The organism is Pseudomonas sp. 2(2015) (assembly GCF_000955865.1).
Classification (GTDB): domain Bacteria; phylum Pseudomonadota; class Gammaproteobacteria; order Pseudomonadales; family Pseudomonadaceae; genus Aquipseudomonas.
On the sequence record NZ_JYOF01000020.1, the window covers coordinates 1 to 55,166 of the forward strand.

General features: G+C 63.4%; 56 protein-coding genes and 1 pseudogene (1 of these 57 running past the window's edge). 23 read left to right on the forward strand and 34 right to left on the reverse strand.

Annotated features, from left to right (window positions below; all coding sequences use genetic code 11):
• Positions 1-44: 44 nt before the first annotated feature.
• Positions 45-839, reverse strand: a complete 795-nt coding sequence (locus UB48_RS22745; protein WP_045201205.1) for an aminoglycoside phosphotransferase family protein — start codon at positions 837-839, stop codon at positions 45-47.
• A 200-nt stretch (positions 840-1,039) separates the two neighbouring features.
• Entirely contained in the window at positions 1,040-1,417 is a 378-nt protein-coding gene (locus tag UB48_RS22750; RefSeq protein ID WP_045201206.1) for a DUF4440 domain-containing protein, read from the reverse strand.
• Between the two features lie 129 nt (positions 1,418-1,546).
• Between UB48_RS22750 and UB48_RS22755 the strand changes: the two genes are divergently transcribed.
• Entirely contained in the window at positions 1,547-1,987 is a 441-nt protein-coding gene (locus tag UB48_RS22755; protein ID WP_045201207.1) for a hypothetical protein, read from the forward strand.
• Between the two features lie 33 nt (positions 1,988-2,020).
• Positions 2,021-3,154, forward strand: a complete 1,134-nt coding sequence (locus tag UB48_RS22760; protein ID WP_045201208.1) for an aminotransferase class V-fold PLP-dependent enzyme — start codon at positions 2,021-2,023, stop codon at positions 3,152-3,154.
• A gap of 33 nt (positions 3,155-3,187) precedes the next feature.
• On the opposite strand, the gene UB48_RS22765 is transcribed toward UB48_RS22760, so the two are convergent.
• Positions 3,188-4,366, reverse strand: coding sequence for a PLP-dependent aspartate aminotransferase family protein (locus UB48_RS22765; RefSeq protein ID WP_045201209.1), 1,179 nt, complete (start codon positions 4,364-4,366; stop codon positions 3,188-3,190).
• Positions 4,363-5,745 (reverse strand): cystathionine beta-synthase, encoded by a 1,383-nt coding sequence (locus UB48_RS22770; RefSeq protein ID WP_045201210.1) that lies wholly within the window; start codon positions 5,743-5,745, stop codon positions 4,363-4,365. Before UB48_RS22770 ends, UB48_RS22765 begins: the two co-directional genes overlap by 4 nt.
• A gap of 302 nt (positions 5,746-6,047) precedes the next feature.
• On the opposite strand from UB48_RS22770, the gene UB48_RS22775 reads away from it, so the two are divergent.
• On the forward strand, positions 6,048-6,506 hold the full coding sequence (locus tag UB48_RS22775) for a GNAT family N-acetyltransferase (protein WP_045201211.1): 459 nt from the start codon (positions 6,048-6,050) through the stop codon (positions 6,504-6,506).
• Positions 6,507-6,517: 11 nt separating this feature from the next.
• Here UB48_RS22775 and UB48_RS22780 read toward each other — a convergent pair whose 3' ends face one another.
• The 4 genes from UB48_RS22780 to UB48_RS22795 form a co-directional block, all read right to left on the reverse strand.
• Complete coding sequence (locus UB48_RS22780; RefSeq protein WP_045201212.1) at positions 6,518-8,965, reverse strand: TonB-dependent receptor; 2,448 nt, start codon at positions 8,963-8,965, stop codon at positions 6,518-6,520.
• Positions 8,966-9,075: 110 nt separating this feature from the next.
• A complete protein-coding gene (locus UB48_RS22785) occupies positions 9,076-9,999 on the reverse strand; it encodes a FecR domain-containing protein (RefSeq protein WP_045201213.1) in 924 nt (307 codons plus the stop codon).
• Entirely contained in the window at positions 9,996-10,511 is a 516-nt protein-coding gene (locus tag UB48_RS22790) for a sigma-70 family RNA polymerase sigma factor (RefSeq protein ID WP_045201214.1), read from the reverse strand. The genes UB48_RS22785 and UB48_RS22790 overlap by 4 nt, the downstream gene beginning before the upstream one ends.
• An 85-nt stretch (positions 10,512-10,596) precedes the next feature.
• Entirely contained in the window at positions 10,597-11,154 is a 558-nt protein-coding gene (locus UB48_RS22795; RefSeq protein WP_045201215.1) for a GNAT family N-acetyltransferase, read from the reverse strand.
• Between the two features lie 156 nt (positions 11,155-11,310).
• Here UB48_RS22795 and UB48_RS22800 point away from each other — a divergent pair, with 156 nt between their 5' ends.
• Positions 11,311-12,198: an AraC family transcriptional regulator gene (locus UB48_RS22800; RefSeq protein WP_045201216.1), complete on the forward strand. Its 888-nt coding sequence runs from the start codon at positions 11,311-11,313 to the stop codon at positions 12,196-12,198.
• Between the two features lie 201 nt (positions 12,199-12,399).
• Here UB48_RS22800 and UB48_RS22805 read toward each other — a convergent pair whose 3' ends face one another.
• The 3 genes from UB48_RS22805 to UB48_RS22810 form a co-directional block, all read right to left on the reverse strand.
• The gene (locus tag UB48_RS22805; RefSeq protein ID WP_045201217.1) at positions 12,400-13,272 is read right to left on the reverse strand and encodes a universal stress protein; all 873 of its coding nucleotides are present in this window, start codon (positions 13,270-13,272) and stop codon (positions 12,400-12,402) included.
• A gap of 136 nt (positions 13,273-13,408) precedes the next feature.
• Positions 13,409-13,654, reverse strand: coding sequence for a DUF3077 domain-containing protein (locus UB48_RS27775; RefSeq protein ID WP_275560607.1), 246 nt, complete (start codon positions 13,652-13,654; stop codon positions 13,409-13,411).
• A gap of 436 nt (positions 13,655-14,090) precedes the next feature.
• Positions 14,091-14,582, reverse strand: coding sequence for a GNAT family N-acetyltransferase (locus tag UB48_RS22810; protein WP_045201218.1), 492 nt, complete (start codon positions 14,580-14,582; stop codon positions 14,091-14,093).
• A gap of 501 nt (positions 14,583-15,083) precedes the next feature.
• Here UB48_RS22810 and UB48_RS22815 point away from each other — a divergent pair.
• Positions 15,084-16,175 carry a DUF3616 domain-containing protein gene (locus UB48_RS22815; RefSeq protein ID WP_045201219.1) on the forward strand — a complete coding sequence of 364 codons (1,092 nt, stop codon included), beginning with the start codon at positions 15,084-15,086 and terminating at the stop codon, positions 16,173-16,175.
• 75 nt (positions 16,176-16,250) lie between these two features.
• Positions 16,251-17,111, forward strand: a complete 861-nt coding sequence (locus UB48_RS22820; RefSeq protein ID WP_045201220.1) for a LysR family transcriptional regulator — start codon at positions 16,251-16,253, stop codon at positions 17,109-17,111.
• Between the two features lie 11 nt (positions 17,112-17,122).
• Here the strand turns inward: UB48_RS22820 and UB48_RS22825 are convergent, their stop codons facing one another.
• The 3 genes from UB48_RS22825 to UB48_RS22835 form a co-directional block, all read right to left on the reverse strand.
• Positions 17,123-19,849 carry a DUF6543 domain-containing protein gene (locus tag UB48_RS22825; protein ID WP_045201221.1) on the reverse strand — a complete coding sequence of 909 codons (2,727 nt, stop codon included), beginning with the start codon at positions 19,847-19,849 and terminating at the stop codon, positions 17,123-17,125.
• Positions 19,828-20,379 carry a hypothetical protein gene (locus tag UB48_RS22830; RefSeq protein WP_045201222.1) on the reverse strand — a complete coding sequence of 184 codons (552 nt, stop codon included), beginning with the start codon at positions 20,377-20,379 and terminating at the stop codon, positions 19,828-19,830. Before UB48_RS22830 ends, UB48_RS22825 begins: the two co-directional genes overlap by 22 nt.
• A 75-nt stretch (positions 20,380-20,454) precedes the next feature.
• A complete protein-coding gene (locus tag UB48_RS22835) occupies positions 20,455-21,132 on the reverse strand; it encodes an ankyrin repeat domain-containing protein (protein ID WP_045201223.1) in 678 nt (225 codons plus the stop codon).
• Between the two features lie 83 nt (positions 21,133-21,215).
• Between UB48_RS22835 and UB48_RS22840 the strand changes: the two genes are divergently transcribed.
• On the forward strand, positions 21,216-22,091 hold the full coding sequence (locus UB48_RS22840) for a LysR substrate-binding domain-containing protein (RefSeq protein ID WP_045201224.1): 876 nt from the start codon (positions 21,216-21,218) through the stop codon (positions 22,089-22,091).
• A gap of 16 nt (positions 22,092-22,107) precedes the next feature.
• On the opposite strand, the gene UB48_RS22845 is transcribed toward UB48_RS22840, so the two are convergent.
• Positions 22,108-23,286: a diguanylate cyclase gene (locus UB48_RS22845; protein ID WP_045201225.1), complete on the reverse strand. Its 1,179-nt coding sequence runs from the start codon at positions 23,284-23,286 to the stop codon at positions 22,108-22,110.
• Positions 23,287-23,448: 162 nt separating this feature from the next.
• On the opposite strand from UB48_RS22845, the gene UB48_RS22850 reads away from it, so the two are divergent.
• Positions 23,449-24,039, forward strand: coding sequence for a nucleosidase (locus UB48_RS22850; RefSeq protein WP_045201330.1), 591 nt, complete (start codon positions 23,449-23,451; stop codon positions 24,037-24,039).
• 151 nt (positions 24,040-24,190) lie between these two features.
• A complete protein-coding gene (locus tag UB48_RS22855; protein WP_045201226.1) occupies positions 24,191-25,024 on the forward strand; it encodes a 5'-nucleotidase, lipoprotein e(P4) family in 834 nt (277 codons plus the stop codon).
• A 71-nt stretch (positions 25,025-25,095) separates the two neighbouring features.
• Here the strand turns inward: UB48_RS22855 and UB48_RS22860 are convergent, their stop codons facing one another.
• The 3 genes from UB48_RS22860 to UB48_RS22870 form a co-directional block, all read right to left on the reverse strand.
• Positions 25,096-25,932 carry a bifunctional allantoicase/(S)-ureidoglycine aminohydrolase gene (locus tag UB48_RS22860; protein ID WP_045201227.1) on the reverse strand — a complete coding sequence of 279 codons (837 nt, stop codon included), beginning with the start codon at positions 25,930-25,932 and terminating at the stop codon, positions 25,096-25,098.
• A 96-nt stretch (positions 25,933-26,028) separates the two neighbouring features.
• Positions 26,029-27,228 carry an amidohydrolase family protein gene (locus tag UB48_RS22865; protein WP_045201228.1) on the reverse strand — a complete coding sequence of 400 codons (1,200 nt, stop codon included), beginning with the start codon at positions 27,226-27,228 and terminating at the stop codon, positions 26,029-26,031.
• 121 nt (positions 27,229-27,349) lie between these two features.
• Entirely contained in the window at positions 27,350-28,036 is a 687-nt protein-coding gene (locus UB48_RS22870) for a GntR family transcriptional regulator (protein ID WP_045201229.1), read from the reverse strand.
• 646 nt (positions 28,037-28,682) lie between these two features.
• Here UB48_RS22870 and UB48_RS22875 point away from each other — a divergent pair.
• Both UB48_RS22875 and UB48_RS22880 read left to right on the forward strand, forming a co-directional pair.
• Positions 28,683-30,125 (forward strand): annotated as a pseudogene (locus UB48_RS22875) (NCS1 family nucleobase:cation symporter-1); the annotation flags it as partial.
• A 22-nt stretch (positions 30,126-30,147) separates the two neighbouring features.
• Positions 30,148-30,876 carry an aspartate/glutamate racemase family protein gene (locus UB48_RS22880; RefSeq protein WP_045201231.1) on the forward strand — a complete coding sequence of 243 codons (729 nt, stop codon included), beginning with the start codon at positions 30,148-30,150 and terminating at the stop codon, positions 30,874-30,876.
• A gap of 51 nt (positions 30,877-30,927) precedes the next feature.
• Here UB48_RS22880 and UB48_RS22885 read toward each other — a convergent pair whose 3' ends face one another.
• Positions 30,928-31,344, reverse strand: coding sequence for a glycine zipper domain-containing protein (locus UB48_RS22885; protein ID WP_045201232.1), 417 nt, complete (start codon positions 31,342-31,344; stop codon positions 30,928-30,930).
• A gap of 46 nt (positions 31,345-31,390) precedes the next feature.
• Positions 31,391-31,633, reverse strand: a complete 243-nt coding sequence (locus UB48_RS22890) for a hypothetical protein (protein WP_052676555.1) — start codon at positions 31,631-31,633, stop codon at positions 31,391-31,393.
• A 250-nt stretch (positions 31,634-31,883) separates the two neighbouring features.
• Between UB48_RS22890 and UB48_RS22895 the strand changes: the two genes are divergently transcribed.
• From UB48_RS22895 to UB48_RS22905, 4 genes are all read left to right on the forward strand, one after another.
• On the forward strand, positions 31,884-33,062 hold the full coding sequence (locus tag UB48_RS22895; RefSeq protein ID WP_045201233.1) for a PAS domain-containing sensor histidine kinase: 1,179 nt from the start codon (positions 31,884-31,886) through the stop codon (positions 33,060-33,062).
• Positions 33,063-33,144: 82 nt separating this feature from the next.
• Positions 33,145-33,390 carry a DUF6021 family protein gene (locus tag UB48_RS22900; RefSeq protein ID WP_045201234.1) on the forward strand — a complete coding sequence of 82 codons (246 nt, stop codon included), beginning with the start codon at positions 33,145-33,147 and terminating at the stop codon, positions 33,388-33,390.
• A gap of 103 nt (positions 33,391-33,493) precedes the next feature.
• A complete protein-coding gene (locus UB48_RS27780) occupies positions 33,494-33,679 on the forward strand; it encodes a hypothetical protein (protein ID WP_143013292.1) in 186 nt (61 codons plus the stop codon).
• 3 nt (positions 33,680-33,682) lie between these two features.
• Positions 33,683-34,948 (forward strand): DUF4303 domain-containing protein, encoded by a 1,266-nt coding sequence (locus tag UB48_RS22905; protein ID WP_045201235.1) that lies wholly within the window; start codon positions 33,683-33,685, stop codon positions 34,946-34,948.
• Between the two features lie 121 nt (positions 34,949-35,069).
• On the opposite strand, the gene UB48_RS22910 is transcribed toward UB48_RS22905, so the two are convergent.
• From UB48_RS22910 to UB48_RS22920, 3 genes are read right to left on the reverse strand one after another with little or no spacing between them, the layout of a single operon-like run.
• Entirely contained in the window at positions 35,070-35,495 is a 426-nt protein-coding gene (locus UB48_RS22910) for a hypothetical protein (RefSeq protein WP_045201236.1), read from the reverse strand.
• The gene (locus tag UB48_RS22915) at positions 35,492-36,823 is read right to left on the reverse strand and encodes a cell wall metabolism sensor histidine kinase WalK (RefSeq protein WP_045201237.1); all 1,332 of its coding nucleotides are present in this window, start codon (positions 36,821-36,823) and stop codon (positions 35,492-35,494) included. Before UB48_RS22915 ends, UB48_RS22910 begins: the two co-directional genes overlap by 4 nt.
• On the reverse strand, positions 36,820-37,530 hold the full coding sequence (locus tag UB48_RS22920) for a response regulator (RefSeq protein WP_045201332.1): 711 nt from the start codon (positions 37,528-37,530) through the stop codon (positions 36,820-36,822). The genes UB48_RS22915 and UB48_RS22920 overlap by 4 nt, the downstream gene beginning before the upstream one ends.
• Before the next feature lie 162 nt (positions 37,531-37,692).
• On the opposite strand from UB48_RS22920, the gene UB48_RS22925 reads away from it, so the two are divergent.
• Entirely contained in the window at positions 37,693-38,004 is a 312-nt protein-coding gene (locus UB48_RS22925; RefSeq protein ID WP_045201238.1) for a hypothetical protein, read from the forward strand.
• Between the two features lie 2 nt (positions 38,005-38,006).
• Complete coding sequence (locus UB48_RS22930; RefSeq protein WP_045201239.1) at positions 38,007-38,714, forward strand: DUF3313 domain-containing protein; 708 nt, start codon at positions 38,007-38,009, stop codon at positions 38,712-38,714.
• Here the strand turns inward: UB48_RS22930 and UB48_RS22935 are convergent.
• The gene (locus tag UB48_RS22935) at positions 38,686-40,515 is read right to left on the reverse strand and encodes an SLC13 family permease (RefSeq protein WP_045201240.1); all 1,830 of its coding nucleotides are present in this window, start codon (positions 40,513-40,515) and stop codon (positions 38,686-38,688) included. The genes UB48_RS22930 and UB48_RS22935 overlap by 29 nt on opposite strands.
• Positions 40,516-40,654: 139 nt before the next feature.
• On the opposite strand from UB48_RS22935, the gene UB48_RS22940 reads away from it, so the two are divergent.
• Positions 40,655-41,053, forward strand: a complete 399-nt coding sequence (locus UB48_RS22940) for a hypothetical protein (protein WP_045201241.1) — start codon at positions 40,655-40,657, stop codon at positions 41,051-41,053.
• A gap of 1 nt (position 41,054) precedes the next feature.
• Here UB48_RS22940 and UB48_RS22945 read toward each other — a convergent pair whose 3' ends face one another.
• Entirely contained in the window at positions 41,055-41,474 is a 420-nt protein-coding gene (locus UB48_RS22945) for an RDD family protein (RefSeq protein WP_045201242.1), read from the reverse strand.
• Positions 41,475-41,673: 199 nt separating this feature from the next.
• On the opposite strand from UB48_RS22945, the gene UB48_RS22950 reads away from it, so the two are divergent.
• Genes UB48_RS22950 through UB48_RS22960 form a run of 3 tightly spaced genes read left to right on the forward strand, consistent with a single transcriptional unit; the run spans position 41,674 to position 44,104 of the window.
• Positions 41,674-42,864 carry an FAD/NAD(P)-binding oxidoreductase gene (locus tag UB48_RS22950; RefSeq protein WP_045201243.1) on the forward strand — a complete coding sequence of 397 codons (1,191 nt, stop codon included), beginning with the start codon at positions 41,674-41,676 and terminating at the stop codon, positions 42,862-42,864.
• Positions 42,865-42,890: 26 nt separating this feature from the next.
• A complete protein-coding gene (locus tag UB48_RS22955) occupies positions 42,891-43,253 on the forward strand; it encodes a DUF1641 domain-containing protein (protein WP_045201244.1) in 363 nt (120 codons plus the stop codon).
• A 26-nt stretch (positions 43,254-43,279) separates the two neighbouring features.
• The gene (locus tag UB48_RS22960) at positions 43,280-44,104 is read left to right on the forward strand and encodes a methyltransferase domain-containing protein (RefSeq protein ID WP_045201245.1); all 825 of its coding nucleotides are present in this window, start codon (positions 43,280-43,282) and stop codon (positions 44,102-44,104) included.
• A 12-nt stretch (positions 44,105-44,116) separates the two neighbouring features.
• Here the strand turns inward: UB48_RS22960 and UB48_RS22965 are convergent, their stop codons facing one another.
• Positions 44,117-44,323 carry a YceK/YidQ family lipoprotein gene (locus UB48_RS22965; RefSeq protein WP_052676556.1) on the reverse strand — a complete coding sequence of 69 codons (207 nt, stop codon included), beginning with the start codon at positions 44,321-44,323 and terminating at the stop codon, positions 44,117-44,119.
• 168 nt (positions 44,324-44,491) lie between these two features.
• Here UB48_RS22965 and UB48_RS22970 point away from each other — a divergent pair, with 168 nt between their 5' ends.
• Positions 44,492-44,842: a DUF2322 family protein gene (locus UB48_RS22970; protein WP_045201247.1), complete on the forward strand. Its 351-nt coding sequence runs from the start codon at positions 44,492-44,494 to the stop codon at positions 44,840-44,842.
• Positions 44,843-44,848: 6 nt separating this feature from the next.
• Here the strand turns inward: UB48_RS22970 and UB48_RS22975 are convergent, their stop codons facing one another.
• From UB48_RS22975 to UB48_RS23005, 7 genes are all read right to left on the reverse strand, one after another.
• Complete coding sequence (locus tag UB48_RS22975; RefSeq protein WP_045201248.1) at positions 44,849-45,538, reverse strand: YoaK family protein; 690 nt, start codon at positions 45,536-45,538, stop codon at positions 44,849-44,851.
• A gap of 31 nt (positions 45,539-45,569) precedes the next feature.
• Positions 45,570-46,652: a helix-turn-helix transcriptional regulator gene (locus tag UB48_RS22980; RefSeq protein WP_045201249.1), complete on the reverse strand. Its 1,083-nt coding sequence runs from the start codon at positions 46,650-46,652 to the stop codon at positions 45,570-45,572.
• Positions 46,653-46,790: 138 nt separating this feature from the next.
• Complete coding sequence (locus UB48_RS22985; RefSeq protein ID WP_045201250.1) at positions 46,791-47,762, reverse strand: PDR/VanB family oxidoreductase; 972 nt, start codon at positions 47,760-47,762, stop codon at positions 46,791-46,793.
• Between the two features lie 57 nt (positions 47,763-47,819).
• Positions 47,820-49,268 (reverse strand): NAD-dependent succinate-semialdehyde dehydrogenase, encoded by a 1,449-nt coding sequence (locus tag UB48_RS22990; RefSeq protein WP_045201251.1) that lies wholly within the window; start codon positions 49,266-49,268, stop codon positions 47,820-47,822.
• 51 nt (positions 49,269-49,319) lie between these two features.
• On the reverse strand, positions 49,320-50,441 hold the full coding sequence (locus UB48_RS22995) for an aromatic ring-hydroxylating dioxygenase subunit alpha (protein ID WP_045201252.1): 1,122 nt from the start codon (positions 50,439-50,441) through the stop codon (positions 49,320-49,322).
• 170 nt (positions 50,442-50,611) lie between these two features.
• Positions 50,612-52,210: a BCCT family transporter gene (locus UB48_RS23000; RefSeq protein WP_052676557.1), complete on the reverse strand. Its 1,599-nt coding sequence runs from the start codon at positions 52,208-52,210 to the stop codon at positions 50,612-50,614.
• Between the two features lie 196 nt (positions 52,211-52,406).
• Complete coding sequence (locus tag UB48_RS23005; protein WP_045201254.1) at positions 52,407-53,498, reverse strand: tartrate dehydrogenase; 1,092 nt, start codon at positions 53,496-53,498, stop codon at positions 52,407-52,409.
• A 99-nt stretch (positions 53,499-53,597) separates the two neighbouring features.
• On the opposite strand from UB48_RS23005, the gene UB48_RS23010 reads away from it, so the two are divergent.
• Positions 53,598-54,509: a LysR substrate-binding domain-containing protein gene (locus tag UB48_RS23010; RefSeq protein ID WP_045201255.1), complete on the forward strand. Its 912-nt coding sequence runs from the start codon at positions 53,598-53,600 to the stop codon at positions 54,507-54,509.
• A 60-nt stretch (positions 54,510-54,569) separates the two neighbouring features.
• On the opposite strand, the gene UB48_RS23015 is transcribed toward UB48_RS23010, so the two are convergent.
• Positions 54,570-55,166, reverse strand: partial view of a TonB-dependent siderophore receptor gene (locus UB48_RS23015; RefSeq protein WP_045201256.1) — the 3' portion only. 1,545 nt of this gene lie beyond the right edge of the window; the window shows 597 of its 2,142 coding nt (coding positions 1,546-2,142); its start codon lies off the right edge, out of view — the gene reads right to left on this strand; its stop codon occupies positions 54,570-54,572.

Genomic DNA, 55,166 nt, shown 5'->3' on the forward strand with positions numbered 1-55,166 from the left:
TTAGTGCGTCCAATCCATCACATGGACCTTAGCCACTGGCCAACTCACAAACCGAGCGCCAACGCTGCAAGCTTCGCCACCTCAAGGGGGGCATCCGGCTCAATGTCGTCCTCGAGCATCCAGGCTGCTGACAACCCCGCCCATGCGAGCACCCACTGCAACAACCTGTGGCGATCAATTTCGGAGGCGTGTGCCACGACCCCTATACGGCGCTCGAAACACCCTGGAGCCAAAGCGCTTTTGCTATCCGGATTGCAGAAAATATTCGCGTAATCGAAGCCGCGCTCACCGTACAGTCCCTTAGGATCGATAGCGAGCCATCCCTTGGCGCCAAAATCCAAGACATTTCCGTGATGGATGTCGCCATGCAGTACCGTGACTTCGCGAGGTGCACCTAAAAGTTGGCGGGCGGTTTCTGCACAGTGTTCAAAGACTCCTCTGTGCGTTGTCTCTGCGCTCCATAAGGCTTCGAACCGGTTAACCAGGGGGACCAAAGCAGGCAGCGGTTTTGTACTTGGTATGTGGAGGCGGCGGACCACCGCACAGATAATACGAGTAGCCTCGTCGTCCTGGCCGCAGCTCACCATGTGCGCCAGGGAGACCGAGCCGTTCGCACGCTCCATGAGTAAGGCCTCACCGTCATGTGCCAGCACTGGAGCTGCTCCTTCACCGTCCCACCAAGCCATGAGCAGATTGCCTGCCCGCTCTTCCAGCTCTTGCGAAATTTTGAGCATGGCTGGTAGGCCGTGGTGGCGAACGGGCAGTAGATGTCCATTCAGCGAGGCGAAAGCATCACCGTCGATGGTCAGTTCCCATCGTTTCAAGTATTGATCAAACATGAATTCATTAACTTTCGCACTTTCCGGAGCAGCATTATGAATGATTGAGACGTGAGACTAAATGTCCGGTTTTGGCGGGTTGCTGCCTTCTCCGACCGGCCGCTTTGGGTCGAAAACGGCCGATCGCCACTGACCGCTATCGACCGGTTGAATCCACAACCCAAAGCGGCCACTCACCCAAGCATGGCCCCAATAGCTGATCAAATTTCTGCTGCCCTTCTCGTACCTTGGTGGAATGCCATCTGCCAATCGTCTCCCAGCCGACGCCAGATGGAGCTTCTCAAAGAATTACGGGTGCCGTTCGGGCTATCGACCGTGCACCGATAGGTGGCCAGCACCACCTTTTCGGAGAGGATACGAATCTGAAAATCGGTGATCTGACGCTGGACAAAATCCTGCACCAGCAAAGCGTCGATGGTTTGTGACCGGTTCCAGGCGATACCATCCGCACCAAACTCGACGAAGTCCTGAGCCAGCAGGCGGGTCAGCATGTCGCGATCAAGGCGAGTCTGGCGTTCAAGCAGACTCGCCTCCAGTGCGTGAATAACAGGCTCCAGGCATGCCTTCGAAATTTTCATCTAATTGACCTCTGTCTGCGATTCACCATGCCTGCGACAGGCATTGCACGACTCAACCCGGTCAAGCCGTTGTATCGGTTAGAATCCGCAGCTTATTTCAACAATGCTTGCTACACATAAGGAAGTTCCATGACAAGGATGGCTGCTGTTTTCACTTTACTGAGTTGCATGGCGTCGGCCTCGGCATTGGCGGCGTCTGATTGTCCGTTTCCGCAGGGAATGCAGGCATCCATCGGTGCGTCGAAGGAAGTCATTGCGGCCAGGCAAGCGGGCGTCGCCAAGGGTGATCTGCTCACGAGGATTTCCCCCGCGGCCGACGGGCAGATGTCCAAGATGCTAAAGAGTATCGTCGACGAGGTTTACGATTATCCGGCACTGCTGCCCGAGGTGTATGCCGCCTTCCGGTTCGAGCACTGCTTTGTTTCGCAGCAGCACGCTGAACAAGTGGCGGCCATGAAGTTTGCCGATGCCTATCCGCTGCTGAAGAAATGCGAACAGATCGACCCGCAAGGGGCTCGACCGCCTTGTGCAATGCGGGTAGTGCACACGTTGACCGGCATTCCCGAGTAATACCACTGATATCTCTGCCAAAGGAGTTACTCCATGTCAAAGCTATATCCCAGTATTGATCCTGAGGGGCTGGTCGAGTACTCGGTGGTCTACACCGACCGCTCGCTCAACCACATGTCGCAGTCATTTCAAGGCGTGATGAACAACATCTCCACGACCCTTAAACAGGTCTACAACGCCCAGGCTGTTGCGGTAGTCCCGGGCAGCGGCACGTTCGGCATGGAAGCGGTTGCGCGACAGTTTGCCAGCGCCCAGCAATGCCTGGTGATACGCAACGGCTGGTTCAGTTATCGCTGGAGCCAGATCCTTGAGATGGGCAACATCCCGGCGGCCACCACGGTGCTCAAAGCCCGGCCGCTCGACCCGGGTCGCCAGGCGGCCTACGCGCCACCCCCTCTGGACGAAGTGCTGGCAGCCATTGCGACGCACAAGCCGCAGGTTGTCTTCGCCCCTCACGTTGAAACCTCCTCAGGGATTATCCTGCCCGATGATTACCTGCGGGCCGTTGGTGATGCCGTGCATGCGGTGGGTGGCCTGTTCGTGCTGGACTGCATCGCCTCAGGCACGATTTGGGTGGATATGCACAAATGCGCAGTCGACCTGCTGATCAGCGCACCGCAAAAAGGCTGGAGCGCTTCCCCTTGCTGCGCCCTGGTGATGTTCAGCGCTTTGGCCCTCGAGCGCATCGAGCAGACGCAAAGCAGCAGCTTTGCCTGCGACCTGAAAAAGTGGCTGCAGATCATGCAGGCTTACGAGCAGGGCGGACATGCCTACCATGCGACCATGCCCAGCGATTCCCTTGCGCGATTCAACGAGGTGATGAAAGAGATGCAAGCCTACGGGTTCGACAAGCTGCGCGGCGAGCAACAGGCTCTGGGCGATCGGGTGCGCGCAATGTTGACCGGCAAAGGCATCAAAAGCGTGGCCGCCGCCGGCTTTCAGGCCCCTGGCGTGGTGGTGAGCTACACCGATGATGGCGATATCAAGAACGGCAAGAAATTTGCCGTCCAGGGCCTGCAGATCGCCGCCGGCGTGCCGCTGCAATGCGACGAGCCGGCCGACTTCCAGACCTTCCGCATCGGCCTGTTCGGGCTCGAAAAGCTGCACAATATCGAGCGCACGGTCAACACCCTCGAGCAGGCACTGGACGAGGTGATGGTGAACTAAGCCCGCTCACCCAGCCACCAGCACCCCGACCGCTCAAACCTGCGCCAGCGCCTGGGCCAGGTCAGCGCGCAGGTCGTCGACATCCTCGACCCCCACCGACAAGCGCACCAGGGCATCACCGATGCCCAGTTGCGCGCGGTTCTCTGCCGGAATGCTGGCGTGGGTCATGATCGCCGGGTGTTCGATCAGGCTTTCGACCCCGCCCAGGCTCTCGGCCAGGGCGAAGATCTGCACCGCTTCAAGAAAGCGCTTGGCGCCGGCCAGGTCGCTGTTCAGGTCAAGGGAGATCATCCCGCCAAAGCCACGCATCTGCTGGCGCGCCAGCGCGTGCTGCGGGTGCGAGGCCAGGCCCGGGTAGTAGACCCGCGCCACCTGCGGCTGACGCTCCAGCCATTGCGCAAGCTCCAGGGCATTGCTGCAGTGGCGCTCCATGCGCAGCGCCAGGGTCTTCACCCCGCGCAGGGTGAGAAAGGCGTCGAACGGCCCGGCAATGGCGCCCACCGAGTTCTGCAAAAAGCCCAGGCGCTCGGCCAGCTGCGGGTTGTTGCCGACCACGGCGATGCCGCCGATCACGTCGGAGTGGCCGTTGAGGTACTTGGTGGTCGAGTGCAGGACGATATCGAAGCCCAGCTCCAGCGGGCGCTGCACCCACGGGCTGGCGAAGGTGTTGTCGGCCACGCAGATGATGCCGCGCTGACGGCAGATGCGCGCGACCGCAGCAAGGTCGGTCAGGCGCAGCAAGGGGTTGCTCGGGGTCTCGACCCAGACCATGCGCGTGTCGGCCTCAAGCGCCGCTTCGAATGCCGAAAGGTCGGCCAGGTCGACGAAGCTGAAGCGGTGCCCGGCGCTGCGCCGGCGCACCCGTTCGAACAGGCGGAAGGTACCGCCGTACAGGTCATTGCCCGAGACCACGTGGGCGCCGGCATCGAGCAGCTCGAGCACGTTGGCGATCGCCGCCAGCCCGGAGGCGAAGGCGAACGCCTGGGTGCCGCCCTCAAGGTCCGCCACGCAGCGTTCCAGCGCCCAGCGCGTGGGGTTGTGCGAGCGGCCGTAGTCCAGGCCCTTGTGCACCCCGGGGCTTTGCTGCAAGTAGGTGGAGTTGGCGTAGATCGGCGGCATCAATGCCCCGGTGGACGGGTCTGGTGCCTGCCCGGCATGGATCACGCGGGTGGCGAAGGCGCGTGGCGCGCCGCTTTCATCGTGCTGGCTCATGGTAAGGACCTGCGTAGGTGATTGAGCAAATCGACACGGGTAATCACGCCGTAAAAGCCGGCAGCGTCTTCAATGATCGCCACCAGCCCACGGTCGAGCTCGGCCTGCAGCTGCGCCAGGCTGGCGCTGGGGGCCAGGGTTTCCAGCTTGAGCTTGGCGGTCATCGCGCTGGCCACGCTCAAGTGAAAGTGCGAAGCGTCCTGGTGCACGCCGAGCAGGATGTCGGACTCATCGATCACCCCGACCAGCTTCTGGCCGTTGACCAGCACCGGCAGTTGCGAGACATCGGCCAGGCGCATGCGCTGGAAGGCGGTGAGCAGGGTGTCGTCGGGGCCGACGCTGATCACCCGGCCATCCTCGAAACGCCGCGCGATCAGGTCGCGCAAGTCGCCATAGTGTTTGCGCGCCAGCAGGCCCTGGTCGGTCATCCACTGGTCGTTGTAGACCTTGGACAGGTAGCGGGTGCCGGTGTCGCAAACAAAGCTGACCACCCGCTTCGGTTCGGTTTGCTCGCGGCAGTAGCGCAGCGCTGCCGCCAGCAAGGTGCCGGTCGACGAGCCGCCGAGAATGCCTTCGGCGCGCAGCAGTTGGCGGGCGTGATCGAAGCTTTCTTCATCGCTGATGGAGTAGGCCTGGCGCACGCTGGAAAGGTCGGCAATCGACGGGATGAAGTCCTCGCCGATGCCCTCGACCGCCCAGGAGCCGGCCGTGCCGAGGGTGGCGCTGCGGCTGTATTCGGCGACCACCGAACCGACCGGGTCGGCCAGTATCATCGCCAGGTTCGGCTGCAGGCGGCGAAAGAAGCGGGTCAGCCCGGTCAGGGTGCCGGCCGAGCCAACGCCGACGACGATGGCATCGACATCATGCTGGGTTTGCGCCCAGATCTCCGGCGCGGTGCTGCACTCATGGGCCAGCGGGTTGGCCGGGTTGTTGAACTGGTCGGCGAAGAACGCATCGGGAATTTCCTGCGCCAGCCGCGCGGCGACATCCTGGTAATAGTCGGGATGGCCCTTGCCGACGTCGGAGCGGGTGATGTGCACCTCGGCGCCCATGGCCTTGAGGTGCAGGACCTTCTCGGTAGACATCTTGTCGGGCACCACCAGCACCACCCGGTAGCCCTTGGCGCGGCCGACCAGGGCCAGGCCCAGGCCGGTGTTGCCGGCGGTGGCCTCGACGATGGTACCGCCGGGGCGCAGGCGGCCATCGCGCTCGGCGGCGTCGATCATCGCCAGGCCGATACGGTCTTTGATCGAGCCGCCGGGGTTCTGTGATTCGAGCTTGAGAAACAGCGTGCACAGGCCGGTATCGAAGCGGCTGACACGCACCAGCGGCGTATTGCCGATCAGTTCGAGCACGGCCGGGCGGGAGTCGTTCGCCATGGAGTCACCTCGCAGCGCAGGTAAAGCCTCGCATGGAACATAGGCCGGGATTGCAACCCCTGCAACCGTCTGCAGCCAGCCGGTACTGCGAGCGCTGCGCGCTCGATCGCCGGCAAGTCCGGCTCCCACAGTGGAACTGCAAGCACCGGACCTGTGGGAGCTGGCTTGCCAGCGATGAGGCCGGTGCAGCCGGCACATTCAGATGGTAAGTGGTCTGCTCAACCATTCAAAACTGGATGGTTTAACCAAGCCATTGTCGCGCTATAAATCGCTGCAGTTTCTACCGTCACTAAGGATTGACCATGACCGCAGCACATCCCGTTGTATCGATTCGCCCCGTCACGCAACACGACTTCAAGCAATGGTGCGCGCACTGGGCCCAGTATCAGGCGTTCTACAAGGTCGACATCGGCATGCCGACCACCCAGACCACCTGGGCGCGCTTCTTCGACAGCCGCGAACCCGTGCATTGCGCGGTGGCCGCTGACGGCGAACAGGTCCACGGCTTCGTCCATTTCGTCTTCCATCGCTCGACCTGGGGCCGTAACGACTTCTGCTACCTCGAAGACCTGTACGTCTGCCCCGGCGTGCGCGGCCAGCTGCTCGGCAAGCAGCTGATCGAGTACGTGCAAGGGCAAGCGCGGGAGCACCACTGCGACCGGCTGTACTGGCACACCCAGCAATCCAATCACACCGCCCAACGGCTCTATGACTGGATTGCCGAAAAGCCTGGGGTTATCGAGTACCGAATGGCGTTGTAAGCACCTCGATTTCAGAAGCTGTACTTGGTAGAGAGCATCACATTGCGCGGTTCACCGTAGTAGCCGCTGAAGAAGGTGGTGTCCAGGGCGCTGATGTACTTCTTGTCGAACAGGTTGTTGACGTTGAGGGTGGCGCTGAGCTGCTCGCTCAGTTGGTAGCGGGCCATCAGGTTGACCACGGTGAACTGCTGTTGCCTGGCCTTGACCGTGCCCATCGCGGTGCTCGGGGTCACTGTAATGTGGGTGCCACTCTGCCAGTTGGCGCCGCCACCGACGGTCAGGCGGTTGAAGTCGCCGGGCAGGCGGTAGGTGCTCCACAGCTTGAGCATGTTGGCCGGCGCTTCAGTGTTGATGCGCTGGTCGTCGGCGTCTTCGGTGAGGCTGTGGTTGTAGCTGGCGGCGAGGTTCCAGTCCGGCAGCAGCTCGCCGTTGGCTTCGATCTCGAAGCCGCGGGTGGTGGCGCCGCTGACGGCCTTGTAGGCCGCCGAGGTGGTGCCTGGGATGACCTGGCCGGGGTCGATCACCGCCAGGTTGTCCTGCTTGATTTCATACGCCGCGATGCTGGTGTTCAGGCGACCCCCAAAGAACTCGCTCTTCAGGCCGATTTCATAGTTGTCGCCTTCGCGCGGCTCGAGGGTTGCTCCGCTGGCGTCGCGCACGCTTTGTGGCTTGTAGATGCTGGTGTAGCTGGCATACACCGAGTGAGTGTCGTTGAGGTCGTAGACCACACCGGCGTAGGGCGTGACCACGCCGCTCTCGCGGTACTGGGTGTTGCGGTTGCTGTTGGGGGTCAGCACGTATTCCATGTCGTAGTTGTACTTGTAGTCGCTGGCGCGGGCGCCAAGGATGATCGACAGCGCGTCGGTCGGGCGCAGGCGCGTGGCGATGTAGCTGCCGTTCTGGTAGATGCTGGTGTCGCCGTCATACAGCTTGCCGTTGCTGGTGTTCGGCTGTTTGGTGTAGTTGTCCCAGTCGTAGAAATTGACCGAGGTGCCTTCGATGGCGGTGCCGCGCAGGGGCGAGTGGCGGTTTTCGTAGCGGGAGAAGTTGTAGCCGACGATCAGCTCATGCTGGCGGCCGAACAACTGGAAAGGCCCCTGGGCCTGAACATCGACGCCGGTTTGCTTCTGCCAGGTACTGCCGGCGCCACCGTACAGGCGCACCCCGGCGCCGGTGTTGATGTCGGGGAAGCCCCAACTGGCGGTGGCCAGCTTGTAGTCATCGCGGTTGATGTACATCTGGTTGACGGCCACCTTCAGGCTCCAGTCGTAACCCAGCTTGTGTTCGAGGCTGGCGAAGGTGTTGAGGACATCCTGGGGGTTGCTGCTCCAGCGCGCGGCGCTGTTGGTCGAGCGCGAAAAATCGGTTTGCTGGCCGTTGCTGTAGAACAGCGGGAAGGCCACCGAGGACGAACCTTGCGGGTTGTTTTTCTGGTAGTCGGCGCCGACCGTGAGCAGGGTGCTGTCGCTCAGGTCCGCTTCAACAATCCCGTAGAAAATCTGCTTTTCCTGGGAGTAGTGGTCGACGTAGCTGTTGTTCTGCTGATAGGCCGCGACCATGCGCCCGCGCAGGTTGCCGGTCGGGGTCAGCGGGCCGGACAGGTCGAGCTCGGTGCGGTACTTGTCCCACGAGCCCAGGCCTGCCGTGAAGTGGCCCTTGAAGTCGGCGGTGGGGCGCTTGCGCACCATGTTGATGGTCGCCGATGGGTCGCCGGCACCGGTCATCAGGCCGGTGGCGCCACGCAGCACTTCGACGCGGTCGTAGATCGCCATGTCGGCAAGGCTTTGCGCCGAGACCTGGCTGACAATGTCGAGTGTGGTGGGAATGCCGTCGAACTGGTAATTGTCGACGCTGTAGCCACGCGCGTAGATGTTGAAGCGTTCGCTGCCCAGGCTCTGCACCGACAGGCCTGGGGTCTGCTTGAGCACCTCGGTAAGATCGTTGAGGCCCTGATCGTCCATGCGTTGACGGGTGACCACGCTGATCGATTGCGGTGTTTCACGTAGCGACAGCGGCAGTTTGGTGGCGGTACTGGTGATGCCGGTGGTGTACGAGCCGCTGCCTTCAGTGGTGGCGCCCAGGCCGGCGGCGTTGATGCTGGTGGCGCCGAGTTCCACGGCGGCGCTGTTGTCAGCCTTGGCCAGCACGTAGCGCTTGTCGCCGGCCTGCACCACGCGCAAGCCACTGCCTTGCAGCAGCCTGGCAAAGCCCTGGTCCAGTTCAAAATCGCCCTGCAAACCCGGCGATGACAGCCCGGCCGTGTCTTCGGAGCTGAAGGTGATCATCACACCGTTGGCTGCGGCGAACTGGCTCAGCGCCAGCGACAGGCTGCCGGCGGGGATGTCGTAGGCCTGCGCTTTGGCCCAGGCCGGCGTCAGCGCCAGCAGCGAGCCGGACAAGCCCAGGGCAAGCGCCGCGCGGTGGATGCTGCGGCCGAGAAAAGACGGTTGGAAGGACATGCAAAGGTTCCTGTTCGGGTTGGCAGGGGCTGCGTCTGATGCGCACGTGCAGGAAGAGCCGAAACAGGAATGAAAATCTGTTACCCAAACGTTGAAAATATTTTTCACCCTCAGGCCGTGCGGCTTTCCACCCGCACCCAGTAGCGCGTTACCCGGCGCAGTTGCACTGGCAGGGAGGCCTCAAGGTTGGCCAGCACCGCCTCGCTGTCATCCAGCAAAAAGGTGCCGGAAAGGCGCAAATCGGCCACATCGGCGGCGCAGCCCAGGTAGCCATGGCGATAGCGCGAGAGCTCGGCGAGCAGGTCCTGCAGTCGCCAGTCGATCGCTACCAGCAGGCCGCGGGTCCAGGCCGAGGCCTGTGCCGGCGCGCGCTGCACGGGGCCAACACGGTCGGCGGCGAAGCTCAATGTGTGCCCGGCATCAACGCGCACGGCTTGCGCGGTTGCCAGGCGTGGACGCACCTCGACGGCATGCGCCTCGACGCTCACCCGGGTGACGCCATCACCTTGGCGCACGGTAAAGCGCGTGCCCAGGGCGAGGATGCGGCCTTGGTCACTCTGCACGCTCAGGGGGCGGGCGTCCTTGGCGGTTTCGACGAGGATTTCGCCCTGGCGCAGGATGATCAACCGTTGCTGCTGATCGAAGCGCACATCGACCCGGGTATCGGTGTCGAGCACCAGCCGGCTGCCATCGGCGAGGCTCAGGCTACGCCGTTGCCCCACCCGCGTGGCGTAGTCCGCGCGCCAGGGCGAAGCCTGGTAACCCTGCCAGCCGAGCACACCGGCACCGAGCAACAGGGCGAAGGTTTTCAGCGTCGCCCGTCGCCCGTGGCGGGCCCGTTCGAGGGTGCTGGAGGCGAGGGCGCTCGGCGCCTGGGTCAGGCGTTGCTGCAGCTGTTCGATACGCTTCCAGGCCGCGGCGTGTTGCGGGTCGGCGGCCAGCCAGGCCTGCCATTGGCTGCGGGTCGCTTCGCTGACGGTGCTCTCGTGCAGGCGCACATACCAGTCCACCGCCTGGGCAAGAATGCGCTTCATGCCTCATCCAGCAGCAGGCAGTGCATCAGCGCACTGGCCAGATGTTTGCGCACCGTAGTCACCGAGACCCCGAGCCGTTCGGCGGTTTTCTCGTAGGTGAGCCCGTCCAGTTGCACGGCGAGGAAGATCTGCCGGGTGCGCGCACCGAGCCCGTCGAGCATGCGGTCGATGGCCATCAGGCTGTCGAAGATCAACGCCCGCGCCTCGGCCGATGGCGCGTGCACCTCGGGGCGCAGCGCCAGGGCTTCAAGGTAGGCTTGTTCGAGGCTGCGGCGCCGGTAGAGGTCAATCACCAGGCCACGGGCAATGGTCGCCAGGTAGCGCCGAGGCTCGAGCAAGGTGCCGGATGTGCGCGCCAGCAGGACGCGCACGAAGGTGTCCTGGGCCAGGTCCGCCGCATCGGCCGAGTTGTTCAGACGCTTGCGCAACCAGCCACGCAGCCAGCCGTTGTAATCCTGGTAAAGCGTCTGCAGGTGCTCATGGCGCTCTGTATCACAGCCTGGTGTGGACATCCCGCTCTCTCAACGACAACCAATGCGAATAGGAATTTGTCGCGATTGTAAGAGAGACAGCGGCCGCAGGGAAGCGCCGCGGTTTTCAGCGGCCTGCCGGTTGGTACTGTTGCAACCACTGCGGGTAAGTGATGCAGCTGATGTGTTCGGTCCGATAGTCCTGCAGGAACGGGTTGTATTTGTTCTCTTCGGTGTGGTGATGGCGAAAGCCACATTTCGATTGGGCAGCAAACGACTGGCTGTTGTTGGCAAAGTAGCCGCACCACAACGCCTTGAGCTTGAGGGTTTCGAAGCCGTGGCGCATCACTTCGCGCACCGCCTCCGGAACCAGGCCCTGGCCCCAGTACGGCACCCCGATCCAGTAGGCGATTTCGCCTTCCTGCTCACTGATGTCGAAGTTGCTGTTGGCGCCGATGAGAATGCCGACGCAACCCACCGCCCGCTGGTTGTCCTTGAGTTGCAGCGCATACACCTCGGGGTGACTGAACACGCTGCGAATGATCTGGGCACTGTGCTCGACACTGGTGTGCGGGGGCCAGCCGGCGATGGGGCCGACGCGCTCGTCGCTGGCGTATTCGTACAAGTCGGCGGCATCGTCGGCGTGCCAGGGGCGCAGCAGCAGCCGTGGTGTTTCCAGTCTCATGTGCGGTTCTCGGGTTGGCTTGATTCAGGTGAGACACGGTAGTGGCAAGCGGCTGATCGGCAAACAGCAGTACCTCGGCATTTTCGGTACTTTTCGAAACTTCATGGCCTGGCGTGATAGGCTCAGGCCTCTTGTACCGGGTTTGCGTGGGCCACTATGCAGCACATTCCCAAACTTTATGCGCCTGACGACTTGCTCCGCCTGGGTGACACCACGTTGGCCGAAGGGGTAGGGGTACCGCTTGCTTTCGGGCATGCCTACATGGTGCTGCTGGTGTGCCTGTCGGGACGTGCCTGCTTCACTCTCAACTTCAAGGAGCATGCAGTTCGCCGTGGCGATGTGCTGGTGCTGGCCGAGGATACTATTGCCTTGCTCACGCGTCGTTCACGCGGCTTCAAGGTGTTTTACTGCCTGATGCCCAAAGCCTTTGCGTCGGAAGTTGCCTACCCGCTGCCCAACCCCTTGTTCGTGTTTCTGCATGACCATCCCCACTGCATACCGGCCAGGGCAGAGCGGCCGCTGCTGGACGGCTGGCTGATGCACATGCGCGATATTGCCCGCAGCTGTCCCGGCTACCGGCACATCATGCTGCGCAACCAGCTGCAGACCTTCTTTTTGAAGATTGCCGAACAACTGCCCAGCCTGGAAAAAGGCCGCAGGGAATTCAGCCGCAAGGAGATGCTCAGTTGGCGCTTCTGGGAACTGATCGGCAAAAACTGCCTGCGCCACCGCGACGTGAAGTTCTATGCCGACGCGCTCAGCATCACGCCGTTCTACCTGTCACAGCTCACCAGGGCGTTTTTCAACGACAGCCCCAAAGGCCTGATCGACCGGCAAGTGACCCTGGAGATCAAGGCGCTGCTTTCATACAGCGACCTTGCGATCGGGCAGATCGCAGACAGGCTCAACTTTGCTGACGCGTCCTACCTGTGCCGCTACTTCAAGCGCCAAACCGGAGTGTCGCTGACGGGCTATCGTAGGCATGAGCAGCAAGCGGGTGGCGAGGGTTGTGGGAGCGACGGTGCGACGCCTCGACTTCACTGAATTGCGACCGCTGCGCGCCCGATCGCTGGCAAGGCCAGCTCCCACCGGTCCGGTGAGTACAGGTACATTGTGGGAGCTGGCTTGCCAGCGATGAGGCCGGTCCAGCCAGCCCAACAGGTGGCGCCTGGATCACGACCGCTGCGCGCCCGATCGCTGGCAAGGCCAGCTCCCACCGGTCCACTGTGGATGCCGGCCTACAACCTACAACGACACCAACACATCACACTGCGATTCATTCAGCACATGCTTGGTAACGCTGCCGATCAACAGCTCTTCCAGCGCGCTGTCACCCTGCTTGCCGATCACGATCAGATCGCAGTCCAGCTCCTGCTCCTTCTCGACGATCCGCCAGGCCGGGTCGCCGTGCACCACGACCTGCCGGGCATCGCCGACCCCTGCAGCTTCGCTCAAGGCCGCCAGTTGCTCCACGGCATCTTTCTTGATGACGTTGCGGTAGTGGGTGAGGGTGTCCTGGTCGATGTGGGCAAAGCGCATGCTGCCTTCAAAGGGCGCTTCATACACATGCAACAGAATGATCTCGGCCTGCGGTGCCAGCTTTTTCGCACGTTCGATGGCGCGCAGCGACGAGGGTGAAAAATCCACCGGCACCAGCACGCTGCGGTAAGCGTCGCGCGGCGCCTGCTTGACCACCAGCATCGGGCAGAGCATGCGGTTGAGCATGCGCTGCACGGTCGAGCCCAGCAGGCGCCGGGCCAGGCTCTGGCCCTTGGCCCCACACACCAACAAGTTGCTGCGTTTGTCCTGCACCACCCGGGTAATTTCAGTCACTACCGAACCGGGCGCCACCTGCACGCCCGCGCTGATCTCATAGCGCTCGAACAGCATCGTGGCCAGGGCGTGAACATTTTCGCCGGCGGTTTCCAGCACCCGGTTCAGTAAATCTTCATCGGGCACCAGCACCTGCTTCAATCGCTCGTAGGGTGCAGGGTTGGCCACATACAGCAGGTCCAGCGCCGCAGGCTGCGCCTTGCACAGCAGTGCAGCGCGCTCTGCCGCGTTGCGGGCGGAAGAAGACAGGTCGGTGGCGACCAGAACGTGGTTCAGCGGGCTCATGGGGGGCTCCTTATGCAATGCCGCGCACAGGGATCGATGGCTGAGGCCGGTGTCGATCCATTCCTTGCTTGCAGCCATCGTCTCGCGAACCAGGCCCGGCGGCTTGATTTGGGTCAAAGGAGTAGGGAAGGCAACGCTACAGCACGGGATAAGCGGGCCGCATCGGCGGCCCAGAGCAACCCGCGCACCTTGGCATCGATCCGCTCACAGGCGTGCGCGTTGGTCTGGTAGGCGCTTTGAGCAGGGTGGAGGTGTGGATCAGCGCGTCTTCGGACGAGACACCGGCACGCACAGCGAACAGCGGATCGTGGCTGCCATTGCAGGAGCCGAAGGTGGTGCTGGTTTGGGTGCTGAGGGGTGGATCGGGGACGGGTTTGGTCATGGTGGTGCTCCTTCGTAGGAAGGATCCGCCACCGCCTGCCGCCAAGCAGGGAAGGGTGACGGACTACGCAAGGTTGGCGGACCGGTACGAAGGGACCCGGCACTTCCGAAGAAGTCCATGCGCAGCCCGTCATAAAGCATCATCGCGGGCACAAAAAAAGCGCCTGCGAGGGTGATTGTGGGGCGCTTTGCGCCTTCGTTCCGGACCGCCAAGCCCGAGTCGCTGAATTTGCAGCGACTGGGGGAGGGTAACGGGGTTGGGGTGGGGATTCAAGCTGGGATTCTGAATGAGGGCATTTGGCCCTTTACAATTTCTGCAGTTCGCCACCGGCCGCTTTGGGGCGTCAGCGATTAGTCGTGATCGGCTGCTTTCGACCCGAAGCAGCCTTTCATCAACAGCTAGAATCGGCGACCAGGCTCCTAGATAGGCAGTCAAATCACGAAACGGTTTTTGCCATCTCAGATGTATTCGCCCAGCCCAGTCCTTCATACACCGGCTTGCCGGCCTTGGTCGCGTGTAGCACGGCAAAACTCATTCCGCGTTGCGCAAATTCGGCTTCAGCCAACTTCATCAGGGTTGAAGCCAGGCCCCGGCGCCGGTAAGCAGGTTCGACGAAAACATTTAGCACATAGCCGCGCTGGTCTAAGGCCGGATGGGACGGATGAGGTGGCCAGTCGATAGTCATCAGACCTATCGCCGCCACAGGCTGCCCCGTGTCCATCAGCGCAAAACCGTAGTAGCGGCCATCGAATAGGCGCTGGTGCAACCAGGGCCGGAAGTGCTCAGTCATCACCCGCAACTCCGATGGGTCTCCTCCCGCCTCAAGGAACATCGTTTCACGGTGCACACAAATGATCTCACGGTCATTTGGCCCTAGCCGACGGGCCGTCAAGCCTGAAAAATCGATGTTGCCGGGAATATCTTTCATCGTATGCACCTGGACGGAGCGGCCGATGGTAGGGCGGTCAATAGGAGAATGTTAGACACAGATTGAATAAAAACGCGCCATACAGCGATCGCGGCGCACGCATCCGCTGTTCAACGGATACGCTACGACTTCAACGCTGGTCATGGCATATACGCCCTAGAGCGTAGCTAAGCACTCCGAAGCTGTTGACAGGGACGACATTGTTGGATGATTGTTTTTGACCGCTTTTGGCCGATTGCTTCCTTTCGCCACCGGCAGCTTTGGGTCGATTACAGCCCTTCACGATAGGTGGCTTCTCGGCCACTCTAACCAAGAGAGCAGCGGCTATCCGCCGGCTCCCAGGCCAGCGATCAAGAAACCCGGCACGCATGACGGCGCCCCACGCCCAGCCGCCACAACCAAAAGAAGTGCCGCAGAGTCAGCCCCCCTGCCAACAACCTTGATTCCTACCCAACAGCCACTAGCCTTCACACACCTTCGCATCAACCCAGGCGAGCCCCCATGAACAAGCCAGCCAACACCCTGATGCTGCGCTTTAATCCAGCATCTGCCTCATTGCGCGATGGCCTTTCAGTTGCCCTGCAGATCGGCAACACGCTGTGGCTGGCCAACGACGAAACCACCAGCCTCGAACGCCTGACCATCCAGCCCGCAGTATCCGGTGGGGCGGTGACGTGCGATGAGCACCACTCCTTCCCGCTGATGAAGTATCTGCGCCTGCCCATACCCGATGCAGATGCCGAGATCGATATCGAGGGCCTGGCTTATGCCGCTGACGCGGGTTATCTCTGGGTCGTCGGCTCCCATAGCCTCAAGCGCAAGAAGGCGGACGCCGACAAACCTGCGCAGAAGAACATCAAGCGCCTGTCGACGGTAGAGGCGGATGGCAATCGCTTTCTGTTGGCGCGCCTCCCGGTGGTGCAGCAGAACGACAGTTATGTGCTTGCCGACAAGCTGGATGGCGATGGACGTACGGCGGCGCAGTTGCATGGCAATGCGCTCGGCAACGACCTCACGGCGGAAATTGCCAGGGACGATCAGCTACGCGACTTTTTGCGCATCCCGGGCAAAGACAACGGTTTCGATATCGAGGGCTTGGCCGTCATCGGCTCGCGCCTGCTGTTGGGGCTGCGGGGGCCGGTGCTGCGCGGCTGGAGCGTGCTGCTGGAGATCGAGCCTGAAGCCGATGGCGACTCCACCGACACCCTGGTGCTGAAGAAGATCGGCCCGGACGGGCGCCGCTACCGCAAGCACTTCTTTGCGCTCAACGGCCTGGGGGTGCGCGACCTGTGCAGCCGCGGCGACGAGCTGCTGATTCTGGCCGGGCCGTCCATGGACCTGGATGGCCCGGTCACGGTGTTCCGTTGGCGCGGCGGCTTTGCGGCCGATGAAGAGCAGGTGGTGTTTGCCGATCAATTGCAGAGGGTGCTGGAGGTACCGTTCGGCAACGGCGACGACCATGCCGAGGGTATGTGTTTGTTCCAGTCGGCTGAGAAGCAGAGCGAGCTTTTGCTGATCGTCTACGACGCCGCAGCGCAGCGTCGTAAACATGGCGACCGCAGTGTGGAAGGCGACCTGTTTACCCTAAGTTAACGGCGGCTGCGCGGCATTGAGATCGCTTTTGCCGCTACACTGCGGCTACCAGCATCGAAAAAACCGATACCCCCAATGCGCTACTCCCCAGAAGCCCTGCAAGCTTTCGTCGAAGCCGCCGCCCTCGGCTCGTTCTCCGCCGCCGCGCGCAAGCTGCGCAAAAGCCAATCCACCGTCAGCGCCGCCATCGCCAACCTCGAAGCCGACCTGGGCGTTACCCTGTTCGACCGCCAGGCCCGGCAACCGCTGCTCACCGAAGCCGGGCGCAAGGTGCTCGGCCATGTGCAGGAGATCCTCGCCGCCAGCGAGCGCCTCGACCAGTTGAGCATTCGCCTGGCGGACAAGGTCGAGCCGCGGCTGACCATTGTGTTTTCCGACATGCATCAGCTCAACCCGGACAACCGGGTGATGCAGCTGTTCGAGCAGCGCTATCAGGACATCGAGCTGGAATGCATGATCGCCGAGGCGGGCGACGTGCTGAACCTGCTGCAGAGTGGCCGCGCACATCTGGGCATGCTCGCGGCGCAACCCGGCTACCCGGCGGATGTGGCCGCGACGCGCTTGGCGGCGCAGGCGCAGATGGGCATTTTCGTCGCCAGCAGCCACCCCTTGGCGCAGCTTGCGCAGCCGACCCAGGCGCACCTGGCCGGGCATCGGCAGTTGTATTTGAATACCTACACCGACAGTGTCAACAAACCCCAGGGGCGGGTGTGGTCGGCGCCGGATTATCTGATGCTGCTGGAGATGACCGAGGAGGGCTTTGGCTGGGCCGAGTTGCCCCACGGCTTGGTCCGCCAGTACGGCCATGGCCAGCTCACCGAGCTCAAGCTGCGCGGCTGGCCGCGGCCGATTGCAGTGGATGTGGCCTGGTCGAAGCTGACCCCGCCGGGGCCGGCGGGGTTGTGGTTGCTCGATCGTCTGCTGGAAAGCAGCTAAGCGCTGCAAGGTCAGTCTTTGAAAAACAGTTTGCGCGCCAGTTGCGGGCTGATGCGATCACGGTAGATGGCGGTTACCGGCATTCCTCGGCTTGCCTGATCCTTTTGCCCGCTCAAACCCATGAAGCGCTGCTCGGGCTTTTTGAGGTGAGCGGCCTGGAAGTTGGACTCGGCGCTGCTGGCAGAGCTGTAGTGGAAGTGCGCATAGGCCAGGGGTTTGCCTCGGCGATCCTGTACCGAGAACTCCTGAAGAAAGTCCGTGCCCTTGCCACCCGATACATCGGTGCGCTCACCCAGGCGGGTGATGACAATCTCGTTTTGCTCCTGCAGAAAGTCTATCCCGGTGGCAGTAGGGGGTAAGGTTTTCAGGCGTTCGATACGCAGGCGTCGCCCCGCACGCTGCAAGCGTTGGGCACTTGAGCGCAGCTGGCTGATGGTTTGCAAGGTGCTTTGATCAGGTGAGTTGGCAATCTGCTTTTCCAGGGCGGTGGCGCAGACTCGTCGGGCTTGGGCTTTGCTTTCCAGCTGTTCTTCGACTTCTATCGGCAGCCCGCGAAAGTGCTCGCCTGCCGCGATCTCGTGCGCTTCCTGCGCGAGCAGCAGGCGGGCTTGGCTTAACTGGGTATGCAGTCGTTTAAGCGCCGCATTGGAAACCGGCGCGCCGCCGCGCAGGTGCAAACGCAGGTCGAGTTGCCAAGTGCCTGCGCTGCCACGGGCGATGTGTGGGCCAGGTGCAGAGGTGTGTGGATCAATGATTCTCCAGGCCTCATCCGCGCCTTGTTCGATGCGAAACCACCCTTGGGGCAGGCGCACGCAGCGTTGCCCCTGATGAATGAACAAGCCTTGTTCATTTTGATCGCTCAACGCGCCATCCAGAGGGTCGATCGGTGCAATGGCCAGAGCACGCAACCGTTCGAGGTTTTGCCGGGAAAGGGCAGGGGAACTCCATCCGCTGAAATCCAGCAAGGTGGCGGTGGGTTGTTGGGGCAAGTTCAGGAGCGAGCGGCGTTTGCGGATGGCATTGCCCAGTTCTCTTGCCGGCTGGGCTTGCCTGGAACCAACCTTGCCTGTGCGCACGCTCTCATGAATGAGCATAAGCGATAGCTGTATCAGCACTTGCACCAGTGCGCTCTTTTGCGCTTGGGAGTCTTGGTTCTGCGCCGCTGTATGCAGTGCATAGACACTGGCATAGAACTGGGCAATCCAGGCGATATCAGCGAGCGGTCCCTCAAGCATAGGCAGCAATACCGACAGCAGCATACCGAGGGTCTGTTCTGCACTTAACCAGTGCTGCTCGGCATTGGAGGTTGTGGCCTGGCGGGCCTGTTCGATGAGCGACCGCGCGTTGGCCTGGTAGACAAGACCCAGTGCATGGCTGGTGATGGGAGCCTGGGCCAACAAGATCGACTCATGCCTCAAGCCAAGCTCGCCGCCAAGGTAGTTGCTGTCCAGCGCAGGGCTCCAGTTGTCACCCCGGCGCAGCGCGGTACGGACCTGCCCTTCAGGCAGGGCGCCGAGCACAGTTTCATGCAATGGCCCAGGTTGTTTCAGGCGCGATAGCAGCGCCGCGCGCGAACTGAACTCCATCAGTTGCGGGGTGCATTGGGGTGCGTACAACACCAACAGGCTGGGTGCTGAGCCTGCCGGTTCAATAATGAATAGACCTTGCGCTGGCACGGCCGGGCTTGCGTTGTGGCTCAGTTGCAAGGCCAGGTGAGCGAACTGGATGCTGTCGCTGAGCGGGTCGTTGCCTGGGGTGAAGGCGGCGTCCACGCAGCGGCGTGCAGGTTCTGTGAGTACGCTTTTGCCCTCCGGCCTGGGGGTGATCAGCAGAATCGGCAGCAGGATGCGCAAGCGCTCGACAAACAGTGCTTGTTGGGTGCTTGCCTGCGGCGCGTCGTCGAGCAATGTGTGTTGCAGCAGTGCCGGGTAGGTCTTGCCCACATCAACACGGCTGATCAGCTGGCGAAAGTAGGCAGCGGTTGCCCAGCTCGGTACCGGTTTACCCGACTGCAAGCTGATCTGCGAACGCTCCAGCGGCAGCGCCTGGGTGTTGAGGGCCGCTACCTCAATCAGCGAGCGCGGCGTTTGCGGATGAGAAGAGCTGCCCGGCGTCAGGTGCAAAGGGTCAAAGAACGGTGGCGTATAGTCGATGACCTGCACGATGAAATCAGCTGCGGGCGGTAGTCCCTGCCCTGGGTGGTCGCGCTTCATCTGCGCATCGAGTACTTTCGCGGTGTAACGCTCCAGGCTGGGCAGGGCGATGGCCTGGCTTGACTGCTCAAGCGCTGCCAGCGCGGCGAGTTGCCGGGCGATCAGTTGCCGGTCGGCAGTACTGGCCTGGTGCATCCAGGCCGGCAGTGGATCGCTCGAATGAGCCGAGGCCGAGAGTGACGGTGGACGAAACCGGCAGAACAGTTCGTTGAGGTTGATCAGCTGGTCGACGTGCTGAGCCAGTGCGGTCGAGGTTTTGAAGTCGCCAGGCACAATGGTTGATAACCCCTGCAGTTGTTGCTCCAGCAACCCCGTTGCGAACGCCTCGAAAACATTCTGCTCAGGACGAAATCCGGGGCTGGGATCGCTGAGCTGATCGCTCAAATGAGCTTCAAGCGCATCGGCACTGGGATAAATAACGAGCCCGCTGTTGAGGGTATACAGCACCGCGTTGGCTGAGCGGTCGGTGTGCCTGATGGCGATGCCTTGCTGCGCACCGTCACTCAGGCTTGGCTTGAAGAACACAATGCTGGCCGGCAGTTGCAGCCATTGCGGTTGGCCGTCAGGAGTTTGCTTGCCTCTGCCTGCATGTCGCCTGCCACAAACAGTGAAATTCGCTGCAGCAAGTTCAGTGCGTGCTCATCCTGAGCGTTCCAGAAGTCGAGCAGTTGTGACTCAAAGACCCTTGGCAATCGCGGGCCACCGATATCAAGGATTTCGCTGAGGTCCGCTTGGCTGATCAAGGTCGCCCCCGACTCTGTGCCATTGGAGATTTGAGTCACCACGCTATCCACTGGAAGCTCAATAGCCATATTGAGCAGGTAGCGCTGGATTATCAGATCCGCAAGCGGGGTAGAACGCCCGCAGGGCTGTGCGAGATAGAACGGCGCCGGGTCCACCGCTGTCCTCGTGGCGTCGGGGATGAGTGCGTGGACCAGGTTGTTGGCAACGTCCGACAGTGTCGGACGCTGTTGTAGCCGTTGGCTGATGTGCAGCAGGTCCCAGCTTGCGGGGGGGCTTGTAGACGTTGTCGGGGGCGGCGCTGATTGGCTCATGGTGAAACTCCTCGCTCTGGAGTTTCGCAGCCTAATCAGGGGTAGGAGCAGGGCTGGGGTAACTATCTATCGCGCTCAGCTTTTCGCACCCGCCTGTTCCAGCAGCGCCTGCATTTCTTTGTAACCCCGTTGCCGCGCATGGTGCAGCGGCGTCACCCCCTTACCATCAGCCAAGTTGACATCCGCCCCGGCCTTGATCAGCTCACGCACGATCTCGACATGCCGCTGGCCGCCGTCGCCGAGGATGATGGCTTCGAGCAGGGCGGTCCAGTGCAGTTTGTTGACCTGGTCAACCGCGACACCTGCGGCTATCAGCAGGCGTACTGTTTCGACGTGGCCGCGTTCGGCTGCCGGTATCAGTGCGGTGCCGCCGTAGCGGTTGGTGCTGGTGAGGTCGGCGCCGTGGGCCAGGGTCAGTTTAAGAATGTCGTTGTGGCCACGGGCGCCGGCGTACAGGTAGGGGCTGTCTTCGATCGAGTCCTTGGCGTTGACGTCGGCGCCGGCGTCGATCAGCACTTTGGCGGCGTCGACCTGGTTGTTGTGGGTGGCCAGCAGCAGTGGTGTGCGGCCCATTTTGTCGCGGGCTTCCAGCGCAGCGCCCTGGTCGAGCAGGCTGCGTACCTGGGCGGCCTGGCCGTTTTCGGCGGCGCTGCGCAGTTGGTTTTCAAGGGTGCCGCCGTCGGCACTGGCAGTCAGCGATGTGAGCATGGCAAACACCATTGCAAGGTGGGTGGACAGGCGCTCAAGGAGCATGGCAGTACCTCCTGGTGGGCGATTGCTCGCAGGGTCGGGCCATGTTAAAAGTCGGGCTCCTTATTTAGAAGTTAAATAAAAGCATGTCTGTCAGTGAAAAATCGAATAGGCCGCTGTTTGATCTTGACCTGTTGCGCGCGGTGGTGATGGTCAGCGACTGCGGCAGTTTCACCACGGCGGCGGCGCGCCTGCATTCAACCCAGTCGACGGTCAGCCAGAAGGTCAGGCGGCTGGAGGAGATGGTCGGGCACAAGCTGCTCGAGCGCGGCAACCGCGACGTGCTGGCCACCGACGCCGGGCAGACGCTGCTCGGTTACGCCCGGCAGATGCTTGCCTACAACGACGAGATGCTTGAGGCGATGTCGGGCGCCACGGTGGCGGTGACCGTGCGCCTGGGCGTGCCGGAAGACTTTGCCGCCGGGCGCACCACCCATTTGCTCTCGACCTTCAACCGCAAGCATCCGCAGGTCAAGCTGGAGGTCACCAGCGGCCTGTGCCGCGACCTCAGCGCCAGCTATGACAACGGCGAGCTCGACCTGATTTTGCTCAAGCAGCGGCGCAACAGCCGTGAGGCGGTGGCCTGCTGGCCCGAGAAGCTGCAATGGATCGACAGCGCCAAGAACCCGGCCTTCGACCAGGACCCGGTGCCGCTGGTGACTTTTCCGCCGCGCGGCCTGTACCGCGACGACATGATCGGCGCCATCGAGCGCATGGGCCGCCGTTGGCGCATCAGTTTCACCAGCTCCAGCCTCAGCGGCCTGCAGGCGGCGGTGGCCAACGGCATGGGCATCAGCCTGCTGCCGCTGCGGGCGGTTACCGCCGAGCATTTAAAGCTGACTTCGGAACACGGCTTGCCGTCGATCGATGCCATGGAAGTGGCGATCATTCATCGGCCGACCGCCGATGCCATGGTCAAGGAACTGGCCGCGGAACTGGCGCGCACCCTGGCCAGCGAGTAGGGCGGTTTCGCCAGGCTCACAGCGTATCGGCAGGCTGCGCGGCAGGGCGGTACAGCTGGACGCGGTTGCGGCCCTGGCGCTTGGCCGCGTACAGGGCGTTGTCGGCCATCGACAACAGGCGCGACAGGTCGTGCTCGCCCGGGCGGCTGGCGCCGACGATGCCGATGCTGACGCTGAGCAGCCCAGGCTCAAGCAGCGGCAATTCATAAAAGCTGCTGCAGATGCGCCGGGCCACGCGCAGCGCCGAGTGCTCGTCGGTGTTGGCCAGCAGGCAGGCGAACTCTTCGCCGCCGATACGGGCGAAGACATCTTCCTCGCGCACGCTCAGGCGGGTCACCTGGCTGAAGGCGATCAGCGCCTGGTCGCCGGTCTGGTGGCCGTAGACATCATTGAGGCGCTTGAAATGATCGAGGTCGCACAGCAGCAGGCTCACCGGCTCGCCACGCCGGGCGCAGTCGGCCAGCAGTTCGGCACCGCGCGACATGAAGGCGCGGCGGTTGCCGATGTCGGTCAGCGGGTCGGTGTAGGCGGCAGCCTTGAACTTGAGCTCGGTGCGTTCGCGGACCATGGCCAGGGTCACGTAGGCGATGCCGATGGCGTAGAGCATCGACTCGAACAGCATGAACGAGAAAAACCCGGTGCCGTGGCCGTCGCTGGCGATCGCCTGTTCCAGCGATACGCCATGGTCGGCGAAGCTGCGCACGCAGTAGAAGCCGCTGTGGCCCAGCAGCAGGAGCAGGGTTGGCAGGTAGGCGACTTCCAGGCGCTTGCGGTCGCGCCACAGCTCAAGCACCGCCAGGCAGCCGTAGCAGGCAGTGAGCATGGAATACACCGTCACGCGCAGGCCCAGGTCATCGGTAAAGCCTGGCGTCAGCGACCAGGTAAACCAGAACAGGGCGCCAGCGAAAATCCCCGGCAGGTGCGCCGGGCGTCCGCTGAACGCGCGCATGCTGGCCCAGTTCAACGCGGCGCTGAGCAGCAGCACCATGTTGCCCAGCACCAGGGCGATAAAGTCCGGGGCGTTACCGCGCAGGCTGATCAACGCCGTGCCGCCAGCGGCAAGCAACAGCATGCTGCCCAGGTAACCCAGGGTTCGCTCGCGCACGCCGCGGCTCCAGGCGTGCAGGGTCAGCAGGCCCATCAAGGCAAAGATGAAAATGGCCACCAGCAACAGGGTCGGGATGCTCAGCAGCAAGGGTATCGCTCTCCGCTCATGGCCGGGTGGCCCACCGGCCAGCGCCGGTTTTCAGCGGCATGCTAGCCGAGCCGCCATTGCATTGTCAGCATCCGGCTGCCTTGAACTGCGGCTTGGGCTATGCTGATGGCCGATCTGCAGCCCATTCGGAATCTTCGCTCCATGATGCTGACCCAGCAATTTCCCGATATTTCCCTGGCCGACACCCTGTTCGTCTTCGCCCTCGAGGCAGAGGCCGGCGAGCTGTTTACCGAGATGAACACGCTGTTCACCGGCATCGGCAAGGTCAATGCCGCCATTGCCCTGACCAAGGCCATCCAGCAACGCAAGCCCAAACTGATCGTCAACCTCGGTTCGGCCGGCAGCGCCGGCCATGGCAAGGGCGCGCTGGTGTGCTGCACAGGCTTCGTGCAGCGCGACATGGACGTCACGCCGCTGGGTTTTGCCCGCTACGAGACGCCGCTCTCCGACATCCCGGTGCTGCTTGAGCATGGCCAGCGCGTTGCGGGCTTGCCGTTGGGCATTTGCGGCAGCGGTGACAGCTTCGAAATCAGTCACGGCGCTGCCCCGTACGACATCGTCGACATGGAGGCCTACGTGTTGGCGCTGATCGCGCGCAACGAAGGTATTCCCTTCCTGTGCCTTAAGTACATTTCCGATGACGCTGGCAGCGACGCTGCAGACGACTGGTCGGTGCAGGTGCACCTGGCCGCCGAAGCCTTCAAGCGGGTGCTGTTCAGCCCCCAGGGTTGAGCCTGTGGTGGCGGCCTGAAGCCGGCCAAGATGCGCGGGTGCGCCACATTGTTGCGCCTGCGCGTCGCGGCGATTGTGGCGCCTGCCTGCGTGCGGTATGAGTAGCCGACTCCCGCCGCCCAAGAGCGGGAGATCACAAGGAACGCCCCGAATGCCTCAGCTCAAGAACGCGATCTCTCTGGCCTTGCTGTTGCTGGCCACCCCTCTGGCTCACGCGCAAGCCACCACCCCCGAAACCACCGTACGCTCCAACCTGCTGGTCGATGCAGTGGCCTGGCGCCAGACCGCGGCCGAGTTCCGCGCCCTGTACTACCAGGGTTTCAACGTCGCCAAGGCGCGCCTGGACCAGGCCCTGGCCCAGCAGAAGCCGGGCGACAAGAAGCCTGCGATCATCAGCGATATCGACGACACCATCCTCAGCAGCAACACCTACTGGGGCTTTCTGATCGGCCAGGACAAGGAGTTCTTCGATGACGCGGTGTGGGACCGCTGGGTCGCCGCCAATGGCCCGACCCTGACCCCGGGGGCGCTGGAGTTTCTTGAGTATGCGAAATCCCGTGGGGTAGAGGTTTTCTACGTTTCCAGCCGCGACCAGGGCGACAAGACCTACGAGTACGCGCTCAACAACCTGCGCGCGCTCAAGGTGCCGTATGCCGACGAAGCCCACGTGACCATCCTGCGTGAAAGCTCGAACAAGGAGCCGGCCCAGCACAAGATCGCCGAGCAGTACAACGTGCTGCTGATGCTCGGTGACAACCTCAACGACTTCGAGCGCAGCTTCTACGTCGACAAGGTCGAGCAGCGTGGGCAATTGGTGGACGCCAGCCGCAGCAAGTTTGGCGGCCAGTACATCATCTTCCCCAACCCCACCGACGGCCATTGGCTCAAGGCTATTTTCGGCGAGTCGGAACCGGCCGACACCCCGGCCAACCGGGCCAAATTCCGCGAGGCGGCAGAGCAGGGCGCCTGGAAGCCGGCCAGCTGATTGACCCGGCCCTGAAACAAAAAATCCCGCAGGCCGTGAGGCCTGCGGGATTTTCAATGCAACCGTGAAACTTAGCGCTGCGGATTGAGCACCAGGTTCATGTGACGGTTTACATCCTTGTACAGCAGGTAGCGGAACGGGCCCGGGCCGCCGGAGTAGCAAGCCTGCGGGCAGAAGGCGCGCAGCCACATGAAGTCACCGGCCTCGACCTCGACCCAGTCCTGGTTCAGGCGGTAAACGGCCTTGCCTTCGAGCACGTACAGGCCGTGCTCCATGACGTGGGTCTCGGCGAACGGAATCACGCCGCCTGGCTGGAAGGTGACGATGTTGACGTGCATGTCGTGACGCATGTCGGCCATGTCGACGAAGCGGGTGGTGACCCAGGCGCCGTCGGTACCCGGCATCGGGATCGGCGCGATGTCTTTTTCGTTGGTGACGAACGCTTCCGGCAGGGCCAGGCCTTCAACTACCTGGTAGTGCTTGCGGATCCAGTGGAAGGTGACGTTCTTGCCACTGTTGTTGCGCAGGCTCCACTCGGCGGCCGGTGGAATGAAGGCGTAGCCGCCTTCCTTGAGGGTGTACGGCTTGCCCTGCAGGGTGATGTCGATTTCGCCTTCGACCACGAACAATACCGCTTCGGCGTTCTTGTCCAGCTCAGGACGCTCGCTGCCGCCTTCTGGCGCCACTTCGACGATGTACTGCGAGAAGGTCTCGGAGAAGCCGGTCAGCGGGCGGGCGATGACCCACATGCGCATCTTGTCCCAGAACGGCAGGTGGCTGGTGACGATGTCACGCATCACACCTTTGGGGATGACCGCGTAGGCCTCGGTGAACATGGCACGGTCGGTCAGCAGTTCGGTCTGCGCCGGATGGCCGCCGTGGGGAGCGTAGTAATTGGACTTCGACATGGAACACCTTCTGTCGTTGTTGTTCTGGGGTTTTGTGTTGCATCGCCCGTGGGCGATTGTCTTTCTCTGCGGCGCAAGCCGGCAGAAACCTGTTTGTTAGCGGGCGCGGACCTCGAACTGCAGGGCCGGCGCTGCCGGCACCAACTGGCCGCGGCGCACCAGGCGGCGCTCGGTCGGTGCGGCGGCAACCGCAGCGGCGCCGTTGTCAGCCTTGAGCACGATAAAGGTCGCTTCACTGCCGACCTTCAGACCGTAGTCGCTTTTGCCCAGCACTGCCGCACCGGCCGTAGTGGCCATGGCCAGTGCCACGTTCAAATCTTCATCACTGTAGAAGCCCGAGCGGTAGCCGATCAGCATGGCGCGCTGGAGCATGTCGGCGTTGCCGTAGGGCCACCAGGCATCGCGGATATTGTCGTTGCCGGCGAACACGTTCACCCCGGCGGCGCGCAGGCGCAAGATCGGCGGGAAGCCATGATCGCCCGGAGCGTTGGTCATGATCGCTACCCCGGCCTCGGCGAGGGTGGTAGCGGTACGCGCCACGAGGTCGTCGTCGACCTGGCCCAGGGCATAGGCGTGGCTGACCGCAACGCGGCCATTGAGGCCAGCGGCGCGGGTGCGGGCGGCGATCCGTTGCAGTTGTTCGATGCCTTGCAGGCCGGGCTCGTGCAGGTGGATGTCGATCTTCACCGCATGGCGCTCGGCAATGCCGAAGACCACATCGAGCTGACCGTCGGCGTCGCCGTCGAGGGTGGTCGGGTCGATGCCGCCGATCACGTCGGCGCCTTCACGAATTGCCGCTTCCAGCACCTGCGCAGTGCCAGGGCAGGACATCACCCCGGCTTGCGGGAAGGCCACCAGCTCGATATCGACGATGCCGCGCCATTTCTCCCGCGCCTCCAGCACCGCCTGCAGGTTGCGCAGGCCGGTGGTGGCATCGACGTCGACATGGCTGCGCATGGCCACGGTACCGAACGCTACTGCCTGGCGGATCAGCGCCTCGGCACGTTCGAGCATCGGCGGGGCAGCGGCCAGTTCGCGTTTTTCGATGGCCAGGCGTTCACGCAGGCTGCCCACCGCTTGATGCGGGTGCCAGCGATCGCCGACAAAACTCTTGTCCAGGTGAATGTGGCCGTCGATCAGGCCGGGCAGCACCAGGTGGCCAGCCAGGTCGACGACCTCGGCACCTGCGCTGGGCGCACGTTCGCTGCCCAGGCTGACAATGCGCCCGTCGGCAACCGCGAGGTTGAGCGGGCTGCCATCGGCAGCAACAGCGTTGACGAATACTCGATCGATCATTTTCCAGCCCTTTGCCTGCTACTGATTCACACCCTATAGAAAGACCGCACCTATCCACAAATTAAATATTGGAATCGGTTGCAGTGGATTTCTGAATGCGAGCCCCGGGCTTGAGGCGGGTTCAGCCCAGCAGGTGCTTGAGCGGGTGATAGTCGGCCTTGAGCGTTTGCGTGGCCTTGAGAATCGCCTCTTCGATACCGCGCAGGTGAGTACAGACCAGCTCGATGGCGGCGGCCTGGTCACCGGCTTCGATAAAGCCCAGCAGGCGCAGGTGCTCGTTGCCGCGACAGGCTTCGTGGCGCTCGTCATCCAGGGTTGAGGCGTACAGCGAGCCGCGCTCGATCAGCTTGCGGAACCAGTCGAGCAATACCGGGTTGTCGAGCACCTCGGCCAGGCGCAGGTGGAATTCGCCCAGCAGGTGGACGTAGCGGCCATGGTCGCCGGCGTCGGCGGCGGCTTCTTCGGCGGCCACATGCTGGTGCAGCGGGGCGAGGATGGCGGGATCGGCGCGGCGGCACAGCTCGGTGACGATGCCGATTTCGATCAGCCGGCGGGTTTCGAACACCGAGCGGATGTCATCGTCGCTGGGCAGCGAGACCCAGGCGCCCTTGTTCAGCTCGGTGGACACCAGGCCGTCGGCTTCCAGTTGCTTGAGGGCGGCGCGCACCGAGGTGCGGCTGACCTTGAACAGCTCGGCCAACGACGACTCGCCCAGCTTCATGCCGGGGCGCAGGGTGCGTTTTCTGATGGCCTCGTGAACCCCTTGGTAGACGCGCTCTACCGTCGATGCGGGGTGTTTTTCCGTCATTACCAGCTCCGATATGCCTTGACCTTATAAGCATGCCGCAAATGAGGGCTGCTGTGCACCACTGTGTAGCAGATGAACCTGTGGGAGCTGGACTTGCCAGCGATCAAGCGCGAAGCGGTCGCAATTCAGGCGCCACCTTATGTGCTGGCTGGACTGGCCTCATCGCTGGCAAGCCAGCTCCCACAGGTAATTGGGTACATATTTGTATTCATATGTGTACTTAAGTAGCTGTTGAGTGGGTACATATTCACTGGCCCGTTACCTGATTTCTCAGTTTTCTACCTCTAGAGTTTGACCGTTTGGTCAGCTTAATCAGCTGTTCAGCAGCTCATAAAAAATATTTATCAGATAAAAATCAACGAGATATTGGCCTTTTACGACGCCGGAGGATTTTCCGCTGCCACCCATCTGGCACACATATTGTTCGTCGAAAATCGTTAGACAAAAATTGTATGCAATCTTTGTATGCATCGGCGCAGGGCAGCGCCAACACTGCGGTCCCACTCTTCAAATCCAACAATAATTCGCTGCAACACCCTGACTCAGGGGCTGCAGAAGGAGCCCGGGGAACATGCAACTGGATACTTCCAACCCGCTGCAAACCGCCTACCTGCCGCCGCAGGCCGCGCCGCTCGAGCCGGGGGCGCTGAGCCCCAGGCTGCACAATGCCGACCTCGCGCCAACCAAGGCCGAAGGCCGGCGCTGGGGCGGCTACAGCATCTTTGCCTTGTGGACCAACGATGTGCACAACATCGCCAACTATTCCTTCGCCATGGGCCTGTTTGCCCTCGGGTTGTCCGGTTGGCAGATGCTTGCGGCGCTGAGCATCGGCGCCGTGCTGGTGTACTTCTTCATGAACCTTTCGGGCTACATGGGGCAGAAAACCGGGGTGCCGTTCCCGGTGATCAGCCGCATGAGTTTCGGCATTTATGGCGCGCAGTTGCCGGCGATCATCCGCGCGGTGATCGCCATCGCCTGGTTCGGCATCCAGACCTACCTGGCCTCGGTGGTGCTGCGGGTGCTGCTGGTGGCGGTGTCGCCGGACCTCGCACGCTTCGATCAGGACGCGATCCTCGGCCTGTCGAGCCTTGGCTGGGCGAGTTTTATCGCCATCTGGCTGGTGCAACTGGTAATCCTCACCTTCGGCATGGAGATGGTGCGCAAGTACGAATCCTTCGCCGGGCCGGTGATTCTTTCCACCGTGCTGATCCTGGCGGTGTGGATGTACCTGCGGGTCGATGGCAACCTGGCCTGGTCGGTCGGCGAGCCGCTGACCGGCTGGACGATGTGGACCCAGGTGTTTGCCGGTGGCGCGTTGTGGCTGGCGATTTACGGCACGCTGATCCTCAACTTTTGCGACTTCGCCCGTTCCGCGCCGTGCCGCAAGACCATTCGCGTCGGCAACTTCTGGGGCCTGCCGGTGAACATCCTGGTGTTCGCGGTGATCAGCTTTGTGCTGGCCGGAGCGCAGTTCAGCATCGATGGCCGGGTGATCGACAGCCCGACCCAGATCGTCGCGGCGATCCCCGACAAGGTCTTCCTGGTGCTCGGTTGCCTGGCGTTCCTGATCGTCACCGTGGCGGTGAACATCATGGCCAACTTCGTCGCCCCGGCCTTTGTGCTCTCGAGCCTGGCGCCAAGCCGCCTGAACTTTCGCCGCGCAGGCTTGATCAGCGCCACCCTGGCGGTGCTGATCCTGCCCTGGAACCTCTACAACAGCCCACTGGTGATCGTCTACTTCCTTTCCGGCCTGGGCGCGCTGCTGGGGCCGCTGTACGGGATCATCATGGTCGACTACTGGCTGATCCGCAAAGCCCAGGTGCACGTGCCCGACCTCTACAGCGAAGCGGCCAGCGGCACCTATCACTACACCCGCGGGGTCAACTACAAGGCAGTCGCCGCCCTGGTGCCCTCGGCCATTGCCGCCGTGGTGCTGTCGCTGGTACCGGCCTTCAGCGCCCTGACGCCGTTCTCCTGGTTCTTCGGCGCCGCCATTGCCGGCGGCGTGTACTACCTGATCTCTGATCGCAACAAACATTACGTGGACTGTTCCGGCGAGCACTTTGCCGTCGACAGCGCCCAGCACTGAGTTCTGCACAAGGAATACCGCAATGAGAATTCTGGTCGTAAACGTCAACACCACGCAGTCGATCACCGACGCCATCGCCCGCCAGGCACGCAGCGTGGCCTCGCCGGGCACCGAGATCGTCGGCCTGACCCCGCGCTTTGGCGCCGAATCGGTGGAGGGCAATTTTGAAAGTTACCTAGCGGCGGTGGCCGTGATGGAGCGGGTGCTCAGCTATGACCAGCCGTTCGATGCGGTGATCCAGGCCGGTTACGGCGAGCACGGCCGCGAAGGCCTGCAGGAGCTGCTCAATGTACCGGTGGTGGACATCACCGAGGCGGCGGCCAGCGTGGCGATGCTGCTCGGCCATCGCTATTCGGTGGTGACCACCCTGGACCGCACCGTGCCGCTGATCGAAGACCGCCTGAAGCTGGCCGGGCTGGACAGCCGCTGCGCCTCGGTGCGCGCCAGTGGTCTGGCGGTTCTGGAGCTTGAAGAAGATCCGCAGCGGGCCATCGAATCGGTGGTGCGCGAAGCCGAGGAAGCAGTGAAGGTCGACAAGGCCGAGGTGATTTGCCTGGGTTGTGGCGGCATGGTCGGGCTGGAGGAACGGATCCAGGCGCGCACCGGGGTGCCGGTGGTCGATGGGGTGACGGCGGCGGTGGCGCTGGCGGAGTCGCTGGTGCGCCTGAAGCTGAGTACCTCGAAGGTGCGCACCTACGCCAAGCCGCGGCAGAAGCAGATTCTGGGCTGGCCTCGGGCGATGTTGGAGTGAATGGCCTGGTCCACTTATGAAAAAGGCCCGCATTGTGCGGGCCTTTCTTACTCAGCGGTGTTTGTGCTTACGCTTGTGCTTGTGTTTATGCCCATTGGAATCGTGACGGTTATCGTCGGCGATGTTGTTGCCCAGGGCGCCGCCGGCCGCGCCACCGAGGCCGGCGCCGATGGTCGAGCCGGTGCGCCCGCCCACCTGGTTGCCGATCACCGAGCCACCAGCCGATCCCAGGCCGCCGCCGATCGCCGCTTCGGTGCGGTTGCCCTTGCGTGCGCCGACCGCGCTACCGGCGGCGCCACCGACGCCGGCGCCAATGGCCGCGCCGGTGCTGCCGCCGATCTGCTGGCCGACCACGTTACCCAACGCCCCGCCCAGGCCACCACCAATGGCGGCGGTGCCGTCGCCGGCAGCCATGGCGCCCTGGGAGAGCAGGATACCCAGCGTCAATGCAGGTAATGAGATACGCATGTTGTTGGCCTCAGGAAATACGGGGGTTATGGGAACAGCAGGCAGATCAGTCGTCATCATCGTCGTCACGGTCGCGACGCCGGTCATGGTCGTAGTTGCGGTAGCGGTCGTCATCGCGGTAGCGCTTGTAGTTGCGATGGTCGTGATCGTCGCGGTCGTCCCAGTCGCGGGAGTAGCGATGGTCACGGTCGCCACGGCGGTAATCGTCGCGGTCGTAATCGTGGTAATAGCAGCCGGAGGCGGCCAGTACGCTGGTGATCACGGCGATTTGCGTCAGCTGTTTCAGCACTGAGGGTCCTTGATCCGCAGGGCGGTAGGGAAGGTACAAACTCAGACTGTGTTTTCGGGATTTTGTTTCCCCATGAGCGTTGTAATTTGCCGCAACAAAAAAGGCCCACCGAGGTGGGCCAAACGTTCTGAAGGGAGGAATTTGAGGATAAATCCGCGGCGGTTAAGCCGTCGTTAAGGCCGGGCAGGGTCTATAATTTTTTCGATTTGTCTGTCTTGCCTGCCACATCCCGCTCCGGGTCGGTGCCGCCATGCCTGCAGAGAACCAGCCGCTTCCCGCGTCGCAAATCCTCTTCGACGATGCCGATTGCGGTTTGCTGCTGACCGCCGAAAATGGCCAGATCGAGCGGGTCAACCTGACCTTCTGTCGCTGGATCGGCTATCGCCGCGACGAACTGCTGGGCCGCCCCATTCAAAGCCTGATGAGCCTGGATGCGCGTACGTTCCACCAGGCCTATTGGTTGCCGCTGCTGCAAATCCAGGGTTCGGTGGTCGATGTCAAGTTCGACCTGCTGCACCATGACGGCTACACCTTGCCGATGATGCTCAGCGCCATCAGTTGCGAGCACGACAGTGGCGTTTTTCATGAACTGGCGCTGTTCAAGGCCGAAGGCCGCCCGCGCTACGAGCGGGCGCTGCTCAACGCGCGGATGCTCGCCGAGCAGCACCTGGCCAAGCACCTGAAAACCCGCCGCGCGCTGGACATCGCCCAGGGCAAGTTGCGGGTCATGCATGCCGCCACCGAGAACCGTGCGCTGTTTGCCGAGCAGATGGTCGGCATCGTCAGCCACGACCTGCGCAACCCCCTGGCGGCGATCAAGATGGCCGCCGACCTGCTCGGGCGCGGCCTGCTGGATACCAAGCAGACCCAGGTGCTGGGCCATATCACCCATTCGGCCGATCGCGCGCAGCGCCTGGTGGCCGATTTGCTCGATTTCACCCTGGTGCAGGTCGGCCGCGGTATCGCCGTGAGCGTGCAGCCGGTGCGCCTGCACGAACTGATTAGCCATTGCCTTGAAGAGCTGCGCCTGGTGTTTCCCGACCATCGCCTGGTTCATCAGGTGGTGGGCGACGGCGAGTTCATCGCCGACAGCGACCGGCTCTACCAACTGGTCGGCAACCTGGTGGCCAACGCCATGGCCTATGGTGCGACCGGCAGCGAGGTCATCGTCAGTTCGCGGTTCGAGGACGAGCGGGTGGTGCTGGCGGTGCACAACCGAGGTACGCCGATCCCGCCGGAGCTGCTGGAAAACCTGTTTGAGCCGATGATCCGCGGCAGCCACGACAATGCCGAGCTGCGCAGCGTCGGCCTTGGTTTGTTTATCGTGCGCGAGATCGTCCACGCCCATGGTGGCGAGGTGGTGGTGAATTCATCGAAGAAGGCGGGCACCACCTTTACCGTAACCTTCCCGCGTGACGCGGGCCACTGATCAGATCCGATCGCACGATTGGTTCGCGCCGGCCTCTCAATAGCATGCCTCTGGTTTCTGGAGGCGCGATCAGGAGGACTACATGAACAAGCACAGCGACAGCGGCCCGCATTCGTCTGAACACGCCACTAAACCCAATGACCTGGGCTTCGATCCTGACTCGCCGGACCTCGATGATCCGCAGGTCGACCCGACCGGGCCGGCCAAGGCGCCTAACCAGCCCCGGCCCGACCAGGCCGCCCGGGACAACGACTACAGCCCGGACTTCAAGTCCAAGCCCGAAGACAAACCGCGCAAGGATGCCGACATTGATACCGATGGCGGTTAGCAACCGCGCAGTTGACAGACGCCCGCATCTGCGCCAAGTTGGCCGCCTTCAAGCCTGACCTCGGTCGGGCTTTTGTTTTTTCTGGCAGGGATGTCGATCGATCGTGAAGTTTCTCAAGAAAGCCGTGTGGTTTGTCCTGTGTGTTACCTCCGGGATTGTCATGGGTACCGGGTTGTTCCAGTTCGTCGGGCCTGGCGGCAATACCGACCTGGGCGCGATGCTGGTGATGATCGCGTTCTTCATGGGCTATTTTTTGCGCCCGCAACGCCCGCGGCAAGTGGTGCGCTGAAGCATGGACTGGAAAGCCCTGGAAAACAGCCTGGTCGAGTCGGCCCGGGCCACCCTGGAGGCGCTGCTCGCTGAAGGTGTCGGGCCGCTGTATGGCGCCGCCTTCCATGCCAGCTACCGCGAAGAGGAGCGGGTCATCGACCTGCCGTCGTTTGCCGCCAACAGCCTGGCGGCGCTGGAGGAGGATCATCCGCGGCGCAAGCAGGAGGGCTTCTGGGGCGTGCAGTGGAACCCGGCGGACTGGCGCTGGGACTGGATGCTGGACGATTACGCCAACCCCACCCTGAGTGCCCTCGAAGCGCCGATGCAAGCCTACGCCAATCGCGCCGGGCCGGATGCCTGGACGGCGGCCGAGCAGCGGTTTGTGCAGACCGTGGCGCGCGCTGCCAAGGCGCTTAACCGCATTTACGCTAAAGACCCACGGCTGGCCAAGAACTTCATCGTGTTCTTCCATGATGAATGCGGCGGGCCGCAACTTGCGGCCAAAAGCCTGACGCCGCGCCAGTTTCTGCTGCACTTCCCCGAACAGGACGCCACCGGCCAGGAGCGTCGTCGGGTTGCCGCGCTGGCAGAGCAAGAGCAGGTGAGTTACTACCTGCGCTGCCTTGTCCGTCCTATGCCGATTGACGCTGAAGAGGCCTGCCGCTGGCTGATTGCCCGGGGTGCCAGTGCCACGGCGGCGCTGGTGCAGATGCTGCACAAGGGCCCGGAGCGCTGGCGGGCGGCGATGCTCCTGGGGCTTTCCGGGGTCGCCGACCCGGCGGCAATCGCGGCGCTGCGCTTGCAAGTGGCCAGCGGCACAGAGCCGAGCACGCGCAGGTGGAGCGCCAACGCGCTGGGTTACCTGGGTGATTTCGACTGGTTGCTGGCGCAGGCTGATGACGCAGCGCTGGCGAGCTTGGCGGTGGCGGGTTGCTGCGCCAATCTTCGGGCCTTTCGGGATCAGGGCGCGCAGGCGCCGGTACTTGATTACCGGCCGCTGGAAACCCTGCTGCAGCGTTACCCGCAGTGCGCAGCGGACGCCGAGGAGGTGATCAAGCCGGGCTCCAGCTACTGCACCATCAGCAACAGCGATATCGACGAAGCGCTGCGCGGCCTGGGGTGCGAGCATGTCGCCATTCGTCGCCATGCCGCCTGTGTGCTCGACAACCGTCGGCTGGGCAAACGCAGACTGGCACCGGTGCTGGTTGCGCTGCGCCAGTGTCTCGATGATCCAGACCCGAAGGTGGTGTACCTGGCCGGCCTGACCCTGGAGTCGCTGCAGCGCTGAGACGGGCAACCTGCCTCTGTCTTGGCAGCCACTGGTCCAGCGGACACCGCTCCACTGTGGGAGCATGCAGGTCTATTGTGGGAGCTGGCTTGCCAGCGATGAGGCCCGCCCAGTCGACTCATCATTTGGCACCTGCTCGCCTGGCGCCGCAAACACCCAACCATACAAAGGACAGCAACCAGACGTAATACCCATAGGTGTACCCGGTAACGGTGAACTGACCGTCCTCGTCATACAGGCTCACCCGTTGCCACTGCAGCGACAACCCGGCCAGCAACGCCAGCAGGGCATAGATCAACCGGCGCCTGTCGCTGCGGGTGCGGTAGGCCGCCAGGAACAAGGGGTTCGCCAGCCAGGCGAAGTAGCCGAACAGCATCGCCGGCAAGCCCAGGATGCAAGCAATGAAGCCGGAATTGATGGTGTGGCTGTACTCCTCGCGCAGCCAGTTGTGCTCCTCGCTGTGCACCGCCGGGAGCACCAGGCTCAGCAGGTACAGAGCAAGAGCCAGGTGACGCCATTGCAGCCGGGGCAGGCGCCATTTTCTCATCGTGGCAACTCGATACGCGCCACCAGGCCACCGCCCTGGCGGTTGCTCAGGAGCAGTTCGCCGCCTTGTTCACGCACTGCCGAGCGCGCCGACGACAGCCCCAGGCCAACCCCACCGGTATCACGGTTGCGCGAGGACTCCAGGCGAAAGAACGGCATGAACACCTGTTCCAGCGAGGCCTCGGCAATGCCCGGGCCACGGTCGCGGATTTCGATGATGATGGCGTGGGCGCTGCTGCTCAACTGCACTTCGGGCTCGCGGGCGTACTTCAGGGCATTTTCCACCAGGTTGGTCACGGCGCGCTTCAAACCCAGCGGCCGGCCATGGAACACCAGGTTGGCCGGGCCTTCGAAGGCGATGTCGATCTGCTGGTCACGGTAGTCGTCGATCAGGGTTTGCAGCAGTTCGGCCAGGTCGAACGGGGTGGTTTCTTCCAGCCGGGTTTCGTCGCGGAAAAACCCCAGCGCGGCATTGATCATGCTTTGCATCTCATCAACGTCACGGAACAGCTTGCGCTGTTGCTCGGGGTCGTCGATGAACTCGCCGCGCAGGCGCATGCGCGTCAAGGGCGCGCGCAAGTCGTGGGAGATGGCGGCGAGCATCTGCGTACGCTCGGCGACGAAGTGCTGGATCTGCGCCTGCATGGTGTTGAAGGCAGTGATCGCCTGGCGCCATTCATGCGGGCCTTCGAGGCGGATGGGCGGTGCGCGAAAATCGCTGCCAAAGCGCCGCGCCGCCCGGGCGAAGCGCTGCAGCGGGCCGGCCAACTGGCGGGTGCCGACCCAGGCCACCAGCAGCGCGGCAACCAGGGCCAGCACGCCGATGATGGTAAAGCGCATGGCCGAGCTCAGGCCCCAGCTGCGATAGGGTGGGGTGAAGGCCAGCCAGCTGCCGTCGCTGATCTGCATGACCAGTTTGTAATGGGCGTCGGCGCTGTCCGCCGGCCAGTCGCTGGGCTGGAAACCCTCAAGCTGGCGTGGGCTGTCGGCCAGCAGGCGCTGCAGCGGCGGGGCTTCTTCGAGGGTAATCCGTGCGCCCGGCCCGGGCAGTTGCAGGTCGGCGCGCTGGCGGCTCCACTGCACCTCGAGCAGCGGGTTGCTGGCGGCGTTGGCCAGGGTCGCGCGCAGTTCCGGTGGCGCCGCTTCGAGGGTGCGGGTGGTGACGGCGATCTGTTCCAGCAGGCCGGTCTGGGTCAACGGCGGGCGCGCCCAGACCCCGGCCATTTGCACGAACAGCACATTGAGTGCCACCGAGGTCAGCATCGCCGCGATGATGGTCAGGGCGATGCGCCGGCTGATGCTGTCGCGGCGCAGGTCGAGGCGGATCACGAGCGGCTGACCTTGGCGCTGAACAGGTAACCGCCATTGCGCACGGTGCGGATCAGCTCCGGGCGCTTGCTGTCGGGTTCGATCTTGCGCCGCAGGCGGCTGACCTGCACGTCGATGCTGCGGTCGAACGCCTCGTGGCCCTGGCCGCGGGCCAGATCGATCAACTGCTCGCGAGTGAGGATGCGCTGCGGGTGTTCGAGAAACACCAGCAGCAGGTCGAACTCACCGGCCGACAGCGGCACCATCACCCCGTCGGGGGTGCGCAGTTCACGGCGGGTGACGTCCAGCTGCCAGTGGTCGAAATGAATCAGCGGGCGGCTTTCCTCATTTGTCGGGCGCAGTTGCTCACCGGCCCGGCGCTGCACCGCGCGCAGGCGGGCGAGCAGTTCGCGGGCGTCGAAGGGCTTGCCCAGGTAGTCGTCGGCGCCCAGCTCCAGGCCGACGATGCGGTCACTGAGCTCGTCCATGGCGGTCAGCATGATGATCGGGATGCCGGTGTTGGCGCGCAGTTTCTGGCACAGGCTCAGGCCGCCTTCGCCGGGCAGCATCAGGTCGAGGATGATGATGTCCGGGCGCTGCTGTTCGATCGCCGCCCACATGGCCTCGCCGTTGCCGGCCAGGTCGACGTCATAGCCGTGGCGGACAAAGAACTTCTTCAGCAGGGCACAAATTTCCAGGTCGTCATCGACGATCAACAGTCTGCTCACGTTGTGGTCCACGGGCCGTGAAAAGTGCGTATCTAAAACCATTCTGCGCTGCCGGTCATTTATTTCAATCTCGTAACATTCCTGCACGGCCGACACAAAGCGGACATCAGCCAGCAAAAGCCCTGGGGCAGGCTGTGGCCAGTTCACTCAAGGGAGTTTTCCATGCCGGCCACCCACCCGACCCAAGACTTTGACAGCAACCAGTCGCTGACCCTCGACCTGCGCACCCAGGACATGTGGCGCAACGCGCTGCTCAGCTACCAGGACTCGCGCCTGGGCTTGTCCAGCGATGGCAGGCACATGCTCCTCAGCCATTATTTCGAGCGCTACAGCCCGACCAGCAACCAGTGGATGGAGTACAGCTACAAGATCCCCCTGGTCGAACTGGTGCACTGGATCATGAGCCAGGGCGAGCTGCACGTGGACCGTTCCAGCAGCACGCCGCGCCCGGCCAACGACGGCTTCGGAGGCTGAGCATGCGCAAGCAATTGATCGTACCGCTGTTGAGCGCCTCGCTGCTGCTGGCCGGTTGCAGCCAGAACAAGGTCAGCCCCAAGGAGTACTCGGGTTTTCTGCGTAACTACGACCAGCTGAGCGAACACAAGACCGCCGCCGGTGATACCGTGCTGCGCTGGGTCAGCCCCAAGCTGCGCATGGAGCGCTACAGCCAGGTGTACATTGCCCCGAGCCAGTTCTACCCCAAGCCTGAAGCCAGCCAACGCATCCCCGCGACCACCCTGACGGCGGTCACCGGCTATTACGACGCGGCGCTCAAGCGCGAGCTGGGCAAGGTCCTGAAGCTGGTCTCGGAGCCCGGTCCGCACACCTTGATCATCCGCCCGGCGATCACCTCGGTGGGCGCCCATACCCAGGCGCTGCACTACTATGAATACCTGCCGGTGACCCTGGTGGCCGCCGGAGTCAGCAGCGCCGTCGGTATTCGCGATCTGGACAGCGTGATCGCCACCGAAGCAGCGTTCCTCGACGGCGGCAGCCGCGCGGTGGTTGCCGAGGTGGTGCGCAAGGGCACCGGCCTGCCGCTGGAGAACGACGATCAGGTGATGACCGCCGACAACCTCAAGGTGGTCCTTGATGGCTGGGCGCGGGACTGGCGCCAGGCCGCCGAAACCCTCCAGGCGCAGAAGCGCGGCGCCGTCACAGGGCAAACAGCCAAGGCACCATGATCACGCTGACCACCATAACCAGCAGGGTGAACGGTACCCCGATCTTGACGAAATCGCCGAAGCGATACTGGCCGGGGCCGAGCACCAGAGTGTTGACCGGTGATGACACCGGGGTCATGAACGCCGCCGAGGCGGCCAGGGCGACGATCATCGCGAAGGGGTAGGGCGAGGCACCCAGTTGCTCGGCGGTGGTCACCGCCACCGGCGCCATCAGCACCGCGGTGGCGGTGTTGGAGATGAACAGGCCGATGATCGCGGTGATGGCGAACAGGCTGGCGAGGATCACATAGGGCCCGGCGCTGCCGAGCATCTGCACCAGGCCGTGCACGGCCAGGGCGATGCCGCCGGTTTTCTGCAGGGCCAGGGCGAACGGCAGCATGCCGACGATCAGCACCAGGCTCTGCCAGTGGATGGCGCGGTAGGCGCTGTTCATGTCGATGCAGCGCCCGGCGCCCATCAGCAGGCAGCCAATCAGCGCGGCAATCACATTGGGCACCACGCCGCTGACCATCAGCCCGACCATCACCGCCAGGCTGATCAGCGCATAGGGCGCGCGGTTGCCGGCCGGGGCGACGTTGTCGATTTCCGCTGGCAGGCTCAGTACCAGGAAGTCCCGCGGCTGGGTCTGCAACTGGCGAATGGCTTTCCAGGTGCCGATCACCAGCAGGGTATCGCCGAGCTTGAGTTTTTCTTCCACCAGTTGATCTTCGATGGCGTTCTGGTCGCGGCGCAGGCCCACCACGTTGAGGCCCCAGCGGCTGCGGAAGGTCAGCTCCAGCAGGCTCTTGCCGATCAATTGCGAGCCGGGCGGCACCGCCACTTCGGCCATGCCCACTTCCTGGGACTGGTCGATGAAGTAGGCGGCCTTGAAGTGCAGCGGCTCCAGTTGCATGCTCTGGCACAGGCTGCGCAGGTCGTCCTTGGGCGCGAACAGGTCGAGCAGCAACACGTCGCCTTCGTGCACCGTGGTGCTCGAATCGGGGCTGAGCACGCGGGTGGTGAACTTGTGCTGGCGCTCGATGCCGACCACGCTGGCGCCGTGTTCGGTGCGCAGTTTCAGTTCGCTCAGGCTGTGGCCGATCAAGGGCGAACCGGGGCGCACGCGCAGGCGCCGTTCGCGGCCGGCGAGCTTGTAGTCGATGATCAGGTCGAGTAGGGTGCGGCGGGTTTGCGCGCTGCCGTCCTTGCGCACTTCGCCGCCCAGCCAGTGGCGGGTCAGGAGCATGTAGCCAACCCCCAGCAACAGCACCACCAGGCCGAACGGGGTAAAGCTGAAGAAGCTGAAACCGCTTTCGCCATGGCGCACCAGTTCACTGTGCACCACCACGTTGGGCGGGGTTGCCACCAGGCTGAGCATGCCGCTGATCAAGCCGGCGAAGGCCAGCGGCATCATCAGCCGGCTGGGCGAGACCTGCATGCGCGCGGCAATGCTCAACACCACCGGAATGAAAATCGCCACCACCCCGGTGGAGCTCATCACCGAGCCCAGGCCGGCGACGCAGACCATCAGCAAGACAATCAGCCGCGCTTCGCTGTTGCCGGCGCGGTCGGCCATCCACTCGCCGATGCGGTAGGCGATGCCGGTGCGCACCAGGCCTTCACCGATCACGAACAGGGCGGCGATCAGCACCACGTTGGGGTCGCTGAAACCGGCCAGGGCCTCCTGCACGCTGATGATGCCCAGCAGCGGCAGGGCGACGATCACCAGCAGGGCGACCACGTCCATGCGTGGCCGGTTGGCGATGAACAGGGCCACGGCGCTGAACAGCAGGCCGAGTACCCAGAGCAGATCGTGGTTCATGCAGTCATCCTGATACCTGAAGGCTGCAAGTCTGGCAGAAAATCAGCGCCAGTTCGTTGATGTGCTGCAGCGTGCGGGGCATTGCCGCGGATCGGTGGTAGAGTGGCCGCCGATTTTTGCTCATTCAAGGAAGAACGTTTTGGACCACAACACCAGCAACTGGAAGGGCACCGCCGTGGCCCTGGGTTTCATTGGCTGCATCACGCTGATCGGCTACATCATCAACTACACCTCGACGATCAATGTCTTTCTGATCTGGGATTTCAAGGCCTACTCCTACATCGCCATCTGCTTCAGCCTGGTGGCCCTGGCGTTGCTGGGCACGTTTTTGCTCAATCACCACAACATCGACACCAACGTCTTCGGCGGCCTGCTGGTGTTGGCGATAGCGGGTATCTCGCAGATGATCTTCGGCGTCGAGCCCTCGGTGATCATGTGCCTGGCCGGGCTGTACGTGGCGGGGGTGATAGGGCTGATGAACGGCATGGCCAACAAGCGTGAAGTCGAAGAAGACGAGGACGCCGACGAGGCTTTGTAAGTTAGCCGGTGCCTGCCTGCTGGCGCAGCACCCTGAGGTCGCGGCTGTCGATCACATAGGTGCGCGCCAGCCAGTCGCCGGGCCGCTGGCAATGGCGCGACTCGGCGCACAGCCAGATGACGATCAGGCCAAAGGCGGCCTCGAACGGCCGGGTGATGCCGCGCACCAGCGCCTGCAACAGGTTCGGCGGCTGGCCGGCGCGGTTGATCACCGTCAGCCCCAGCAGCAGCTTGCCCGGGGTTCGCCCGCGCATCAGGTATTCAAATACCGGGAAGTACAGCAGCTGCATCAGCAGCATGCCGTCTTCGCCACGGCCATAGCCGAGCACGGCCAGCACAAACCAGGCGCCAAGGGCGAGCAGGGTATCGAGCAGCCAGGCGCCGATGCGGCGGATGATCAGGGTGGTGCGGGAGACGTGCATGGTGATGGCGCTGATCCTTGCGAGGTGGGGCGATGGTCGCATTCCTGGGGCTTTAACGCACGGCCTGGATTGGCAGCAACCCCCTGATGCGCTCGCAATTCTTGCACCAATGGATTAACACTTATAGCCAAGGAGTATTTGCTTATTGTCGCCGGTGCTTTAACCATGTGGATTGGATCCACAGCAGGGATGCGACTCAATGGCCAGGCATATTGTCATTGTGGGTGGCGGCGTCGGCGGCACGATGCTGGCCAATCAACTGGTAAGCAAGCTCTACCCGGAAGTGCTCAGCGAGCAGGTGCGCGTGACCCTGCTGTCCAATTCCCCCGATCACTACTACAAGCCCGCGTTCATGTACGTGGCCTTCAACCAGTTCTTCGAGAACGAGCTCAAGCGCCCGCAGCGCTCGTTGCTGCGCCCGGAAATCGACTTCCAGGTGCAGGAAGTCACCCACTTCGATTTCGCCGGGCAGGCCCTGCACACCCGCTCAGGCAAGCGCTACGGCTATGACTTTCTGGTGATCGCCACTGGCTGCGTGCCCGCCCCGGAGCGTATCGAGGGCCTGCAGGAGGCCGGTGACCACTTCTACCAGTACGAGCCGGCGCGGCAACTGGCGCGGCGCCTGGCGAGCATCGAGAAGGGGCGGATTTTCATCACCGTGTCGTTTCCGCAAACCCCCAACGTGCCGCACCAATGCGGCATCGCTCCGGTGGAAACCACCCTGATGCTCGACGACTACCTGCGCCAGCGCGGGGTGCGCGACAAGGTCGAGATCATCTACACCTACCCGAGCACCGCGCAGCTGCTGCGCAATTGCCTGTTCTTGCAGCGGCCCACCGGCGAGATCCTGCCGGGCATTTTCGAGCAGAAGAACATCCGCTTCCAGCGCGGCTTCACCCTCAGCAAGGTCGACCCCGAACAGCGCATTGCCTACTCCGAAGAGGGCGACGCGCAGCCGTTCGACATTCTCATGGCCACGCCGCCAATCCGCGCGGTGGATGCTGTGTTGCACAGCGGCGCCTCGCGCGCGCCGAACAACGAAGGCTGGCTGCCGACCAACCACGAAACCCTGCAGGTCTATGGCCTGGACGGCGTGTATGTGATCGGCGACAGCGTCGACCTGCCGATCAGCAAGGCCGGCGGCGCCTGCCATAACCAGGCACCGATAATCGCCAACAACATCGCCGGCGAAATCCGCCTGGGCAGCACCTGCGCGGTGTACGACGGCAAGGTCCAGGCTGCGGCGCAGATGGGCCTGGGGATGGGCATGCCGCTGTGCTACGACTACCTTCACGACGTGCTGCCGACGCCGCCGACCAAGCTTGGCAGCCTGTTGCGCAATGGATTCAACCGCGGCCTGTACTGGGCCGTGGCCCGTGGAATGCTTTGACCCGACAACGGGAGGAGCCGAGTGTCATGGATGCTATCGATTCACCCGCCGTAGTGAGCGCCAACCCGGGCCTGGACGCCCTGGTGCGCAAACTCCAGCCGCTGCTCGACAGCGGCCGCCTGGACAACGTCGTCGACCTGCTGTCACTGAGCGCCGACCTCGTCGACCTGCTCGATGCGGCCATGGTCGAGAAACTCTCGGGGCTGTTCGAGGAGGCCACGGCCCTGAGCTGGAACCTGGGCAATGCCTTGCGCATGGCCTCGGCGCAAACCCGCAACCAACCCACCCCCAGCCTGTATGGCCTGCTGTTGCTGCTACGAGACCCGCACACCCGTCGAGGGCTTGCCCTGGTACTCAGAGTATTGAATGTCATTGGACGACAGGATTGATCGCACGGAGCTAGAGGACCACCGTCATGCTCGAACAGCGTAAACGCACCACCGCACCCGGCGCCAACAGCGCCTGGGACCCCAAAAGCTACCTGCAGTTTGCCCGCCTGCGCGAACGCCCGGTGCTGGAATTGCTCGACCACCTGCACCTGGACTCACCCGAATGCATCTATGACCTGGGCTGCGGCACCGGCATCGCCACGCGCCTGCTCGCCGAGCGCTGGCCACGGGCCGAGCTGTTCGGCGTCGACAGTTCGGTCGAGATGCTCCAGGAGGCGCTGGCACTGCCGATCAGCGTCAACTGGCTGCATGTCGATGTCAGCCAGTGGCAGGCGCAAAAACCGGCCAACCTGCTGTTCGCTGCCGCCGTGCTGCACTTTATCGAAGACCACGAAAGCCTGTTGCCGCGCCTGCTCGGGCAGTTGCAGGCGGGCGGCTGCCTGGCGGCGCACATGCCCAACTGGCGCGATGCGCCCTGGTACCAGTTGATGCTGCGCGCCCTCAGCGAGCCCGGGCCCAGTGGCCGGCCGTTAGGGACTCTGGAGCTGCGCAAGTTCATGGCCGCGCGCAATGTGCTGACGCTGGACAGCTACTACCGCTTGCTGGCGCCGCTGACCCGCGAGCTGGACATCTGGGAGACCGAGCACCTGCAGGTGGTCGAGGGCAATTCGCCGATCTTCGACTGGGTCAAGGTTTCGGCCCTGCGCCCGGTGCTCACTGCCCTGGACGAGGTCGAACGCCAGGCCTTTCTCGACAAGTACCTGAAGCTGTTGCACGCGCACTACCCGCAGGAGGACGACGGCCGCACGCTGTTCCCGTTCAAGCGCACCTTTATTGTCGCCACCCTGTGAATTTGCCCGGCATCAGCGCCGGGCGATGTCGTAGGGCAGCAGCACCACGTCCAGGGTCACGTCCACCGGCAGCGAGACGATAAAGGCCGCCGGGCAGACCAGGGTTGGCCAGCAGTACTGCAGGTAGGTCGGGGCGAACAGCATCGCCACATTCGAGCGGCTGCCCATGAAGGCGCCATCGGAGGGGCGCTCGGAGTAGTAGCCCGAGCCCCGGCCCATGATCGAGCCGCAGGCAGAGAGGGCGAGGGTGCTGCTGAGCAGCAGGCAGGCGAGGGTTCTGATGGTGCGCTTCCTTGGCAGATGAAACCGCGGCTTTATGCACGCGGGTTGTCTCTTTGACGCCCGGGCAATGCTACAGTCACGTCTTTTTTCTGACGAGGATGAGTCATGCGGGTAGTAATGGCGATGGTCGCTGCAGCGTTGTTGGCCGGGTGTGCGTCATCGGCCATGGAGGCGGCGCGCGGCCAGGCGCCGACCAAGGCCTTCACCTCGACCAAGGCGGCGGATGTGGTTGCCCAGTGCATCCAGTTCGGCTGGCAGGACGAGGACGTCTTCGGGGTCGATGCCAGCGGCTACCTCGAGCCTGGCAAGCAAGGCGGCTTCACCGTCTACACCCGCGAGGCGGAGTCCTTTGCCGACATCAAGGCCCAGGGCGCCAGCACTGCGGTCAGTTACTACGCCAAGCACAACGACAACGTCGCCCTGCGGCGCATGGCGGCCCTGGCCACCTGCCTGTAAAGCGGCCTAGCGCGGCATGTACCTGAGCTGCCAGCGCCGCGGGATCTTCAGCGAGATCAAGCCCAGCGCGGCGGCCAGCAGGGCGCTGAACAGCAGTGCGGCCAGATCGAAGGCCTGCTCCAGCAGCACCCCGAGCACGGCGCCGACGAACATCCCGGTCCACGGAATCAACTGCACCCGCCAGCCTTGCCGGCGCTCGCCCAGCAGCGCCCGGCCCAGGCCCCGGCCAAAGCGCGAGAGCGCGCCGGTGACATAGGTGAGGCCGATCGGCAGGCCGTTCACCTCTTCAACCACCGCGTTGATCATGCCCATGGCGGTGACGGCCGAGACCAGTGCCGGCAGTTGCAGGGTGCTGGGCAATAGTGCCGCCAACCCCAGCAGCGCGGCGATGATCAGCAGCAGCGGGCACGGGCGGCGGCCGCTCAGGCGCGCGATTACCACGCCCAGGGCATTGCCGACGACAAAGGCCAGCAGCACCGCGCCAATGCGCAGGATCGGCGCCAGCTCACCGGCACCCAGCGATACCGCCAGGCGCGTGGTGTTGCCGCTCATGAACGAGACGAAATCGCCGGTGGCCATGAAGCCGATGGCGTCGGTCATGCCGGCCAGCACCGACAGCGCGGCGACAAAATACAAGCCGACCCTGCCGCGCAGGCGCGCGACCCGGGCAGAAGTGGAGGTGGAACCTGGCAGCATCCTTGGCGCTCCCGATAAGCGATGAGTGGGCTTAGGGTTTTTCTGTCAGCCGTGCTTCGAGCCCGGCGATATGCGCCTGCAGGCGCTCGTGCTCGCAGCGCTCGGCGCTGATGTCCTCGAACACGCTGATCAGGTGCTCCGGCGCACCGTCCTGGCGGCGCTGCAGCGAGGTGCGCGCGCGCACCCAGAGGTACTCGCCGTTCTTGCGGCGCACGCGTTTTTCCACCTCGTAGCGCTCGCTCTGGCCCGCGAGCATGGCCTGCAGCAACTGCAGGTTGGCGGCCAGGTCATCGGGGTGGGTGATCTGCTGGAAGGTCATGCCGTAGAGTTCTTCGGCGCGGTAGCCGAGCAGCTCGCAGAGGCTGTTGTTGACCCGCTGCCAGCTGCCGTCGGGGTCGATGTAGGCGAGGGCGCCCCAGGCCAGTTCGAAGATCGCCCGGAAGCGCTCTTCACTGTTGCGCAGTTCTTCTTCGGCGACCTTGCGCTCGGTGTTGTCCATGCTGATGCCGACCATCTTCACCGAACGCCCGGCACTGTCGCGCAGCACCGTGGCCCGGGAAGCAATCCAGCGCACCTCGCCGTCGGGGCGGGTGATGCGAAAATCGCATTCGCAGCCACTGCCGTCGGCCACCGCCTGGGCGTACATGGCCTGCATGTGCTCGACGTCTTCGGCCGGCAGGTGGGCCCAGAAGTCTTCGTTGCGATGCACCGGCCAGCCATAGACCTGCTCGACGTTGGGCGAGTAGGTGACTTCGTCGCTGATCAGGTTCCACTCCCAGGTGACGATGCGCGCACCTTCCTGGGCCAGCTTCATGCGCGTTTCGCTTTCCATGATCTGGGCGGTGTAGCGCCGGCGCAGGTCGGTCATCGGCAGCTCGACCACCTGCGGCTGCTGGATGTTCTGCAGGGCTTCTTCGCCGTAGCGCAGCCAGATCCAGTTGACCTTGAGAAAATCGGCCAGCTTGCGCAGGTTGTCGTAGTCGATTTCGCCGCCGCGGGTCCACTTGTGTACCGCCGTGCGCGAGATCCCCAGGGCCGTGCCGACGGCTTGCAACGTCAGCTTGTGATGCTCGAGCAGTTCCTTGAGGCGAAAGGCGAAACTGTTTTCCATCATCGGCAGGGTGTCCTGATCGGGGGCCAAGAGCCTGCCAGTATACCTGTGGGGCAGCTTCAAGCTTCAAGCTTCGAGCTGCAAGAGGAGCCTGAGCGTACCTGTCTTGCAGCTTGAGGCTTGAAACTTGGAGCTTGATGCCTACAGATCCAGCACCAAGCGCGCCGAGCGGGCCCGCGAGACACAGAGCATCATGCTCTGCTGCGCGGCCTTTTCGTCATCGCTCAGGTATTGGTCAAAGTGCTCGGCCTCGCCTTCAAGGATCGCTGTCTCGCAGGTGCCGCACACGCCTTCGCGGCACAGGCATTCGACCTTGGCGGCCTTGGACTTCTCGATGGCCTGGAGGATGGTCATGCCTTCCTCGACCTGCAGCTCGGTGCCGGAACGGGCCAGCACCACGGTGAAGGCGGCGCCGGTCACCGGGGCGGCGGCGAACTGCTCCCAGTGCACGCGCTGCTCGCCGATGCCGGCCTTGGCGGCGGTGGCGATCACCGCATCGATCAGCGGCTTGGGCCCGCACACATACAGGTGGGCATCGTCAGCCAGGCCGGCGCACAGCGCGGCGAGGTCGAGCTTGCGCTCGAGGCTGTCGATGTAGAAACGGGTGTTGCCGGCATGCGGACCGCTTTCCAGCTGCTGCTGGAAAGCACCGTGCTCCGGGGCGCGGAAGGCGTAGTGCAGCTCGTAGTCGACGCCGCCACCTTCCAGCTCGTGCAACTGGGCCAGGAACGGCGTGATGCCGATGCCGCCGGCAATCAGCACATGGCGCCCGGCGCTGGGGTCGAGGGCGAACAGGTTGTTCGGCGAGGAGATGGTCAGGCGGCTGCCGACCTGCACCTGCTGGTGCATGAACGCCGAACCGCCCTTGGACTGCTCTTCAAGGCGCACGCCGATCTGGTAGCTGCGGGTGTCGCGCGGATCGCTCATCAGCGAATAGGCGTTGCTGAACTGGCTGCCATCGGCGCCCTGCATCTGCACGATGACATGGCTGCCGCCGGTGAAGGCGGGCATCGGCGCGCCGTCTTCGCGGGCCAGGGTGAAGCGCTTGATCAGCGGCGTTGCCTGTTCGACTTCGGTTACCTGCACGCTGAACATTTCATACTTGTTGGCCATGTTTCACCTCGACTGCAACAGCACGCGGCAGGCCCTGCCGCGTGTCGGAACCTGTGCTCAGACCGCCAGGCACAGGTATTTGATTTCCAGATAATCCTCGATGCCGTACTTGGAGCCTTCACGGCCCAGGCCCGATTGCTTGATGCCACCGAACGGCGCGACCTCGTTGGAGATCAGCCCGGTGTTGACCCCGACCATGCCGTACTCCAGCTGCTCGGCAACCTTGAACACCCGGGCGATATCGCGGCTGTAGAAGTAGGCGGCGAGGCCGTACTGGGTGGCGTTGGCCAGGGCAATGACCTGCTCGTCGCTGCTAAAGCGCACCAGCGCCGCCACCGGGCCGAAGATTTCTTCTTCGAGCAGCTCCATGCCCGGGCCAATATTGGCCAGCACGGTGGGTTCGAAGAAGTTGCCGCCCAGGGCATGGGCCTTGCCGCCGAGCACCAGCTCGGCGCCTTTGCCGAGCGCGTCGTCGATCAGACTGCGCACCTTGGCCACCGCCTTGTCGCTGATCAGCGGGCCGATCTGGCTGCCGGCGGCGCTGCCATGGCCGACTTCCAGGGCGCGTACGCGTTCGACGAAGCGCTGGGCAAACTGCTCATACACGCTGTCGTGCACGTAGAAACGGTTGACGCACACGCAGGTCTGCCCGGCGTTGCGGTACTTGGCGACGATGGCGCCTTCGACCGCCGCGTCGATGTCGGCATCGGCGAAGACAATGAACGGCGCGTTGCCGCCCAGTTCCAGGCTGACTTTCTTGATGGTCTCGGCGCACTGGCCCATCAGCAGGCGGCCGATTGGCGTGGAGCCGGTGAAGCTCAGCTTGCGCACGCTCGGGTGGCCGGTGAACTGCGCGCCAATCGCCGGGGCATCGCCGGTGACCACGCTGAATACCCCGGCCGGTACCCCGGCGCGCTCGGCAAGCTCGGCCAGGGCCAGGGCGCAGAACGGTGTTTCGTTGGCCGGTTTGACCACCATGGTGCAGCCGGCGGCCAGGGCCGGGGCGACCTTGCGGGTGATCATCGCCGCCGGGAAGTTCCACGGGGTGATGGCGGTGCACACGCCGATGCCTTGCTTGATCACCAGCAGGCGTTTGTCGTTGGCGGGGCTGGGGATCACGTCGCCATAGACGCGCTTGCCTTCTTCGGCGAACCATTCGACGAAGGAGGCGGCGTAGCGGATTTCACCCAGGGCTTCGTGCAGCGGCTTGCCCTGTTCGAAGGTCATCAGCCGGGCGAGGTCCTGTTCGTGTTCGAGCAGCAGCTCGAACCAGCGGCGCAGCACCTGGGCGCGTTCCTTGGCGGTGCGCCCGCGCCAGTCGGCCAGGGCCGCTTCGGCGGCTTCGATGGCGCGCACCGCTTCGTTGCCGGCCATCAGCGGCACGCTGCCGAGCAGCTCGCCGGTGGCCGGGTCGGTTACTGGCAGGCTGCGCCGGTCATCGGCGTCGCACCAGCGCCCGGCAATGTAGGCCTGCTGGCGGAACAGCTTGTTGTCATTGAGTTTCACGCAAGGCACTCCGAAGCGCGCCGCAGGCGGTCAGGCCTGCGGCGGGCGGTATCAGTCGTTGAGGTGGGCGACGGCGATCAGGTTGTGGAAGTGAGCAATGCCGTGCTCGCTCATGCCGCTGCGCTCGCGGTCGGCCATGATCCGGCCCTGGCCACGATAGCCGCGAGACTTGAGGCCTTTCTGCACGCTCTCGACCAGGCGCAGGTCTTCGGGGCGGAACACTTCGCGGTACCAGTCGATGAGCTTTTGCTGCTCTTCGCTGATGTCCTTGTTGAGGAAATAGATGTCGTAGTGCTGCAGGGTGGTTTCGGCATCGACCGGGAACTCGTAGATCACGGTCATGAAGTTGGCGCCTGGCGGCACGTTGAACATGGTGCACGGCCAGGCCCAGAAACCTGCGAAGGAGGGGTCCTTGACGCTTTCGTCGAACTTGAACGACTGCTCCGAAGGTTTCGCCAGGCCGTACTGCAGGGTCCAGTTGCCATGCATGCTGTGGCTGTACTGGCCGACGTCGACCGAGTCGGAGAAGCCCGGGTGGGCCGGGGCGCAGTGGTAGCACTCGAGGTAGTTGTCGACGATCGACTTCCAGTTGGCCGGGGTGTCGCTGACAAAGCGCGCGGCCAGGTGCAGGTCGTCGATCACGCCGCAGGCTTCACGCATGCGCGCTTGCAGGCCGGGCAGCTGGTCTTCGACCGAACCCGCTTGCATGTCCATGTTGATGAAGATGAAGCCTGCGTATTCTTCGACGCGCAGCTGCACCAGGGTCGAGTTCTCTTTGTCGAAGTTGACCACGTTGTCGCAGTTGCGCGCGTGGGCCAGGTCGCCGTCGAGCTTGAAGGTCCAGGCGTGGTACGGGCAGGTGATGACGTTCTTGGCCTTGCCGCTGCCGCTGAGCAACTGGTGGCCACGGTGCGGGCAGACGTTGTAGAAGGCGCGCAGGATGCTGTCGCGACCGCGCACGACGATGATGCTTTCGCCGATCACTTCACGGGTGATGTAGGCGTTGTTCTCGGCCACTTCACTGCGGTGGCCGACGCAGATCCAGCTGCGGGCGAAGATGTTTTCTTTCTCGTGCTCGAACACCGCGGCCTGGGTGTAGAAGCTCGCTGGGATGGTGAACGCCTCTTCGGCGTTGGCGCAGAAATCGGCGGGCAGGCGTTTGAAGTCATTCATGATAGGGGTCTCACAAGCACGGTTTTTAGTTATTGGTTAACGCGTATCTATCAGTTAACAAATCAGGCAAAAAAATGTACTGCTGTTGTAGGAGCGGGCTTGCGCCGCGATTAGGCCTGCAATGGCTCAGATCGCTATCGCGGGGCAAGCCCGCTCCCACAGGTGTGTGATCAGTGCACGGCGGCGGCGCTGCGCGGGGCTTTTTGCGCCGGTTCTTCACCGGCCATGCGCGCCGCTTCTTCCTCGATGCGGTAGGCCGGGACCTGGCCGTAGTCTTCGATCATCCATTTGAAGAAGCCGTAGATCTTCACCAGCAGGATCACCATGAACGGGATGGCGGTGAGCACCACGGCGGTCTTCATGGTCGACAACGAGGCCTTGGCGAACAGCATGGCCAGCGGCACCAGGGTCAGCACCACGCACCAGAACAGGCGGTGGGTCGGCGTCGGGTCGTCGCCTTCACGCAGGTTGCGGGTGCTGGTGGCGGCCACGGCATAGGCGGCGGCGTCCATGTGCGAGGCGCAGAAGATCGCCATGATGAACAGGTACACGCCCAGGAACACCTGGCCCCACGGCAAGGCCAGCAGCAGATGGGTCACCGCCGATTCGCCGCCTTGTTCGCTGAGCATCTTCGGCACGTCGACGGCGCCAGTGATGAACTGGTGCATGCTGTAGCTTTCCAGCGCACCGAAGAAGAACCAGCAACCGAAGCTGCCACCGAGCAGCAGGGCCATGACCACTTCCTTGATTTGCCGGCCGCGCGATACGCGGGTCACGAACATGGCCACGCCTGGCGCGTAGGACACCCACCAGAGCCAGTAGAACACCGTCCAGTTGCGGGTAAAGGCACCATCGCCGGCCGGGTCGGTGAACAGGCTCATGTGCACGTAGTTCTGGATCATCAGGCCAATCGAGTTGGCGGTGTTGTTGATGGTGAACTGGGTCGGGCCGACCAGCAGCACCACCAGGGCAAACACCAGGGCGCCGATACAGACCATCTTGCTCAGGCGCTGCAGGCCGCCATCGATACCGATGTAGGAGCTGAGCGAGAACATCACCGCCACCGCACCGATCACCAGCAGTTGCACGGTGAAGGTGTCCGGGGTGCCAGCCAGGTCATGCAGGCCGCGGGTCAGGGTCGAGGCGGTGAGCGCCAGCGACACGGTCAGTGCGCCCATCATGGTCAGCAAAAAGATCAGGTCGACGCTGCGCCCGACCGGGCCGGTGGCCTTGAAGCCGGTCACCGCTTCAACGATCGAGGCCAGGTTCAGGCCGCTCTTCTTGCGTACATGAAAGTGATAGGCCATGGCCAGCGAGGCCAGGGCATAGATCGACCAGGCGCTGACGCCCCAGTGGAAGAACGAGTAGCTGATGCTGTACTCGAGCGCCTTGGGGGTAGCGGCGGCGATGTTCAGGCCCGGGGTCTGGTAGTAGTAGGCCCATTCCATCACGCCCCAGTACAGGGTCGAGGAACCCATGCCGGCGCAGATGAACATGAACACCCAGGTGGCGGTGGCGTACTCGGGTTTGCCACTGCCCAGGCGGATGTTGCCGTACTTGCTGAAGGCCAGGTACAGCACCGCCAGCGAGCTGCCGAACACCAGCACCTGGACACTGGTGCCGAAGGTCCGGGTCGACAGTTCGAACAACTGGTTGGCCGCGTGCTCGGCTTCGCCCGGGAAGGCTGCAAGGCCGATGACAGTGAGCAGCACGGCAATCAAACTCACGGTAATCAGGAACACATCTATCTTTTTATTTTTGTGCGACATCATCGTCTCCTGGACGTTGGCGTTCTTAGCTATACCCGGCAGGCACTCCGGGGTGTTGCGGCAGCACTCCCTGCTTCTATGTTAACTAATGGTTAACGTGAATCTTTTGGTTAACAGATTCTGCAGATAATCCGCTTCACCCGCAAGAGCCAAGGGGCCGTTTTGTCAGACAATTCTGACAATCGGCCCCTGGTCCTCAACCTTCGATCAGCGCGCTGATGGCTTCGCCGACTTGCTGGGTCGACTTCTGCCCGCCCATGTCGCGGGTGGTGTCGCCGGCGGCAATGACCTGCTCGATGGCCTTGAGGATGTCGTCGTGGGCGGCGCGGTAGCGCGGGTCGGCGCCGTCGTTGCCAAGGAACTCGAGCATCAGCGCGCCCGACCAGATCATCGCGATCGGGTTGGCGATGTTCTTGCCGTAGATGTCCGGGGCCGAACCGTGCACCGGCTCGAACAGCGACGGGAATTTGCGCTCGGGGTTGAGGTTGGCCGATGGCGCGATGCCGATGGTGCCGGCGCAGGCCGGGCCGAGGTCGGAGAGGATGTCGCCGAACAGGTTCGAGGCCACCACCACATCGAAGCGATCCGGCTGCAGCACGAAGCGGGCGCAGAGGATATCAATGTGCTGCTTGTCCCAGGTGATGTCCGGATAATTGGCAGCCATGGCTGCGGTGCGCTCGTCCCAGTAGGGCATGCTCACGGCCATGCCGTTGGACTTGGTCGCCGAGGTCACGTGCTTGCGCTCGCGGGTTTGTGCCACCTCGAAGGCGTACTTGAGGATACGGTCGACACCACGGCGGGTGAACACCGACTCCTGCAGCACGAACTCGTTGTCAGTGCCTTCGAACATGCGCCCGCCCAGGGACGAGTATTCGCCTTCGGTGTTCTCGCGGATCACCACGAAATCGATATCGCCCGGCTCACGGCCAGCCAGCGGGCAGGGCACGCCAGGGAACAGGCGCACCGGGCGGATGTTCACGTACTGGTCGAAGTCGCGGCGAAACTTCAGCAGCGAGCCCCACAGCGAGATGTGGTCCGGGACTTTGTCGGGCCAGCCCACTGCACCGAAATACAGGGCGTCGAAATCCTTGAGCTGCTCGAACCAGTCGTCCGGCATCATCTTGCCGTGAGCCAGGTAGTAGTCGCAGCTCGCCCATTCGAAGAACTCGAAGCTGATGTCCAGGCCATGCTTGCGCGCGGCGGCTTCGACCACGCGGATGCCTTCGGGGAGGACTTCGTTGCCGATGCCGTCACCGGGAATTGCGGCGATTCTGAAAGTCTTGCTCATGAGGGGCGCACTCGTTGTCTAGGGAACAGGTGCGGCTCATGCTATAAGGGCAGGATTCAGAGATAATCTCGTGATTCATGGATTCTTAGTGCACGCATCGTGAATAATCTTCCCAGCCTCGACGACCTCAATATCTTCCTTCAGGTGGCCAAGCGCGCCAGCTTCGCGGCGGTGGCCGAAGAGCTCGGCATGTCGGCCGCGTTCATCAGCAAGCGCATCCGCGTGCTTGAGCAAACCCTTGAAGTGCGCCTGCTGCACCGCACCACCCGGCGGGTGACAGTGAGCGAGGAGGGCGAGCGGGTGTACCAGTGGGCGCAGCAGATTTTCGATGCGGTGCAGCGCATGGGCGACGACATCAGCGCCCAGCACCGCGAGCCGGTGGGCCAACTGCGGATTGCCAGCAGCCTGGGCCTGGGCCGGCGCTTCGTTGCCCCGGCGCTGTCGGAGCTGGCCGAGCGCTACCCGCGCCTGGATGTACGCCTGGACGTGCATGACCGCCTGGTGGACCTGATCGAAGAGGGCGTCGACCTGGACATCCGCGTCGGCAACGCCATCGCCCCCAACCTGATTGCCAAGCCGCTGGCCCGAAACCGCCGGGTGCTGTGTGCCTCGCCGGCCTACCTGGCCCGGCGCGGCACGCCCGGGGTGCTGGCCGAGCTGGCCAGCCATGATTGCCTGGTGATCAAGGAGCGCGACCACCCGTTTGGTGTCTGGCAGCTGCAAGGGCCCAATGGCGAGGAGAGCGTGCGGGTGACCGGCAGCCTGTCAAGCAACCACGGCGAAGTGGCGCACCAGTGGTGCCTGGATGGCCGCGGGATTTTGCTGCGCTCGTGGTGGGATGTGCACGACAGCCTGGCCGACGGGCGCCTGGTGCAGGTGCTGGCGGAGTATCACCAGCCGGCGGACATCTGGGCGGTGTACACCTCGCCCTTGGCCAGCTCGGCCAAGGTGCGGGTGGCGGTGGAGTTTTTTCGCCAGTACTTTGCCGAGCGTTATAGCTTGCCGGATTAGCGGTGCACGCCCGCTCCCACAGCCTGTGTAGGAGCGGGCTTGCCCCGCGATGGCCTCACCTCAGAACGTGTAATCCAGCGTCGCAAAATACGACCGCGGCTGCCCCATCAACCACTGCTCGCCGCTATGCGCGGTGGCCGCATAACGCCGGTCCAGCAGGTTATTCAACTGCAAGCCCAGGCGCACATCCGGCAGCACCTGCCAGCCCAGGTTGGCATCGACCACGGTAAAGCCCGGCACGCTCTGGGAGTTGGCGGTGTTGGCATAGCGCTCATCGACATAACGCAGGCCCAGGCCGGCATCGACGTCGTCGCCAAAGCCCTTGCTGACCCACAGGTTGGCGGTGCGCCGTGGCACGTTGCTTGGGCGGTTGCCGGCGCGGGAAACGCTCTGGCCGTTCACTACCTGGTCGAAGTCGTCGTATTTGGCGCGTACCACCGAGGCGTTGGCCGAAACCTGCCACTGGTTGGCCAGGGCCAGTTCCAGGGTCGCTTCCAGGCCATCGGAGGTCTGCTGGCCGGCCTGTTCTTTCTGGTGGGTGTCGGGGTTGTCGACCAGCAGCTTCTTCTTGACGATGTGATAGGCCGCCAGGGTCCACTCGCCACGGCCGTCCCAGAACAGCTGCTTGAGGCCGAACTCGGTCTGCTTGGCTTCGGT

Bases quoted from the DNA above. Each gene is read 5' to 3' on its own strand.
- UB48_RS22745 (WP_045201205.1), bottom strand. From the start codon at position 839: ATGTTTGATCAATACTTGAAACGATGGGAACTGACCATCGACGGTGAT.
- UB48_RS22750 (WP_045201206.1), bottom strand. From the start codon at position 1,417: ATGAAAATTTCGAAGGCATGCCTGGAGCCTGTTATTCACGCACTGGAG.
- UB48_RS22755 (WP_045201207.1), top strand. From the start codon at position 1,547: ATGACAAGGATGGCTGCTGTTTTCACTTTACTGAGTTGCATGGCGTCG.
- UB48_RS22760 (WP_045201208.1), top strand. From the start codon at position 2,021: ATGTCAAAGCTATATCCCAGTATTGATCCTGAGGGGCTGGTCGAGTAC.
- UB48_RS22765 (WP_045201209.1), bottom strand. From the start codon at position 4,366: ATGAGCCAGCACGATGAAAGCGGCGCGCCACGCGCCTTCGCCACCCGC.
- UB48_RS22770 (WP_045201210.1), bottom strand. From the start codon at position 5,745: ATGGCGAACGACTCCCGCCCGGCCGTGCTCGAACTGATCGGCAATACG.
- UB48_RS22775 (WP_045201211.1), top strand. From the start codon at position 6,048: ATGACCGCAGCACATCCCGTTGTATCGATTCGCCCCGTCACGCAACAC.
- UB48_RS22780 (WP_045201212.1), bottom strand. From the start codon at position 8,965: ATGTCCTTCCAACCGTCTTTTCTCGGCCGCAGCATCCACCGCGCGGCG.
- UB48_RS22785 (WP_045201213.1), bottom strand. From the start codon at position 9,999: ATGAAGCGCATTCTTGCCCAGGCGGTGGACTGGTATGTGCGCCTGCAC.
- UB48_RS22790 (WP_045201214.1), bottom strand. From the start codon at position 10,511: ATGTCCACACCAGGCTGTGATACAGAGCGCCATGAGCACCTGCAGACG.
- UB48_RS22795 (WP_045201215.1), bottom strand. From the start codon at position 11,154: ATGAGACTGGAAACACCACGGCTGCTGCTGCGCCCCTGGCACGCCGAC.
- UB48_RS22800 (WP_045201216.1), top strand. From the start codon at position 11,311: ATGCAGCACATTCCCAAACTTTATGCGCCTGACGACTTGCTCCGCCTG.
- UB48_RS22805 (WP_045201217.1), bottom strand. From the start codon at position 13,272: ATGAGCCCGCTGAACCACGTTCTGGTCGCCACCGACCTGTCTTCTTCC.
- UB48_RS27775 (WP_275560607.1), bottom strand. From the start codon at position 13,654: ATGACCAAACCCGTCCCCGATCCACCCCTCAGCACCCAAACCAGCACC.
- UB48_RS22810 (WP_045201218.1), bottom strand. From the start codon at position 14,582: ATGAAAGATATTCCCGGCAACATCGATTTTTCAGGCTTGACGGCCCGT.
- UB48_RS22815 (WP_045201219.1), top strand. From the start codon at position 15,084: ATGAACAAGCCAGCCAACACCCTGATGCTGCGCTTTAATCCAGCATCT.
- UB48_RS22820 (WP_045201220.1), top strand. From the start codon at position 16,251: ATGCGCTACTCCCCAGAAGCCCTGCAAGCTTTCGTCGAAGCCGCCGCC.
- UB48_RS22830 (WP_045201222.1), bottom strand. From the start codon at position 20,379: ATGAGCCAATCAGCGCCGCCCCCGACAACGTCTACAAGCCCCCCCGCA.
- UB48_RS22835 (WP_045201223.1), bottom strand. From the start codon at position 21,132: ATGCTCCTTGAGCGCCTGTCCACCCACCTTGCAATGGTGTTTGCCATG.
- UB48_RS22840 (WP_045201224.1), top strand. From the start codon at position 21,216: ATGTCTGTCAGTGAAAAATCGAATAGGCCGCTGTTTGATCTTGACCTG.
- UB48_RS22850 (WP_045201330.1), top strand. From the start codon at position 23,449: ATGATGCTGACCCAGCAATTTCCCGATATTTCCCTGGCCGACACCCTG.
- UB48_RS22855 (WP_045201226.1), top strand. From the start codon at position 24,191: ATGCCTCAGCTCAAGAACGCGATCTCTCTGGCCTTGCTGTTGCTGGCC.
- UB48_RS22860 (WP_045201227.1), bottom strand. From the start codon at position 25,932: ATGTCGAAGTCCAATTACTACGCTCCCCACGGCGGCCATCCGGCGCAG.
- UB48_RS22865 (WP_045201228.1), bottom strand. From the start codon at position 27,228: ATGATCGATCGAGTATTCGTCAACGCTGTTGCTGCCGATGGCAGCCCG.
- UB48_RS22870 (WP_045201229.1), bottom strand. From the start codon at position 28,036: ATGACGGAAAAACACCCCGCATCGACGGTAGAGCGCGTCTACCAAGGG.
- UB48_RS22880 (WP_045201231.1), top strand. From the start codon at position 30,148: ATGAGAATTCTGGTCGTAAACGTCAACACCACGCAGTCGATCACCGAC.
- UB48_RS22885 (WP_045201232.1), bottom strand. From the start codon at position 31,344: ATGCGTATCTCATTACCTGCATTGACGCTGGGTATCCTGCTCTCCCAG.
- UB48_RS22895 (WP_045201233.1), top strand. From the start codon at position 31,884: ATGCCTGCAGAGAACCAGCCGCTTCCCGCGTCGCAAATCCTCTTCGAC.
- UB48_RS22900 (WP_045201234.1), top strand. From the start codon at position 33,145: ATGAACAAGCACAGCGACAGCGGCCCGCATTCGTCTGAACACGCCACT.
- UB48_RS22905 (WP_045201235.1), top strand. From the start codon at position 33,683: ATGGACTGGAAAGCCCTGGAAAACAGCCTGGTCGAGTCGGCCCGGGCC.
- UB48_RS22910 (WP_045201236.1), bottom strand. From the start codon at position 35,495: ATGAGAAAATGGCGCCTGCCCCGGCTGCAATGGCGTCACCTGGCTCTT.
- UB48_RS22925 (WP_045201238.1), top strand. From the start codon at position 37,693: ATGCCGGCCACCCACCCGACCCAAGACTTTGACAGCAACCAGTCGCTG.
- UB48_RS22930 (WP_045201239.1), top strand. From the start codon at position 38,007: ATGCGCAAGCAATTGATCGTACCGCTGTTGAGCGCCTCGCTGCTGCTG.
- UB48_RS22935 (WP_045201240.1), bottom strand. From the start codon at position 40,515: ATGAACCACGATCTGCTCTGGGTACTCGGCCTGCTGTTCAGCGCCGTG.
- UB48_RS22945 (WP_045201242.1), bottom strand. From the start codon at position 41,474: ATGCACGTCTCCCGCACCACCCTGATCATCCGCCGCATCGGCGCCTGG.
- UB48_RS22950 (WP_045201243.1), top strand. From the start codon at position 41,674: ATGGCCAGGCATATTGTCATTGTGGGTGGCGGCGTCGGCGGCACGATG.
- UB48_RS22955 (WP_045201244.1), top strand. From the start codon at position 42,891: ATGGATGCTATCGATTCACCCGCCGTAGTGAGCGCCAACCCGGGCCTG.
- UB48_RS22960 (WP_045201245.1), top strand. From the start codon at position 43,280: ATGCTCGAACAGCGTAAACGCACCACCGCACCCGGCGCCAACAGCGCC.
- UB48_RS22965 (WP_052676556.1), bottom strand. From the start codon at position 44,323: ATGGGCCGGGGCTCGGGCTACTACTCCGAGCGCCCCTCCGATGGCGCC.
- UB48_RS22970 (WP_045201247.1), top strand. From the start codon at position 44,492: ATGCGGGTAGTAATGGCGATGGTCGCTGCAGCGTTGTTGGCCGGGTGT.
- UB48_RS22975 (WP_045201248.1), bottom strand. From the start codon at position 45,538: ATGCTGCCAGGTTCCACCTCCACTTCTGCCCGGGTCGCGCGCCTGCGC.
- UB48_RS22980 (WP_045201249.1), bottom strand. From the start codon at position 46,652: ATGATGGAAAACAGTTTCGCCTTTCGCCTCAAGGAACTGCTCGAGCAT.
- UB48_RS22985 (WP_045201250.1), bottom strand. From the start codon at position 47,762: ATGGCCAACAAGTATGAAATGTTCAGCGTGCAGGTAACCGAAGTCGAA.
- UB48_RS22995 (WP_045201252.1), bottom strand. From the start codon at position 50,441: ATGAATGACTTCAAACGCCTGCCCGCCGATTTCTGCGCCAACGCCGAA.
- UB48_RS23000 (WP_052676557.1), bottom strand. From the start codon at position 52,210: ATGTCGCACAAAAATAAAAAGATAGATGTGTTCCTGATTACCGTGAGT.
- UB48_RS23005 (WP_045201254.1), bottom strand. From the start codon at position 53,498: ATGAGCAAGACTTTCAGAATCGCCGCAATTCCCGGTGACGGCATCGGC.